Below are 56,952 nucleotides of genomic sequence, written 5' to 3' on the forward strand. Positions count from 1 at the left end.
CGATCTTTTGATCCTGTTTTTGCTGCATCACAAGCAGGATCAAAAGATCGCAGCCTGCGGCAGCTCCTACACAGGAATGTGGGGCAAAAGAAAACCCCCGGCACACCAGAGGTCTGTCGGGGGTTTTGGGTTCAGGGGTTTTGCAACCCCTGACTCGGCTCAGCTTATTGGCAAGCTTCGCAATCCGGCTCGTCGATCGCGCAAGCCTTTGGCACTGGAGCAGGGCCGGCAGGTGCTGCGAGAACCGAATCATCACCGTGGTTGCCGCCGCTGGAAACAGCGTTCAGCTTGCTGGTGCTGATGGTCGACTTCTCGGTGCTGGTCGCGGCCAGGGCACGGAGGTAGTAAGTGGTTTTCAGGCCACGGTACCAGGCCATGCGGTAGGTCACGTCGAGTTTCTTGCCCGATGCGCCAGCGATGTACAGGTTCAGCGATTGGGCCTGGTCGATCCACTTCTGACGACGGCTGGCGGCGTCAACGATCCACTTGGTGTCCACTTCGAAAGCAGTCGCGTAGAGCTCTTTGAGTTCTTGCGGGATGCGCTCGATCTGCTGCACCGAACCGTCGTAGTACTTCAGGTCGTTGATCATGACCGAGTCCCACAGACCGCGAGCCTTGAGGTCGCGAACCAGGTACGGGTTGATCACGGTGAATTCGCCCGACAGGTTCGATTTCACATACAGGTTCTGATAAGTCGGTTCGATCGACTGCGAGACGCCCGTGATGTTGGCGATGGTCGCGGTCGGTGCGATGGCCATGATGTTGGAGTTACGAATGCCTTTCTGTACACGGGCGCGAACCGGCGCCCAGTCGAGGGATTCGTTCAGGTCAACGTCGATGTACTTCTGGCCACGTTGCTCGATCAGGATCTGTTGCGAATCCAGTGGCAGGATGCCTTTGGACCACAGCGAACCCTGGAACGTCTCGTACGCACCGCGCTCGTCGGCCAGGTCGCAGGAAGCCTGGATCGCGTAGTAGCTGACCGCTTCCATCGACTTGTCGGCGAACTCGACGGCAGCGTCGGAACCGTAAGGGATGTGCTGCAGATACAAAGCGTCCTGGAAGCCCATGATGCCCAGACCGACCGGACGGTGCTTGAAGTTGGAGTTCTTCGCTTGTGGCACCGAGTAGTAGTTGATGTCGATAACGTTATCGAGCATGCGAACGGCGGTGTTCACGGTGCGTTCCAGCTTGGCGGTGTCCAGCTTGCCGTTGACGATGTGGTTCGGCAGGTTGATCGAGCCCAGGTTGCAAACGGCGATTTCGTCCTTGTTGGTGTTCAAGGTGATCTCGGTGCACAGGTTCGAGCTGTGAACCACGCCGACGTGCTGCTGCGGGCTGCGCAGGTTGCACGGGTCTTTGAAAGTCAGCCATGGGTGGCCGGTTTCAAACAGCATGGAGAGCATTTTGCGCCACAGGTCTTTGGCCTGGATGGTCTTGAACAGGCGGACTTTGCCTGGGTATTCGGTCAGCGCTTCGTAGTACTCGTAGCGCTCTTCGAAGGCCTTACCGGTCAGGTCGTGCAGATCCGGTACTTCGGATGGCGAGAACAGGGTCCACTTGCCGTCGTCGAAGACACGCTTCATGAACAGGTCAGGGATCCAGTTGGCAGTGTTCATGTCGTGGGTACGACGACGATCATCACCGGTGTTCTTGCGCAGCTCGATGAACTCCTCGATGTCCATGTGCCAGGTTTCCAGGTAGGCACAGACAGCGCCTTTGCGCTTGCCACCCTGGTTAACGGCGACGGCGGTGTCGTTCACCACTTTCAGGAACGGAACCACGCCTTGCGACTTGCCGTTGGTGCCTTTGATGTACGAACCCAGTGCACGCACCGGCGTCCAGTCGTTGCCCAGGCCACCGGCGAATTTCGACAACATAGCGTTGTCGTGGATCGCGTGGTAGATACCCGACAGGTCATCCGGCACGGTGGTCAGGTAGCAGCTCGACAGCTGTGGACGCAGGGTACCGGCGTTGAACAGGGTCGGGGTCGACGACATGTAGTCGAAGGACGACAGCAGGTTGTAGAACTCGATTGCACGGTCTTCTTTCTGCTTCTCTTCGATCGCCAGGCCCATGGCCACGCGCATGAAGAAGATTTGCGGCAGTTCGAAGCGGATACCGTCCTTGTGGATGAAGTAACGGTCGTACAGGGTTTGCAGGCCCAGGTAGGTGAATTGCTGATCGCGCTCGTGGTTGATTGCCTTGCCCAGTTTTTCCAGGTCGAAGGAGGCCAGCACAGGGTTCAGCAGTTCGAACTCGATACCTTTGGCGATGTAGGCCGGCAGCGCCTTGGCGTACAGGTCGACCATTTCGTGGTGCGTGGCGCTTTCGGCCACACCGAGGAAGCCCAGGCCTTCGGCACGCAGGGTGTCCATCAGCAGGCGGGCGGTGACGAACGAGTAGTTCGGCTCACGCTCAACCAAGGTACGGGCGGTCATCACCAGCGCGGTGTTGACGTCGGTCAGGGCCACGCCGTCGTACAGGTTTTTCAGGGTTTCGCGCTGGATCAGGTCGCCGTCGACCTCTTCCAGGCCTTCGCACGCTTCGGTGACGATGGTGTTCAGACGGCCCATGTCCAGCGGCGCCAGGCTGCCATCAGCGCGGGTAATGCGGATCGACGGGTGAGCGTTGACCGCTTCTTCGGCCGGGGCGTGGGCAGCACGTTCTTTCGAACGGCCGTCACGGTAGATCACGTAGTCGCGCGCCACTTTCTGCTCGCCGGCACGCATCAGGGCCAGTTCGACCTGGTCCTGGATTTCTTCAATGTGGATGGTGCCGCCCGATGGCATGCGACGCTTGAAGGTCGCGGTGACTTGTTCGGTCAGGCGCGCAACAGTGTCGTGGATTCGCGACGAAGCGGCAGCGGTGCCGCCCTCAACTGCGAGGAACGCTTTGGTGATAGCGACGGTGATCTTGTCATCGGTGTAAGGAACGACAGTGCCATTACGCTTGATCACGCGCAGTTGACCCGGCGCGGTGGCTGCCAGATCCGAATTCGAATCGGCGGCCTGCGGCAAGGTGCCCTGCGGGTTCTCGCGAGTTGTGTCGGTTTGCATGGGGGGTGGTCTCCACATTCTCTATGTTTGTTTGGCACCGTCATGGTGCTCACCGTTCTGTACCGAAGCACTGCAACCGACAAGCGTCGGCGTAACAACTTCGGAACAGTAGGAAAAAGGCTTGTAGCGCCGCATCCTTGCCGAAGTTTTCGGCGCCGAGCCAAGGCTCGAGCCAAATTCCTTCCAGGGTGACAGTAATGACTGCAACACCCGTACCGTTCCGGTCGTTTCCGACCTAAAAAACGGTGCCATCCGCAAGTGCGGTTTGGGCTTTGAAAAACTTGCTTGGTTCAACCGGAAACTGGCAATAAAGCACTTGAGTTTCAGGTCCTAAATGTGGTTGGGCGTTTGAGCGGAAAACCCCATATGTAGGGTCTCTCCCCGCGCCGTGCTACAAGATAATGCGTTTTGAGGGGTGTTGCAACGTACTACCTGTGGATAAACCTGTGCGTAAATTGTGTAAGAAACAAGGAATTCCCGTGTAGGCCGCGGACGTGCTGAGCTAGACCGTTTGTCACCGTTTTATCCTCGGGAAAAACGCTTCAGCGGATTTTTAAGGGCGCGAACCCTATCACAAAAAACCGCCTTGTCCGAACGCATTTACCGACTTGTGTTCCGGCTGTACGCCGTTTATACAATCGGCCCATGTGAATGCGATTTTATCCTCCAAAAACATGACAAAAACACGAGAGGATCCCTGTAGGAGCTGCCGAAGGCTGCGATCTTTTGATCTTGAAAAAAACAAAATCAAAGGATCGCAGCCTCGTTTCACTCGTCAGCTCCTACAGGGGATCGTGTGTGTCTTGGGCAATCCTTTATTAATAAAAACAGCAAGCAGAGGTCACCGGTGGAGCAACAAGCCTTTGAGGTATTGATCGTCGAGGATGACCAGCGACTGGCCGAACTCACGCGCGACTACCTGCAAGCCAATGGACTGCGCGTCGACATCGAAGGCAACGGTGCGCTGGCGGCGGCGCGGATCATCAAGGAGCAACCGGATCTGGTGATCCTCGACCTGATGTTGCCCGGCGAAGATGGCCTGAGCATCTGTCGCAAGGTGCGTGACCATTACGACGGGCCGATCCTGATGCTCACCGCGCGCACCGATGACGCCGATCAGATCCAGGGCCTCGACCTTGGCGCTGACGATTACGTATGCAAACCGGTGCGCCCGCGATTGCTGCTGGCGCGCATTCAGGCGTTGCTGCGCCGCAGTGACAGCGCTGAACCGGTCGCAGAAAAATCCCGCCGTCTGCAATTCGGCCCACTGGTGGTCGACAATGCGCTGCGCGAAGCGTGGCTGAGTGACAACGGCATCGAACTGACCAGCGCCGAATTCGACCTCCTCTGGCTGCTGGTCTCCAACGCCGGACGCATTCTTTCCCGCGAGGAAATCTTTACCGCCCTGCGCGGCATCGGCTATGACGGCCAGGACCGCTCGATCGATGTGCGCATCTCGCGCATCCGCCCGAAAATCGGCGATGACCCCGACCATCCGCGTCTGATCAAGACCATCCGCAGCAAAGGTTATCTGTTCGTTCCGGAAGCCTGCGCAGACCTGGCCCTGTGAACTCGATCTTCCTGCGCATCTACGGCGGCATGTGCGCTGCGCTGATTCTGGTGGCGGTACTCGGTGTGCTGGCGCTGCACCTGCTCAATCAGGTGCGCAGCGAGCAATACCGCGAGCGCCTGGCCCATGGCACGTTCTCGCTGATGGCCGACAACCTGCAACCGATGAACGCCACCGAGCGGCATCGCGCACTGTTGGTGTGGGAGCGGCTGCTGGGGATTCCGCTGGCGCTGAAGACCTTCAGCGACACCGGTCTCGATCTGACCCAGCGCACCCGTGTGCAGCGCGGGCAGGCGCTGGTCGAGCAGACCGGCCCGCATGCGGCCAAAGTCTATCGATTGGTCAGCGACAAGGAACAACTCGTCCTCACCGGCGAAGTGCAGCAGATCAGTGAGCAACTGGCCCGCGCCACTATTTACCTGCTGGCCGATGAGCTGGTGCGGGTGCCTGTTGCCGAGCAACCCAAACGACTGGCGCAGATAAAGGAAGAGAAGGGTTTTGGTTTCGACCTGCGCCTGGTCACGGTGGACGACGCCGACATGGATGAAGACCAGAGCCGTCGTGTCTCCGAGGGCGACACGGTGATGGCGCTGGGCAAGGGCGGCGATTCGATCCGTGTGTTTGCCGGCATGGTCGGCACGCCGTGGGTGCTGGAGATCGGCCCGCTGTACCAAATGAACCCTTATCCGCCGGAATGGCTGGTGTTGATCGCCGCGCTGGGGCTGAGCCTGATCGGCCTCATCGTTTATTTGCTGGTGCGCCAACTGGAGCGGCGTTTGCGCGGGCTCGAAGCGGCGGCCACGCGCATTGCCAAGGGCAGTCTGGAAACCCGTGTGCCGGCGCGCGGTGCCGATTCGGTCGGGCGCCTGGCGGCGGCGTTCAACGGCATGGCCGAGCACTTGCAACAATTATTGGCGATCCAGCGTGAACTGGTGCGCGCGGTGTCCCACGAGTTGCGCACCCCGGTGGCGCGCCTGCGTTTCGGTTTGGAGATGATCGGCTCTGCGACGACGCCGCAAGCCTTGGAGAAGTACCGCGAAGGCATGGATCACGACATCGAGGACCTCGATAAGCTGGTCGATGAGATGCTCACCTACGCACGATTGGAGCAGGGCTCGCCGGCGCTGACCTTCCAACGCATCGATCTGGATGCGCTGGTCAATCAGGTCATCGAAGAATTGGCGCCGCTGCGCGCCGAGGTCACGGTGCAGCGCGGGCTGTGTCTGTCTGCTGCCGATAACGACGACGCCTGGGTCGAGGCGGAGCCGCGTTACCTGCACCGGGCGCTGCAGAATCTGGTGAGCAACGCGATGCGCCATGCGCGCTCGAAGGTCACGGTGAGCTATCAGGTCGGGCAGTTACGTTGCCGGGTCGACGTCGAGGACGACGGGCCGGGCGTGCCGGAAGTGGCGTGGGAGCGGATCTTCACGCCGTTCCTGCGTCTGGACGACAGCCGCACGCGGGCGTCGGGCGGGCATGGCCTGGGGTTGTCGATTGTGCGGCGGATCATTCATTGGCATGACGGCCGGGCGATCATCGGCAAAAGCAAAAGCCTGGGTGGGGCGTGCTTCAGTCTGAGCTGGCCGAGGAATCAGGAGCGCCGTTGAGATGTGTGGTGGCTTTGCTGGCCCCATCGCTGGCAAGCCAGCTCCCACAGTATCTGTGGTGAGCACAGCTCTGATGTAAACCCCGAAACCTGTGGGAGCTGGCTTGCCAGCGATGAGGCCCTGACAGGCGATAAAGATTCAGGCCTGAATGCTGACCAGACTCAACAGCTGCCCATCCTGCACCCCGAACTGCGCCTCCAGTTCTGTGCCGTTACGCCATTCAGCCGAGAGGTCCGTCAACAGCCGCAAGCGCACCTCGCCGGCCTCCGTCCATTCCAGCACTTCCGCATGCTCAAAATAAAAGCGCTTCTGCACGATCGGGTACAGCGCCTTGAACAGACTCTCTTTCACCGAAAACGTCAGCGTCACCCACAAGGCCAACTGATCCCGCGAGCCGGCCGCCATGCGCTGCATTTCCGCTGGCGTGAGAATTTCCCCGGCGAGGCGTTCGGCGCGTTCGGCGTTGAGCAGGTTTTCCAGATCCATGCCCAAGCCACGCCAATGCTGCCTGTTGGCAACGATCGCTGCGGCGCGCCCGGTGCTGTGGGTGATCGAACCGCAGATATGCGCTGGCCACACCGGTGCGCGATCTTCGCCAATCGCCGGCACTTCGCCCAAACCTTCCAACTGCTGCAACGCCGCCCGTGCGCAGATACGCCCGGCGAGAAACTCGGCCTGACGCTTGGCCACCGAACGCTGGATGCTCGGCGGCGGCTCAATGGCGCTGCGTTGAAAATCATCGCCGAGCAGTCGGGCCGGATCGAAGTGCGTGCTGAGCAACACAGTGTCGGGCAATACCCTTGGCAACGGCCAGTGGGCATCGAGTGGGGTGCAGCAGGCGGGAAGGGCGGGGGTGAGGTTCATGACGGGCATTTTGCCGCCTGGCGCCGAAGCTGAATAGTCCACATCCCTGTAGGAGCTGACGAAGGCTGCGATCTTTTGACTTTGCCTTTCAACATCAGGATCAAAGGATCGCAGCCTGCGGCAGCTCCTACAGCGGGCGCGGTTAGCTGAAGATTTTCTGGAAGAACGCTTTCATGTCCGCCCAGGATTTTTCATCCGCGGCCTTGTTGTACCCGATGTCCGGGCCACCGTGTTCGCCGTGGCTCAAGCGATCCGCGTCCGGGTTGGTAAAGCCGTGTTTGGCGCCGTCGAGGCTGACGAACTTATAGTCAGCGCCAGCCTTGTCCATTTCACTTTTGAACGCGGTGACGTTGTCCGGCGTGACCATGCTGTCCAGCGCTCCGTGCTCGACCAGAATTTTTGCTTTCACACTGCCCGGTGTGGCGGGCGTTTTGGTTGCCAGTGCGCCATGGAAACTCACCACCCCTGCCAACGGCACGCCCTGACGTGCGGCATTGAGTACCACACCACCGCCAAAGCAATAACCAATGGCGGCAAGTTTATTGACGTCGGTCTGCGGTTGTTTCTTCAACAGATCCAGCCCGGCGGCGAAGCGTTTGCTCGCGGCATCGGCGTCCTTGGTCGCCGCCTGCATGAACGCCATCGCATCTTTCGGGTGCTCGGTGTTCTTGCCCTCGCCATACATATCGATCGCCAGAGCGCTGTAACCCAGTTCGGCGAGATCGCGTGCGCGGCGTTTGGCGTAATCGTTCAGGCCCCACCATTCATGTACGACGACGATGCCCGGGCGCTTGCCTTTGATTGCGTCGTCATAGGCGTAGTAACCGATCAACTGGGTGCCATCGGCGCTTTGGTAGGGAATTTCTTCAGTCTTGATCGCCGCTTGGGTGAGGCTGCTGACAGCGAGCAACGTGAGGGCAAGGAACAGGCGCATGGTGGGGGTCTCCTGACAATAAAAGGTCAAAACAGCCTAGTCCATTTGGTTCAGGTCAGGTTCAGAGAGTGTTCAGGGGCGGTACAGGGGCAGGTCAGTAACCTTGCGCCATACCCAAACAGCACTGTGAAAGAGGAAACTCAATGACTCGTTTAAACAAACTGCTGCTGGCTTTTACCCTGTTGGGCTCCAGCATCGCGGCCCATGCCGACACCACTTCGAACTTCGCCGGCCTGACCTTCGGCCAGACCAGCGACAAGGTTAAAAAGTCCAACGCACTGAACGACAACCTCGACCATCCGAACGCCACCGGCGCCATCGATGGCAACAACACTTACGGCGTACGCCTCGGTCAGCAAAACAGTCAAGGTCGCTACTACGCCACTTATGACAACGTGTCGGGCTCGCACAATGGCATTAAACTGCGTCAGGAAAACCTGTTGGGCAGCTACGATCTGTTCTATCCGGTGGGCGGCAGCACCAAGCTGTTCGGTGGCGCAACTGCCGGTTTGACCAAGCTGACGCAGGATTCGCCAGGCTACAGCCGCGACAGTGACATCGGTTATGCGGTCGGCGGCCAGTTCGGGGTGTTGCAGCAAGTCTCGCAAAACACCTCGGTCGAACTCGGTTACCGTTACCTGATGAGCAACGCCAGCACTGAAATGAAAGAAAGTGGCGGCAGCAAACAAGGCTCGCTGGATTTGAACAGCAGCGCGCAGACTTACCTGTCGGCCAACTACAGTTTCTAAGGAGCGACAGCGAAATCATTGTAGGAGCGAAGCTTGCTCGCGACAGCGCTGGGTCAGTCAATTTAGATGTCGACTGACACACCGCCTTCGCGAGCAAGCTTTGCTCCTGCGGGTGTGTTTTTGGAGATTCTGGATTTACCCGGGAGAGAGCTATGAAACTGTTGGTCGTCGAAGATGAAGCGCTATTGCGCCATCACCTGCAAACCCGTCTCACGGAGAGCGGTCACGTGGTCGAGTCCGTGGCCAATGCCGAAGAGGCGCTGTACCAGACCGGACAGTTCAACTTTGACCTGGCGGTGATCGATCTGGGATTGCCGGGCATGGGTGGCCTCGACCTGATCCGCCAGTTGCGCTCGGGCGGCAAGACCTTCCCGATCCTGATCCTCACCGCGCGCGGTAACTGGCAGGACAAGGTCGAAGGCCTCGCCGCCGGTGCCGATGATTACGTGGTCAAGCCGTTCCAGTTCGAAGAGCTCGACGCGCGCCTGAATGCCTTGCTGCGCCGCTCCAGCGGTTTTACCCAGTCGACCATCGTCGCCGGCCCGCTGCTGCTCGACCTCAATCGCAAACAGGCGACCCTCGACGAACAGCCGCTGGCGCTGACCGCCTACGAATATCGCATCCTCGAATACCTCATGCGCCACCATCAACAAGTGGTGCCCAAGGATCGCTTGATGGAGCAGCTCTACCCGGACGACGACGAGCGCGATCCGAACGTGATCGAAGTGCTGGTCGGCCGCCTGCGCCGTAAACTCGAAGGCCCGGCCGGCTTCAAGCCGATCGATACCGTGCGCGGCCTCGGCTACCTGTTCAATGAGCGCTGCACTTGATTCGTTCGCTACGCGTTCGGCTGATGCTCGCCGCCACCACGTTGGCGGTGTTGTTCATGCTCGCCTTGCTCCCGGCGATGCAGGGCGCGTTCAGCCTCGCGTTGCAGGACTCGATCGAACAGCGGCTGGCCTCGGACGTCACCACGCTGATCTCTGCCGCACGTATCGAAAACGGCCGACTGGTGATGCCCAATCAGTTGCCGGATGAGCGTTTCAATCTCACTGACTTCCGCCTGCTCGGCTACATCTACGACCGCGAAGGGCATCTGGTCTGGCGCTCGAAAGCCACCCAGGAAGAGCAGATCAACTACAAACCGCGCTATGACGGCCTCGGCAACGAGTTCGCGCGGATCCGCGAAGCCAACGGTCAGGAATTCTTCGTCTACGACGTTGAAGTGAAACTGCTCGGCGGTAAAAGCGCGGCGTTCAGCATCGTCGCCCTGCAACCGGTGCGCGAATACGAAACCACCCTCGAAGGCCTGCGCGAAAATCTCTACCTCGGTTTCGGCGCAGCGTTGCTGGTGTTGCTGGCGCTGCTGTGGATCGGCCTGACCTGGGGCCTCAAAGCCCTGCGCCAACTCAGTCAGGAACTCGACGAAATCGAAGGCGGCACCCGCGAAAGCCTCACCGAACAACACCCTCGCGAGCTACTGCGCCTGACCGGCTCGCTCAACCGTCTGCTGCACAGCGAACGTCAACAGCGCAGTCGGTATCGCGATTCGCTCGATGATTTGGCCCACAGCCTGAAAACCCCGCTGACGGTGTTGCAAGGGGTCAGCGAAGACATGGCCCAGCGCCCGGAAGACCGTGATCAGGCGTGGGTGCTGCAAAGCCAGATCGAGCGCATGAGCCAACAGATCAGCTATCAACTGCAACGCGCGAGCCTGCGCAAAAGCGGTCTGGTGCGCCATCAGGTGCGACTTCAGCCCGTACTGAAAAGCCTCTGCGACACACTGGACAAGGTCTATCGCGATAAACATGTGCGCGTGGCGTTTGATCTGCCCGAGCATTGTTACGTGCCGATCGAGCAGGGCGCCTTGCTGGAGATGATGGGCAACCTGCTGGAAAACGCTTATCGCCTATGCCTGGGCGAGGTGCGCATCAGCGTGCGCGAGACGTTGGCCGGGGTTGAGTTGTGCGTCGAGGACGACGGTCCCGGAGTGCCACCGGATCAACGCGCGCGGATTCTGGAGCGTGGCGAACGGCTGGATGCCCAGCATCCGGGGCAGGGGATCGGGTTGGCGGTGGTCAAGGACATCATCGAAAGCTACAACGCGAAACTGGCACTGGGTGATTCGCCAATGGGTGGGGCGGCGTTCAGGATTCACTTTCCTGCGGTTTAAGTGTTGGCCTTTCTGGCCCCATCGCTGGCAAGCCAGCTCCCACAATGTCCGAGTTATACACAAAATTCATGTGCACCCTCGATACCTGTGGGAGCTGGCTTGCCAGCGATGGGGCCAGTGACTTCACCACAAGATTGTTGATTGCCTCACTGTTCCTGCGCCCGATAAGCCCCGGGCGTCAGCCCCGTCCACTTCTTGAACGCCCGGTGAAACGCCGACGGTTCGGAAAAACCAAGCTGCTCGGCAATCTGCTGCAACGACAAATCCGCGCGCCCCAAATGGTAGATGGCGATATCCCGCCGCAACTGATCCTTCAACTCCTGAAAACTCGTGCCTTCGTCGCGCAAATGCCGGCGCAGCGTCTGCGGGCTGATGTGCAAGTGCGCCGCCACCGCTTCCAGATCTGGCCAGCGCGCACTGTCGCGGCTGAGCAAGCGACGCAGGCGGCTGCTCAGGCTGTCGCCGTCATCCGGGCGCGAGAGCAGGTCGGCGGGGGAGCGTTCGAGAAAATGCTTGAGCGTGCGCTCGTCCTGTAACAACGGCATGGATAAATAGCGGCTATGAAACAGCAGGCTGCTGTGCTCGGTGCCGAAGGTCATGGGACAGGGGAAGAGCAGGTCGTATTCGGCGCCGTGGGCGGGTTTCGCATAGCTGAAGGTCGCGTGTTCGAGGCGAATCCGCTGGCCGATCAGCCAACTGCCCAGTCGATGCCAGATCACCAACAGGCTTTCGGTGAGAAAGTGATCCGGGTCCCACAATGACGCGTCGTCCAGGCTCAAGCGCACCCATTCGTCTTCGCGGCTCAGGGTCAGGCGCGGGGCGCCCGGGAATAAGCTATAAAACAATAAACCGCGCTGCAGTGCTTTCTCCAGATTGCGGCAGTGAATCGAGGCGTGGCACATCATCGCGAAACTGCCGGGTTTGCTCGGCGCACTGCCAAAACCCAGGTACTCGTCGTCCAGCGCCAGCCACAGGCCCTGGATCAACCGGGTGAACTGCTCCGGGGCGATCCGTGCACGCGGCTCGTCGAGCAGTTCTGCGCTGATGCCCAGTTGCTGCAGCAGCCCTGAATAATCGCAGCCCAGACGGCGCGCGCCACCGAGGGCGGCGCGAGCGAAATGGCTGGCAATGGTGCGTTCACGCATAAGCGGCAGATCCTTCCTCAGACGCCGGATGGTAGTCGGGGGTAGCGTGGGCAACAAGGCGGATTTCCGCCAAATTGTAGGACGAGAGCGGGCTGGTTGGCGGAAATCCGCCACAATCACCTCACGAGGCGGTGACCTGGAAAAACCTGCAGGCCCTGATATCAAAAGGCTTGCAGCGAAACGCACCAAAGTGGCACGAGGTTTGCGATACAAGCGACAGAAGCGTGCGTTGATCCCGTCCGGAAAACGCCGCTCCAACAACAAATCCCTCCAGTGCAGGAGGGTTCGCAATTCAGGTTTCGCGGCCAACAGATGGATGTTGCCACGCGGGGCTCTTGAGGAAACTTGCAATGACGACTCGTCAGCCACTGTACAAATCCCTGTATTTCCAGGTGATCATCGCAATCATCATCGGTATTGCGCTCGGTCATTACTACCCGCAGTTCGGCGTGGCGGTAAAGCCGCTGGGTGACGGGTTCATCAAACTGATCAAAATGATCATCGCCCCGATCATCTTCTGCACCGTGGTCAGCGGCATCGCCGGCATGCAGAACATGAAGTCGGTCGGCAAGACCGGCGGTTACGCACTCCTGTACTTCGAAATCGTCTCGACCATCGCCCTGCTGGTCGGTCTGGTCGTGGTCAATATCGTGCAGCCGGGCAACGGCATGCACATTGATGTTGCAACCCTCGACGCTTCCAAAGTCGCTTCTTATGTCGCGGCCGGTGCTGACCAGAGCGTTGTCGGCTTCCTGCTCAACGTGATCCCGACCACCATCGTCGGCGCGTTCGCTACCGGTGACATCCTGCAAGTGCTGATGTTCTCGGTGATCTTCGGTTTCGCCCTGCATCGCCTGGGTGCCTACGGCAAGCCGATCCTCGACTTCATTGATCGCTTCGCCCACGTGATGTTCAACATCATCAACATGATCATGAAGCTCGCGCCCATCGGTGCCTTCGGTGCCATGGCCTTCACCATCGGTGCCTACGGTGTCGGCTCGCTGGTGCAACTGGGTCAACTGATGATCTGCTTCTACATCACTTGCCTGCTGTTCGTGCTGATCGTGCTCGGCGGTATCGCCCGCATGCACGGTTTCAGCGTGCTGAAGATGATCCGTTACATCCGTGAAGAACTGCTGATCGTACTCGGCACTTCGTCGTCGGAATCGGTGCTGCCACGCATGCTGATCAAGATGGAGCGTCTGGGCGCGAAGAAATCGGTAGTGGGTCTGGTGATCCCGACCGGTTACTCGTTCAACCTCGACGGTACCGCGATCTACCTGACCATGGCCGCGGTGTTCATTGCTCAGGCAACCGACACGCACATGGACATCACGCACCAGATCACTCTGCTGGTGGTGTTGCTGCTGTCCTCCAAAGGCGCTGCCGGTGTGACCGGTTCGGGCTTCATCGTGTTGGCCGCCACCCTGTCGGCGGTAGGTCACCTGCCGGTGGCCGGTCTGGCGCTGATCCTCGGTATCGACCGCTTCATGTCCGAAGCGCGCGCACTGACCAACCTGGTGGGCAACGCTGTTGCGACCATCGTGGTTGCCAAGTGGGTGAAAGAGCTGGACACCGACGTACTGGACGCCGAGCTGGCTTCGGGTGGTCGCGGTATCGCTGACACTCGTCCTGAAGACGACCTGGGTGTGGCTGAAGGCCCAACCCCGAGCAGCGTCAAGTAAGTAAACGAAGCCCCGCATCAATGCGGTGCGGGGTGGTGAAAAGCCCTTGTGGTGAGGGGATTTATCCCCGATGGACTGCGCAGCAGGCCCCTTCTTTTTGGTGATAGAAGGGAGCCGCTACGCGACTCATCGGGGATGAATCCCCTCGCCACAGGGGTTTTTTATTGCCTGCGATTTGAGCGTAACGGTCACACCCGCTGACATATCCGGTGATTGCTGCATCGGCAATGGCTGCCTAGGCTGAGTGCATCGCCCAAGGAGCTTGCCCATGTCTGCACCGCTGGCCTCACTGAAAATTCTCGATTTCTCGACACTGTTGCCGGGGCCGTTTGCCTCGCTGTTGCTGGCCGACATGGGCGCGGACGTGCTGCGCATCGAATCGCCGACACGCCTGGATCTGCTGCGGCTGTTGCCGCCGCACGATGGCGGGATGTCCGCCAGTCATGCCTACCTGAACCGCAACAAACGCAGCCTGGCACTGGACCTGAAACAGCCCGAAGCGCTGGAGGTGGTCAGGCAGTTGCTCGCGGATTACGACATCGTTCTCGAACAGTTTCGCCCCGGAGTGATGGAACGTCTGGGGCTGGGTTATGAAGCAATGAAAGCGATCAATCCGAAACTGATCTATGTGTCGATCACCGGTTACGGCCAGACCGGGCCGTACAAGGACCGCGCCGGGCACGACATCAACTACCTCGCGCTGGCCGGACTTGCCAGCTACACCGGCCGCGCCGACAGCGGGCCGTTGCCGTTGGGCATGCAAGTGGCCGATGTCGCCGGTGGTTCGTTGCACGGGGTGATCGGTTTGCTCGCGGCGGTGATTGCGCGTCAGCAAACGGGGCAGGGCACCCATATCGACGTGAGCATGACCGATTGTGCGTTCAGCCTGAATGCCATGGCCGGCGCCGGGTATCTGGCTTGCGGCGCGGAGCCCGCATGGGAAGAGCAGATGCTCAATGGCGGCAGCTTCTATGACTATTACCGTTCCCGCGACGGGCGCTGGATGTCGGTCGGCAGTCTGGAACCGGGGTTTATGCAGCAGCTGTGTACGGCGCTGGGGCGGCCGGAGTTGGCGGCACAGGGGCTATCGCCGAAACCTGAGCAACAGCGAGCGCTGAAGGATGCCTTGAAGGTCGAGTTCGAGCGGCATGACTTTACTGAACTGTGCGAGTTGTTTGCCGGGATTGATGCCTGTGTCGAGCCGGTGTTGAGTCTGGGTGAGGCCGTTCGGCACCCGCAATTGCAGGCGCGTGAACTGGTGACGCAAGTGCCGCGTGGGGATGGCACGTCGCAGGCGCAGATGGCGTGCCCGTTGAAGTTTTCCGAGGCGTTGCCGGCGCCGCGACATGTTGGGGCGGTGTTGGGGCAGCATACCGATCAGGTGTTGGCGGAGTTGGGGTTCAGTGCTCAGCGGATAGCAGAACTGCGGTCTTCCAAAGTCATTCTTTAGTGTCTGTAAAGGCCTCATCGCTGGCAAGCCAGCTCCCACAGGATTTCTGGTGGAACACAATATTGTGATCGACACAAAAACCTGTGGGAGCTGGCTTGCCAGCGATGGTGCCAGCCAGGGCAACAAAAATCTGACTATTCCACCCGCATCTCACCGCTGAACACCAAGGTGTTGCGGCAGCGCCGGCACAAATACCGCCGCCCCTGTCGCACCAGGCTGTGGCGCTGCGCCGAGAATGGAAAATCACTGTCCACGCACGGGCATTTGTAGATATAGCGCGTGACGCTGCGGCGTTTGATGGCGTAGGTGTGGCAGCGATCCGGCGGCAGTTCGTAAACCCCGCGCATGATCAATTGCCATTCCTCGCCGTGCGGCTGAATGCGATCGCCGAACAATTGATGGGCGATCAGGTGCGCAACTTCGTGGGCCACGGTTTGTTTGAGGAAATGTTCGGTGTTTTCCCGGTACAGCTGCGGGTTGAAGCGCAGCAGGTTCTCGTGCAAATGCGCGACACCGGCTTTTTGCCCGCGCAGCTTGAGACTGACAACGGGGCGTTGGAAATGACGTTTGAAAAAGGCTTCAGCGAGTTGGTAACAGTCTTCGACGCGGGTATTGAGTTGCTCGGGCATGCTTGATGGATCTCCAGAGACGGCGAGTATGCCGCAACGCTCTGGACTTGCGAATCGCCGAGCTGCCGAATGGTCATCCGGCAAACGACAAGGCCGCCTTGCGGCGGCCTCGGATTGGATTGGCCTGTCGAGTCAGTTGGTATAGACGGGACCTACGCCCAGCCCCCAGACAATCACGGTGAACGCCATGATGGCAACCAGTACCACCAGACCCACCGCCAGCACCGAGCTTGAAAACAGGAACCCTTCATCCGACGGAATGTTCATGAACGTCGGCAGCCCCACGTACAACAGATAAACCGTGTAGCAGATGGCCGCCGTGCCGACGATCATTCCCAACCACATATGCGGATACAACGCCGCAAGCCCGCCGACAAACAACGGTGTTGCGGTGTAAGTGGCGAATGCCACACAGCGGGCCAGACTTGGATTGGCGTCATACGTGCGCGCCATCCAGTGCACGAAGGCGCCCATGACCGCGACCCCGCCGAGCATGGCCAGGTAGGACATGACGGTCATCCAGACTGCGCTTTCAACGGTGAGCATCACTGGCGAGCGACTACCGATCACCCAGCCGACCTGCGTGGTGCCAATGAACGCCGAGACAGCGGGGATCGCCGCCAGAATCAGCGTGTGTGTCAGGTACATGTGGCTGATGCTTTCCTCTTGGTCGCCACGGATTTCCTTCCATTCCTGATCGGGGTGGGTAAAAAGTCCCACTACGTGATGGATCATGCCAGTCACTCCTCTTGTTATTGCCATCGCCCCCCAACGGAGCGCCTACGGGCCAATGAGGCCGAGCAAGTTCAGGTCTTGGATGTATGCGACCTTATGTCGCAGTATAGAAAGGACTTAACCGCACAGGTATTAGGGGCTTAGAGCAAATCGCGCTGTAAACACGGGGCTTAATCGCCTTGGGGTCTTGCCGGTAAGGCATTTTTGATGCTTGAAACACTTTTGTGGCGAGGGGATTTATCCCCGTTCGGCTGCGCAGCAGTCGCCAAACCATACCCCGCACAGTGTCAGGCAAACCGAGTTCCCAGGTTTTGGGGCTGCTTCGCAACCCAACGGGGATAAATCCCCTCGCCACAGGTGCTTCGCGCATCCGGGGTTTTTGCGTAAAATGCCGGCCTTTCGTCACACCTCACGGATTTCGCGTCATGGGCACTCTTACGGTCAACCAGAACAAACTGCAAAAGCGCCTGCGCCGCCTGGCCGGCGAAGCGGTTGCCGACTTCAACATGATTGAAGACGGCGACAAGGTCATGGTCTGCCTGTCCGGGGGCAAGGACAGTTACACCATGCTCGACGTGCTGCTGCACCTGCAGAAGGTTGCCCCGATCAAGTTCGAGATCGTCGCGGTGAACATGGACCAGAAGCAGCCGGGCTTCCCCGAGCATGTGCTGCCGGCCTACCTCAAAGAGCTGGGCGTCGAGTACCACATCGTCGAGAAAGATACGTACTCGGTGGTCAAGGAATTGATTCCCGAGGGCAAGACTACCTGCTCGCTGTGCTCACGCCTGCGTCGCGGCACGCTGTACACCTTCGCTGATGAAATCGGCGCGACCAAGATGGCCCTCGGTCATCATCGTGATGACATCGTCGAGACGTTCTTCCTCAACATGTTCTTCAACGGTTCGCTGAAAGCCATGCCGCCGAAGCTGCGCGCCGACGATGGCCGCAACGTGGTGATCCGTCCGCTGGCGTACTGCAACGAGAAAGACATTCAGGCCTATTCGGACTTGAAGGAATTCCCGATCATCCCGTGCAACCTCTGCGGTTCGCAGGAAAACCTGCAGCGTCAGGTGGTCAAGGACATGCTTCAGGACTGGGAGCGCAAGACACCCGGTCGAACGGAAAGCATCTTCCGCAGTCTGCAGAATGTCATCCCGTCGCAACTGGCCGACCGCAACCTGTTCGACTTCACCAGCCTGAAGATCGACGAGACTGCGGCTTCGCGCTTTGTGAACGTCGTCAATCTGTAAACCCAATCTCTGTGGGGCCACACTTTTGTGGTGAGGGGATTTATCCCCGATGGGCTGCGCAGCAGCCCCCCGCTTTTCTGGGGGAGCTCCGCTCCCCATCGGGGATAAATCCCCTCACCACAGGGCCCCGCATTAGTTTCTTTATTCAATTCACCAGGAGAGGGCATGCGCGATTACAAGTGGCTGCACGAATACTGTCTGAACCGCTTCGGTTCGGCGGCTGAACTGGAAGCCCATCTGCCCGTTCCCAAGACCCCCGCGCAACTGCGCAAGATCAGCGACGACCGCTACCTCTCGACCATGGCTCTACGCGTATTCCGCGCCGGCCTCAAGCACAGTCTGGTCGACGCCAAGTGGCCGGCCTTCGAAGAAGTGTTCTTCAAGTTCGACCCGGAAAAAGTCGTGCTGATGAGCGCCGAACACCTCGAGCGGCTGATGCAGGATGCGCGGATCATTCGTCACTTGGGCAAGTTGAAAAGCGTGCCGCGCAATGCGCAGTTCATCCTCGACGTCGAGAAGGACAAGGGCAGTTTCGGCGCGCTGATCGCCGACTGGCCGGTGACTGATATCGTCGGTTTGTGGACGTATCTGAAAAAGCACGGCCATCAACTCGGCGGGCTATCGGCGCCACGGTTTTTGCGCATGGTCGGCAAGGACACCTTCGTGCCGAGCTACGACGTGGTGGCGGCGCTGAATGCACAGAAAATAGTCGACAAGGTGCCGACCAGCCAGCGTGATCTGAAGATTGTGCAGGACGTGTTCAACCAGTGGCATGAACAGAGCGGCGGGCGGGCGATGAGTCAGATTTCGATGATGCTCGCTTACACCGTCAACCATTAAGACCGAGTCGCCCCAATCGCTGGCAAGCCAGCTCCCACAGGATCTCTGTTGAAACACAATTATGTGATCGACGCAAAAACCTGTGGGAGCTGGCTTGCCAGCGATGGCGGTCTGTCAGGCGATGGAGATCTCGCCTTCACCCGCCAATTTGCGGTTCAACTGATACCGCCACCGCACATACAGCAGCGCGGAGCAGAACACCGCCAGACTCGCGACCATCTCCAGCACGCCAAACAACTGCCGGTTGGGGTCATACGCCGCCAGTGCGCCCTTGATGAAATACAGATTCACCACAAAACACATCCACGAATGGCCACGGGCGCTGCCCATGATCATCGCCGGGGCGAGGACGAGCCACGGGATCAGTTCGACCAGCAGAATCACCCACGGCCGTGCGCCGTGCAGGTCAGCGAAGATCAGATAGTAGGCCGCGAGCAATCCGCCCAAGGCGAAAAAACTCAGCAGGCTGATGACGCGCATGGCCTTGACGCGTGGCTCCAGCCACTCGACGGCAGGCAGGATTTTCGGCTTCTTCGCCACCGTCAGCCCTCCAGTTTCTGCGCAGTCTTGGCCAGGCGCAGACCGAGTGCGCGGCACAGCGCCACTTCGTGCTGATCCAGCCCCTTTTTGCCGTCAGCCCCGGCGTGATGGCTGGCGCCGTAAGGCGTGCCGCCGCCCTGGGTTTCCAGCAGCGCCGATTCGCTGTAGGGCAGGCCGGTGATCAACATGCCGTGGTGCAGCAGCGGCAGCATCATCGACAGCAGGGTGGTTTCCTGACCGCCGTGCAGGCTGGCGGTCGAGGTGAACACGCCGGCCGGTTTGCCCACCAGCGCGCCGGTCAGCCACAGGTTGCTGGTGCCGTCGAGAAAGTACTTCAGCGGCGCGGCCATGTTGCCGAAACGCGTCGGGCTGCCCAGCGCCAGGCCGGCACAGTTTTTCAGATCATCGAGAGTCGCGTAGAGCGCGCCGTCGTCCGGGATGCTCGGCGACACCGCTTCGCACTCGGTGGAAATCGCCGGCACGGTGCGCAGACGCGCTTCAAGGCCGGCCTGCTCGACACCGCGAGCAATCTGCCGCGCCATCTCGTTGGTCGAGCCGTTGCGGCTGTAATACAGCACCAGAATGTAAGGCGCGCTCACGGCAGCAACTCCAGTACGTTTTCCGGTGGACGGCCGATGACGGCTTTGTCGCCGACTTCAAGAATCGGTCGCTCCATCAATTTCGGATGCTGGGCGATGGCGTCGATCAATTGCGCTTCGCTGAGGCTTTCATCCGCCAGTTGAAGCATTTTGTATTCATCTTCGCCGCTGCGCAGTAACTGGCGTGCGCTGATCCCCAGCTTGCCGAGCAACGCCTTGATTTGCGCCGCATTCAGCGGGGTTTCGAGGTAGCGCACGACCGTTGGCGTCAGGCCGCGGGCTTCAATGAGTTCCAGCGCGCCGCGGGATTTCGAGCAGCGCGGATTGTGATAAAGCGTCAGATCGGTCATGGCGGGTCGCTTCTGGCGTAAAGTGGCGGCTATTCTAACTGTGCAGCGCGCAATCCAGAACCGTCAGAGGCGATGGGTCGCAGGCGCCTTCAAATTTTCACAAGGAACAGGACATGACACGGCGATTGGCAGCGGCATTGACGATTATCGGGGCGTTGATGTTGGGGGGCTGCGGCAACGATTACGGGATCGACCAGAACGGTCAGAAAGTCGCCTCCGAGCGTTTGGACAAACAATGGGTAATCGTCAATTACTGGGCCGAATGGTGTGGCCCGTGCCGAACCGAGATCCCGGAACTCAACCATTTGGCTGATGAACTGAAGAGCAAGAACGTCGGCGTGTTCGGGGTCAACTTCGACAATGTGCAGGGTGTCGAGTTGAAAGACGCCAGCGAGAAGCTCGGCATCAAGTTCACCGTGCTGGCGCAGGATCCGGCGGAGTTGTTCGACTTGCCACGCAGTGAGGCACTGCCGGTGACGTACATCATCGACAACAAAGGCAAGGTGCGTGAGCAATTGATGGGCGAGCAGACGGCGGCGGGGGTGATGGCGAAGCTGGAGGCGTTGCAAGCAACCAAATAGGTTGTTGTGAAAGAAAAGATCGCAGCCTTCGGCAGCTCCTACAGGGTGTACACGGACTCATGTAGGCGCTGTCGAAGGCTGCGATCTTTTGCGGGTTAACCCTCTTCCAGCCACCAGCGCAAAGGCTTGCCTGCGGCTGGCCAGAAGCGCATCTGCTCGATCGGCGAGATGTCCCAGCGCTCGACATGCTCCAGCGCCTGCAGGAAGCGCTGCTCCTGCTCCATCAGCGCCGGGGCGCAGAGCTTGCGGGTCTTGCCGATCTTGCCGAAGCTGATCTTGTCGCCGTCCAGCGTGTACGGTGCGAACCAATGGTTGCAGCCGCCGTTGCCGTAGGCGCGGCCATCATCGCCAAGGGTCACGGTCAGATGGCTGTAATCCATCAATGGCCGCTCGCCGATCCATTCCAGAATGTAGCTGCGGTTCTGTTGCAGTTGCACAGGCTCCGCGGCGCAGCCTACCAGGCCGGCACCGACCAGAGCGGTCAGGGCAAGGCGTTTCATCACGCAGGCTCCTGGCATTTCGGGCACAGATGCTTGTCGCCAACGGCTTTCCAGCCCAGCTCGGCGATACGTGCCGTGGCCGCCGGTTTCTCCGCGGTTTTGCCTAGTTTGGCATCCACGGCAAATTCAAAGCTCAGCTCTTTGGCGCAGCTGTCGCAGTTGACCTGCCAGGTATGGATGGCCAGTTCAGCGAACACGGGGCCCGTGGTCATCGCGGTCCATTGGCCCGGCGGATTGATCAGGTGGCGAACGGTTTCGACGGTCAGGCGCATGGACAAATCCTTGCTGCCTTTGAGGGTGACCAACAGCGCGTCACCGATGCGAATCGAGCCACCGTTGCCGGTCACCTGATAGCGGCCCGGAACCAGCGCGCGGCATTCGGTGAGGGTGTGTTGCGGGTTCATCAGGTTGTAGCGGAAATCGTGTTCGACCATGGGTCCTCCAAATATGCGCGACATGCTAGCACGGGCCCGGTTGCAGAATGATGTGCGCGTGCGACCTTCGATCCGGTTCAAATCGACCCACACCCATGGCAAACTGCCGCCCTCGACTCTGAAGGAACGCAACATGGCGCTGATCGAATGTTATGAATGCAAGCGCAGCATCAGCTCGCAAGCCGCCGCGTGCATTCATTGCGGCGCACCGATGGCGGCGCAGGCCAGCCAGGCACCTGCAGCACAACCGCAGTCTGGCGCCACGCCCGTTCAGGTCTCGACCATTTCGTTCGGCAGTCTGCCCCGCAACAAAGCAGTGCCGGAGGCGTTCGTCCCTCCCGCAACGCAGCCGTTGCCGCCAGTCACGCCTGCTGCCGAAGAGCGTGGTCGTGCGCCGGCCACCGGGGTTGAAATGCACATCAATGAAGACGGCAGCCGCCCGGTCGAAGGCTGGCTGAAAATCATGGTGTTCCTGATGCCGATGATTTTCGTCTGGTTCCTGCTGCGCAACGGGCACTCGATGAAGCAGCGCTTTTTCGGTTTCGGCTGGCTGGCGCTGTTGATACTGGCAGCGTCGCTCTAGTCGAAGTACGCCGCCTGCGCCTCAGCCCTCGACCTGGTTCTGCGGCGCGCCGGCCGCCCAGGCGGCGATGTTGTGCAGGGTCGTCGCGGCAATCGCACCCAGTGCCTCGCGCGTCAGGAAAGCCTGATGCGCGGTGATGATCACATTCGGGAAGGTCAGCAAGCGCGCCAGCACATCGTCCTGCAGCGGCAGGTCGGAGCGATCCTCGAAAAACAGTTGCGCCTCTTCTTCATACACATCCAGACCCAGATAGCCGAGCTGACCTTCTTTCAGCGCGTCGATCAGCGCCGGCGTATCGACCAGACCACCACGGCCGGTGTTGATGAGCATGGCGCCCGGTTGCATGTGCGCCAGTGAGTCACGGTTGATCAGGTGTTTGCTCTGCTCGTTGAGCGGGCAGTGCAGGCTGATGATGCGCGACTGCGCGAGCAGTTCCGGCAGGCTCAGATAGCGCGCGCCCAAAGCCAGCACCTGCGGGTTTGGATACGGATCGTATGCGAGCAACTCACACCCGAAGCCGTGCATGATCTTCGCAAACGTCGCACCGATCTGCCCGGTGCCGACAATGCCGACGGTTTTGCCGACCAGATCGAAACCGGTCAGCCCGTGCAGGCTGAAATCGCCTTCGCGGGTGCGGTTGTAGGCACGGTGCAAACGCCGGTTCAGTGCCAGGATCAACGCCACCGCATGTTCGGCCACTGCGTGAGGCGAGTAGGCCGGGACGCGAACGACGGTCAGCCCCAGGCGTTTGGCGGCCATCAGGTCAACATGGTTGTAGCCCGCCGAGCGCAAGGCGATCAGTCGGGTGCCGCCCGCGGCCAGACGTTCGAGTACGGCGGCACTGAGGTCGTCATTGATGAACGCGCAAACGACGTCATGCCCGTCGGCCAGTGCCGCCGTGTCGAGGCTGAGCCGCGCCGGTTGAAAGTGCAGTTCGATGTCGGCCGGGCCGTCGGCAGCGATGAAGCTGTCGCGGTCGTAGGTCTGGCTGCTGAAAACGATCGTGCGCATGAAATCCTCCTGGAGCATCGACGCGGGCTGCAATCACCCGCGACAACTTTAGCGCGCCTGAGCCTTCATGGCATTGCTGTGGATCAGGCGCTGATCCGCGCCTGTGCCGCGAGTCGATTGATCGAGCGTTCCAGCTCATCCAGTGCGGCTGCGGCCTTGGGGTCGTCCTGCTTGAGCAGGGTTTCACTGCGCTGACAGGCCGCGCGCAATTGCGGGACGCCGCAATAACGGGTGGCGCCGTGCAGGCGATGCACGCGTTCGAGCAGGGCGTTCTGGTCGTGGCTCTCGCGGGCGCTGCGAATGGCTTCGCGGTCGGCTTCCAGCGACGCCAGCAGCATCGCCAGCATATCCGCTGCGAGGTCAGCCTTGCCAGCGGCCAGGCGCAAGCCTTCCTCATGATCGAGCACCGGCAACTCGTGATTGCCGGCTGCGCTTTCGCTGGCCCGCTCCGGCCCCTGGTTTCGCAGCGCGAGCCCGGTCCACTTCAACACCACCTGCGCCAGTTGCCGTTCGCTGATCGGTTTGGTCAGGTAGTCGTCCATGCCGCTCTGCAGCAGCGCGCGTTTTTCGTTGGCCATGGCGTGGGCGGTGAGGGCGACGATCGGCAGCGGCGTGCAATGCCGTTCGCTCTCCCACTGGCGAATGGTTTCGGTGCTCTGACGCCCGTCCATGCCGGGCATCTGCACGTCCATCAACACCAGGTCGAACGATTCGCTCTGCACCGCTTTGACCGCCGCATAACCGCTTTCGACCGCGAGCACCTTGGCGCCCATGTCTTCGAGCAGGGTTTGCACCAGCAGCAAGTTGGCCGGGTTGTCGTCGACGCACAGCACCCGCGGTGCCCGACTCGACAACGGTTCCCCCGGTTCGGTGCGCGGCTGGCGCGGGTTGACCAGATCGGCCAGCGCCCGACGCAGTTTGCGCGTGCAGGCCGGTTTCGCCTGTAACTGACTGTGCGGGTTGGGCACTGACAGATGGAACAGCGTCTGTTCGGTGGTCGGACACAGCACCAGCACTTTGCAGCCGAGGTGTTCAAGGTCCCAGATGTGCTGGTTCAAACGCTCGGGCAGCATGTCGTTGCTGGTGATGCCCATGACCGCCAGATCAATCGCCTGATCGGTCTGGTGTGCGCCCGTGACGCCATTGGTCAGGCTTTCCAGGGTATTGAAAGTGGTGACGTCGAGGCCGCAGTCTTCCAGTTGATGCTGCAGGGCCTGACGCGCCAGTTCATGGTTTTCCAGCACCGCCACGCGGCGCCCGAGCAGCGGCGCTGCGGGCAGGTCTTCGGCGTCGTCGCGGGTCTTGGGCAGGCTCAGGCTGATCCAGAATTCCGAACCTTCGCCTGGCGTACTGTCGACGCCGATTTCGCCACCCATCTGCTCGATCAGGCGCTTGGAAATCACCAGCCCCAGACCTGTGCCGCCGGGTTGGCGCGACAGCGAATTGTCCGCCTGGCTGAAAGCCTGGAACAGTGCGCGCACGTCCTGGCTCGACAGGCCGATACCGGTGTCCTGAACGCTGATGCGCAATTGCACGCTGTCGTCGTTTTCGTCTTCGAGCATGGCGCGGGCGACGATGGTGCCTTCGCGGGTGAACTTGATCGCGTTGCTGACTAGGTTGGTGAGGATCTGCTTCAAGCGCAACGGGTCACCGACCAGCGACAGCGGTGTGTCGCGATACACCAGGCTGACCAGTTCAAGCTGCTTGGCGTGCGCAGCGGGGGCAAGAATGGTCAGGGTGTCCTGAAGCAGATCGCGCAGATTGAACGGGATGTGGTCGAGCACCAGTTTGCCGGCCTCGATTTTCGAGAAATCGAGGATCTCGTTGATGATCCCCAGCAGGCTGTCGGCGGACTTTTCGATGGTGCCCAGGTAGTCGAGCTGACGCGGGGTCAGTTCGCTCTTTTGCAGCAGATGAGTGAAACCGAGGATGCCGTTGAGCGGCGTGCGAATCTCGTGACTCATGTTGGCGAGGAATTCAGATTTGATCCGGCTGGCCTCCAGCGCTTCTTTGCGCGCCAGGTCGAGTTCGATGTTCTGGATCTCGATGGTTTCCAGGTTCTGGCGCACGTCCTCGGTGGCCTGATCGACACTGTGCTGCAATTCTTCGCGGGCGTTCTGCAGGGTGCCGGCCATGCGGTTGATGCCCGATGCCAGTTCATCCAGCTCCTGACTGCCGAGTGGCGGCAGGCGGGTTTCGAGATGACCATCCTTCAGTTGCGCGACAGCTTGTTTGATCTGGCCAAGCGGGCGGTTGATGGTGCGGCCCATGCGCAACGCCAGCAGTGCGGCGCCGGCCAGACCGGCAGCGATCAACAGCAGGCTGGCAAACAGGCTGCGATAACCGCGCAACAACATGCCGTTGTGCGACAGCTCCAGTTCGACCCAGCCGAGCAGGCGCTCGGCTTCTTCCGGGATCAGTTCTCCGGCGAGGTTGCGGTGCTTGCCGAACACCGGCATCAGGTAACGGGTCGCGTCATTGCCGCTGCGCCGTTGCAATAAAGCGCTGTCACCACTCGGGGCCTGATTGAGCATGGTCGGCCCGGCGTGGGCCAGCGGTGTGCGGTCGGGCGCAAGAAAGGTGACGGCGCGCACGTCCGGTTGTTCGAGGGACTGGGTGGCGATGCGTTCGAGCAGATCACTGTCGCCATGGCCCATGGCGGGGGCGACCAGCGGCGCCAGTTGCTCGGCGATCATTTCGCCGCGCTGCATCAGTTGGGTCTGCAAGTCGGACTGCTGCATCCAGGTGAAATAACCACCGAGTACCAGCGCCATCAGGCTGGTTGGCAACAAGGTCAGCAATAGCACGCGACCTTTGATTCCCAGTTTCGTGAGCACACCTATCTCCTGCATCCCGCTGATCTGTTGACTCATGCGTGCATCCGGCACGCGACATTGGCGCAGTGTAGCGATTTGCTCGCGGGCAATCTTCGGAAAAATGGTGTCGTCGTCGGTCTGCGCGCAGGTTGTCGTTGGTCCGACAGGTCAACCTTCGGTTGCCCGATGCCCGGCAATCTTGAATAATCGCGCTCAACTGAGAATTACTTGCAGATACTCATGACTCCTGTTTCCGTTGGCCAGCCACGCATACTCTCCATCGAAGACGACCCGGTGCTCGGTGCCTATGTTCACGAACAGCTGGGCCGCAGCGGCTTTCAAGTGACCTGGTGCCAGAACGGCCAGGAAGGCCTGAACATCGCCAAGCGCCAACCGTTCGATGTGGTGCTGATGGATATTCTGTTGCCGGGCATGGACGGTTTGAACGTGCTGACGCAATTGCGTCAGAGCCATTCAACCCCGGTGCTGCTGATGTCGGCCCTCGGTGCCGAGGCTGATCGCATCAGCGGATTTCGCCTTGGCGCCGACGACTATCTGCCCAAGCCGTTCAGCATGGCCGAATTGCACGTGCGCATCGAAGCGATCCTGCGCCGCGTTGCCCTTGATCGGTGTCCGGCGACCCTCGCGGCCCCCGCTGCAACGGGCACGCTGCATTTCGACGAAGACCAGTGCGATGTGTTCTACCGCGAGCAAGCGGCCGGGCTGACCCGCAGCGAATACCGTTTGCTGGAAACCCTCAACCGCAACGATGAAGAAGTGCTCAGCAAGGCCTTCCTTTATCAGCATGTGTTGCAGCGCGGTTATGCCGCCCACGATCGCAGCCTCGACATGCACATCAGCCAGATCCGCCGCAAACTCAAAGCCATCGGTTATAGCGAGCGTGAAGTGCGCACGGTATGGGGCAAGGGTTATGTATTGAGCGCCGCCGATGAAAGTGTCTGAGCTGCCGGGGCGACATTCGCTGTTCTGGAAACTGGCTTTTCTGCTGGTCGCGTTCTGTCTGCTGATGATCTGGTTGAGCTGGTCGTGGGGCCGCTATATGGAGGAGCGTAATCAGTTCCTCTCCGACGAAGCGCGCGGCACGTTGACTCGCTATGCCGCTGAAGCCGAGCGCGCCTGGCAGCGTGGCGAACGCGACGGTGTCGACAGCTGGTTGCAGAGCATGGAGTTGCGCGAAGCCGGTTGGGTCGGGGTGATCAGCGGTAATTTGCAGTCGCTGAGCAATGAGCCGTTGAACGAGCAGGAAATCCAGCACATGACCTTCTTGCGCGGTCTCGACTGGCCGATTCACAAGCAGGGACGGCCGTGGCTGCGTATTCCATTCCCCAAGGATCCATCTGCCGGCAGTCTGGTGATTGAATTGCCCGAGCGTTTTTTGCCGGGCAAATACAGGCTGTTCTGGCGGGTGGTCACCAACGGTGTGATTCCGGGGCTGTTCACCTTGTTGCTGTGCGTCGGCCTGTATCGCCTGCTGGTGGTGCCACTGAACAACTTGCGCGAACAGGCCAATGCCTGGCGCGCCGATCAATTGAATGTGCGCCTGTCGAGCGGGATCACTCAGCGCCCGGATGAACTGGGTGAATTGGCCAGGGCGTTTGACTCGATGTCCGAGCGCCTGCAATCGACCGTCGCCCTGCAACAGCAATTGCTCCGCGACCTGTCCCACGAATTGCGCACGCCGCTGAGCCGCCTGCGCGTGGCCAGCGAAAGTGAACAAGGTCTGCCGCAATTGCGCGATCGCATCGGGCGTGAAGTCGACGGCATGCAACGGCTGGTCGAAGACACCTTGCAACTGGCTTGGCTCGACACCGACCGCACGCCACTGCCGGACGAGGCAATTCAGATTCAGGCGCTGTGGGAAATGCTTACCGACAACGCCTGTTATGAAAGTGGCTGGCCGAGCCTGCAATTGCAGTGTTCGGTGGAGGCATCGTGCTGGGTGCGCGGCAATCTGAATACCTTGGCGCAGGCGCTGGAGAACATTCTGCGCAATGCCATCCGGCATTCGCCAGCGGGCGGGATTGTGCGGCTCGATGGACGACGCGAGGGCGATTACTGGCATTTGTGGCTCGAAGATCAGGGCGGCGGGGTGGCTGAGTCCGATCTGCAGCGGATCTTCCTGCCGTTCACCCGCCTCGACGGCTCGCGGCCTGGCGACGGCGGGTTTGGCCTGGGGCTGAGCATTGCGCGCAACGCCGTGCAGCGTCAGGGTGGGAGTATTTGGGCGGAGAATAGCGGGGCGGGGTTGCGGCTGAATGTGCGGTTATTGGCGGATGATTGCGGTGCTGCGGCAGACGCTTTCGCGAGCAAGCCCGCTCCCACATTGGATTTGCGTTCACCGCAGATCGTCTGAACAAATCACATCCCTTGTAGGAGTGAGTCTGCTCGCGATGTAGTCCATCGGGGGCAGCATTCCCCCTGGCTGCGCGGGAGCGCTCGCCTTTTTTTGTACGACATTTCCCAAGCAGTATCGGCGGTCATTTCTAGCGTCCTGAACAGTTTAGGCTCGTGCTTCACCTAATCTTTCAGGAATTACGCATGAACGCATCTAGCTTGACCGGCAGCTCTGACGGCGATCGTTTCAACGAAGTGCTTGCCCTGATTCACAGCTCCAGACACAAGGCTATGCAGGCGGTGAATACTCACCTGATTGATCTTTATTGGCAGGTGGGGGCGCATATCAGTCGCAAGATTGAGCAGGCGGATTGGGGGGATTTTGTTATTAGTCAGTTGGCTGCTCATCTGGCGCATACCCAGCCGGGACTGCGCGGTTTCACTCGCCCAAATCTCTTCAGAATGCGCCAGTTTTATGAAGCTTATCGGGACGATCCAATTGTCTCACCACTGGTGAGACAATTGCCGTGGACGCATAACATGATCATTTTGAGCCAAAGCAAACACCCACAGGAGAGGGGCTTTTACCTGCGAATGGCTGCTCAGGAAAAGTGGTCGAAGCGCGAGTTGGAGCGCCAATTTAAATCAGCTTTGTTCGAACGAAGCGTCACCGATCCGGCAAAAGCCTCCGCCGCGCTGAAACAATCCCACCCCGCAGCGCTCGAGATTTTCCGCGATTCCTACATGATCGAATTTCTCGACTTGCCCAGCCCCCATTCTGAAACCGATCTGCACCAAGGCCTGCTATCGCGCCTCAAGGAATTCTTGTGCGAGCTGGGCCGCGATTTCTGTTTTGTCGGCTCCGAGTACCCACTGCAAGTCGGCGGGAGGGATTTCTCTCTCGATCTTCTGTTCTTCCACCGAGGGCTCAACTGCCTTGTAGCCATTGAACTGAAGGTCGGCCGTTTTGAGCCGGAATACCTCGGCAAGCTGGATTTCTATTTGGAGGCGCTAGATCGCAATGTCCGCAAGCCTCACGAAAGCCCGGCCATCGGTGTCCTGCTGTGTGCAAGCAAAGAAGATGAGGTCGTCGAGTACGCCCTCAATCGCAGCCTTTCGCCCGCCTTAATAGCCGAATATCAAACGTGCTTACCGGATAAGCAATTACTGCAGGCCAAGTTGCATGAGTTTTATGCACTGGATACGGCGCACACAGAAAATAGCGACTAACGGCCGCTTATTCCCATAAACCATAAGCACCGCACTTTGCGTGATATGGCCTGCGCGGGTTTGCCGGTATGATAGGCGCCCCCGCACGTCTGGATTGCGAATACGCCATGACCCTGCAGTACCCAACCATCGCCGATTGCGTCGGCAACACTCCGCTGGTGCGTTTGCAGCGCCTGCCCGGTGCCACCAGCAACACCCTGTTGCTCAAGCTCGAAGGGAATAACCCGGCGGGTTCGGTCAAGGACCGTCCGGCGCTGTCGATGATCACCCGTGCCGAATTGCGCGGGCAGATCCACGCCGGCGATACGCTGATCGAAGCGACCTCGGGTAACACCGGCATTGCGTTGGCCATGGCCGCCGCGATCAAGGGTTACAAGATGATCCTGATCATGCCCGACAACTCCAGTGCCGAGCGCAAAGCGGCGATGACCGCCTACGGTGCCGAGCTGATTCTGGTCAGCCAGGAAGAGGGCATGGAAGGCGCGCGCGACCTTGCGCAGCGCATGGAAGCCGAAGGCCGTGGCAAGGTGCTCGATCAGTTCGCCAATGGTGACAATCCTGAAGCGCACTACACCACCACCGGCCCGGAAATCTGGCGGCAGACCCAGGGCACCATCACCCATTTCGTCAGTTCGATGGGCACCACCGGTACCATCATGGGCGTTTCGCGCTACTTGAAAGAGCAGAGCGACAGCGTGCAGATCGTCGGTTTGCAGCCGATGGAAGGCTCGGCCATTCCCGGTATCCGTCGCTGGCCGCAGGAATACCTGCCGAAGATTTATCAGGCTGATCGCGTTGATCGCATCGTCGACATGGCGCAAAGCGAGGCCGAGGACGTCACCCGTCGTCTGGCCCGCGAAGAAGGCATCTTCTGCGGCGTGTCCTCGGGCGGTGCGGTGGCAGCGATGCTGCGCCTGTCCAAAGAAGTTGAAAACGCGGTGATCGTCGCGATCATCTGCGACCGTGGCGACCGTTATCTGTCGACCGGCATTTTCGACGCGCCCAACTGATGGCCAAGCACGAGAGAGGCCTGCGCTTTCAGCCCACTGGCGGAAGCAAGGCTGCGCAAATCCCGACCGGCAAAAAGCAGCGCTTGAACATCGAGCGCCTGGCCAATGACGGTCGCGGCATCGCGTTTTTCGAAGGTAAAACCTGGTTCGTCCTCGGCGCCCTTGCCGGTGAAGAGGTCGAAGCGCGGGTGCTCGGCGCCCACGGCAAAGTGGTCGAGGCGCGCACCGAGCGCGTGTTCAAGGCCAGCGAATTGCGTCGCCCGGCGCCGTGCCAGCACGCCGGCCGTTGCGGCGGTTGCAGCGTTCAGCATTTGCCCCACAGCGAACAGCTTGCCCTGAAACAGCGCATGCTCGCCGAGCAATTGTCGCGCGTTGCCGGTGTCGAACCTGAAGAATGGGCAGCACCGCTGACCGGCCCCGAATTCGGCTATCGCCGTCGTGCCCGGATCGCGGTGCGCTGGGACATGAAGGCGAAGAAACTCGAAGTCGGTTTTCGCGCCGCCGGCAGCCAGGACATTGTCGCGATCAGCGAATGCCCGGTGCTGGTACAGCCCTTGCAACCGATCATGACCCGTTTGCCGGAGATGCTCCGTCGCTTGAGCAAGCCGCAAGCATTGGGTCACGTCGAGTTGTTCAGCGGCTCGTCACTGGCGGTGTTGCTGCGGCACATGGCGCCGTTGTCCGAGGCGGATCTGAGCATCCTCAAGGACTTCTGCCAGTTCCATGAAGCGCAACTCTGGCTGCATGGCGAAGGCGAGCCGCAACCGGTCGATGCCTCGCAAGCGCTGGGCTATCGCCTCGAGCAGTGGGATCTCGATCTGGCGTATCGGCCCGGTGACTTTATCCAGGTCAACGCCGGCGTCAACGAAGCGATGGTGGCGCAGGCGCTGGACTGGCTGAAACCACGTAGCGATGAGCGTGTGCTGGACCTGTTCTGCGGCTTGGGCAACTTCGCCTTGCCGCTGGCCAAGTCCGTGCGTGAAGTGGTGGCGGTCGAAGGCGTGCAGACCATGGTCGATCGTGCCGAAGCCAACGCCGCCAGTAACAATTTGCATAACACAAAGTTTTTTCAAGCCGATTTATCCCAGCCTTTGAGCCATGCTCAGTGGGTCGGAAATGGTTTTTCTGCGGTACTCTTGGACCCACCGCGTGACGGTGCTTTCGAGGTGGTGCGCAAGCTCGCGACCCTGGGCGCGAAACGGTTGGTGTACGTGTCGTGCAACCCTGCAACTCTGGCGCGCGATACGGTCGAATTGATCAAGCAGGGCTACCGGTTAAAACGTGCCGGGATTCTCGATATGTTTCCTCAGACGGCACATGTCGAGGCCATGGCGTTATTTGAAGCGAGCCAGGATGGCTCGTCTGAATCCGTCTGATCTGTCCGCGCAGCGCTCGCATTAGCCCCGCGAGCGTAAACGGACAGTAGAGGTCAGCGATTTGACGCATTGAATCTGCGTCGTAGGGAAGGTAAAGCAAGATGGTACAGGTGAGAGCACACCAGCCGATCAACACTGACGGCAGTATCAATCTCGAGGCTTGGCTCGATCACGCGGTCAGTGTCGATCTGGCACTGGATCGCGAAGCCTTGAAAGAAGCCTGCGAGTTCGCTCGCGAGGCCGAACAACAGTCCAATGCCAAGAAGAATCTGTGGGCCGAAGGCTCCGGCAGTTTCAGTACTGGTCTGGAGATCGCCGAGATTCTCGCCGACCTCAAGCTCGATCAGGATTCGCTGGTCGCGGCGGTCCTGTATCGCGGCGTACGCGAGGGCCAGATCGAACTCGCGGCCATCGGCCAGCGTTTCGGCCCGGTGGTGGCCAAGCTGATCGATGGCGTGCAGCGCATGGCGGCCATCAGTGACAGCCTCAGCCCGCGCCAATCGATGGTCATGGGCACGCAAGGGCAGGTGGAAAACCTGCGCAAAATGCTCGTGGCGATGGTCGACGACGTCCGTGTTGCGCTGATCAAACTCGCCGAACGTACCTGCGCCATCCGTGCGGTGAAAACCGCCGATGACGAAAAGCGTAACCGTGTCGCCCGCGAAGTCTTCGACATCTATGCGCCGCTTGCGCATCGCCTCGGCATCGGTCATATCAAATGGGAACTGGAGGACTTGTCCTTCCGTTATCTCGAGCCGGATCAATACAAACAGATCGCCAAGTTGCTCCACGAGCGACGGCTTGATCGCGAGCGTTTCATCGCCGACGTGATGACCCAGCTCAAAGACGAATTGCAGGCCACCGGCGTCGACGCCGACATCAGCGGCCGGGCCAAACACATCTACTCGATCTGGCGCAAAATGCAGCGCAAGGGTCTGGAATTCAGCCAGATCTACGACGTGCGTGCGGTGCGTGTGCTGGTGCCGGAAATGCGCGACTGCTACACCGCGCTCGGTATCGTCCATACCTTGTGGCGGCACATTCCGAAAGAATTCGACGACTACATCGCCAACCCGAAAGAGAACGGCTACCGCTCGCTGCACACCGCGGTGATCGGCCCTGAGGGTAAGGTGCTTGAGGTGCAGATCCGCACGCACTCGATGCACGAAGAAGCCGAGCTCGGCGTCTGCGCGCACTGGCGCTACAAGGGCACCGACGTCAAATCCGGTTCGAACCACTACGAAGAGAAAATCTCCTGGCTGCGTCAGGTGCTCGAGTGGCACGAAGAACTCGGCGACATCGGTGGTCTGGCGGAGCAGCTGCGTGTCGATATCGAACCGGATCGGGTTTACATCTTTACCCCTGACGGTCACGCAATCGACTTGCCCAAAGGCGCGACGCCGCTGGACTTCGCTTACCGCGTGCACACCGAAATCGGTCACAACTGCCGTGGCGCGAAGATCAACGGGCGCATCGTCCCGCTCAACTACAGCCTGCAGACCGGTGAGCAGGTCGAGATCATCACCAGTAAGCACGGCACGCCGAGCCGCGACTGGCTGAACTCGAACCTCGGTTACGTCACCACCTCGCGGGCGCGGGCGAAGATCGTTCACTGGTTCAAATTGCAGGCGCGCGATCAGAACGTTGCGGCCGGTAAAACCCTGATCGAACGCGAACTGACACGCCTCGGCCTGCCAGCGGTGGATTTCGACAAGCTGGCCGACAAGGCCAACATGAAAACCGCCGAAGACATGTTCGCCGCCCTCGGTGCCGGCGACTTGCGCCTGGCGCAATTGGTCAACCTGGCGCAGCAACTGGTCGAGCCGGAGCGCGGCAACGAACAGCTGGAGCTGATCCCGCGCAAAGCCACCGGTTACAAACCGGGCAAGCGCGGCGACATTCAGATCCAGGGCGTCGGCAACCTGATGACGCAGATGGCCGGCTGCTGCCAGCCGCTGCCGGGCGATGCGATTGTCGGTTACATCACTCAGGGCCGTGGTGTGAGCATTCACCGTCAGGACTGCGCCTCGGTGCTGCAACTGTCGGGACGCGAGCCAGAGCGGATCATTCAGGTCAGCTGGGGCCCGGTGCCGGTGCTCACCTATCCGGTGGACATCATCATCCGCGCCTACGACCGCTCGGGTTTGCTGCGTGATGTTTCGCAGGTGTTGCTCAACGAGCGCATCAACGTGCTGGCGGTCAACACCCGCTCGAACAAGGAAGACAACACCGCGCTGATGTCCCTGACCATCGAGATCCCGGGGCTGGATGCGCTGGGGCGGTTGCTGGGGCGTATATCGCAGTTGCCGAACATCATCGAAACACGGCGCAACCGTACCCCGTGAAGATGCGCCGAGCCTTTGTGGGAGCTGGCTTGCCAGCGATTGCATCACCTCGATTGTCCTGAAACACCGTGGTGCCTGCATCGCTGGCAAGCCAGCTCCCACAGGTTTTTGCAGAGTTAAATAAATGTATTCACTTGAAGACCTGCTCCACTTGATGAACCGCCTGCGCGATCCGCAGTACGGTTGCCCGTGGGACATCAAGCAAACCTACGCGACCATCGTCCCGCACACCCTCGAAGAAGCTTACGAAGTGGCAGATGCCATCGAGCGTGGCGACTTCGATCATCTGCAGGGCGAGCTTGGCGATCTGCTGTTTCAGGTCGTCTATTACAGCCAGTTGGCCAAGGAAGAAGGGCGCTTCGAATTCGCCGGGGTGATCGACAGCATCACCCGCAAACTGATCCGTCGTCATCCCCACGTGTTCCCCACCGGTGATCTGTACGCGCCGCTCGACGTACCGCGCTTGAGCGAAGAACAGGTCAAGCAGCGCTGGGAAGAGATCAAGGCCGAAGAACGCGCCGAGAAGTCCGCCGCCCCCGAGCAACTGTCGCTGCTCGACGACGTGCCGGCCACGCTGCCGGCTCTGTCGCGTTCAGCCAAGTTGCAGAAGCGTGCCGGGCAGGTCGGTTTCGACTGGCCGGAGGCCTTGCCGGTGTTCGACAAGGTGCGCGAAGAACTCGATGAAGTCCTCGAAGCGATGTCCGAAAACGATCCGGTGGCCGTGGCTGACGAGATCGGCGATTTGCTGTTTTCCGTGGTCAATCTGGCCAGGCATCTGAAGGTCGACCCGGAAACCGCGCTGCGTGGCGCCAACGGCAAGTTCGAAAGACGTTTCCGATTTATCGAACAGGCATTGCGCGACACCCACCGTCCCATAGAAGATTGCACCCTCGAAGAGTTGGACGCCCTGTGGGGCGAAGCCAAACGTCAGGAAAAGAATGCGCCCAGCTGCGGCTGAGCAACTGCCCAAGTGAGTAAGCCCCATGAGTATTTCCCTTCGCGACCAGTTGCTCAAAGCAGGCCTGGTCAACCAAAAGCAGGCCAAGCAGGTCAGCAAAGACAAGCAGAAGCAGCAACGTCTGGCGCACAAAGGCCAGATCGAACTGGATGACACACAGCAGCGTGCGGCGCAGGAAGCCCATGCCGAGAAGGTCAAGCGTGACCAGGAGCTGAATCGCCAGCAGCAGGAAAAGGTCGAAGCCAAGGCACGTGCCGCGCAGGTCAAACAACTGATCGAAGTCTCGCGCCTGCCGAAACTGACAACCGAGGACTACTACAACTTCGTCGACGACAAGAAGGTCAAGCGGATCTCGGTCAACACGCTGATGCGCAACAAGCTCAGCAGCGGTTCGCTGGCGATCGTCCACCATGCCGGCGGCTACGAAGTGATCCCGCGTGAAGCGGCCCTGAAGATTCAGGAACGTGATCCACAGCGCATCGTTCAGCTCAACGTGCAGACCGAAGAAGTCAGCACCGAAGATGATCCGTACGCGGCCTATCAGATTCCTGATGATCTGATGTGGTAAACGACTTCAGGTTCTAGCGTCTTACATCTTTGCTAGTACTTTGATCAGTTATATACATTGAACCCGCCAAGTCGTATCGATACGATCTGGCGGGTTTTCTTTTATCAGAAATTAACGTGGTTAAACGTGTGCGGTTGCGCAATGTTTCGACGTTGCGTCTGTGCGCTTTCATCCGGAGTTTTTGTTGTGGGAGAACAAATGGAATAATTATAAACAAGATAAGGATGTTATTGATGTTGTTAACCATCGCTTCATTGCGCCAGCCCACTTATAAACCACAGTTCTTCGAGTTGCGCGGGCCGGGTCAATCAATTACCGACTATGTCAGCAGTGAGTTGAATGCTCGCGTTGAGTACGTACGCCGAAAAATCAGGATCGCTGCCAAGGCCGCCGCCACCGACCATGACAGCGCAGAATGCCTGTTCTTCACGTTGCCGGAGTTCTTCTGGAACATCCCCTGGCGCGAGGTCGACAGCGAGGAAGAGCTGCAGGAGTTGACCACGGCTTATCTGGACAAAGTCACAGAGTCGGTCTTTGCGCTGATGAAAGATCTGCCGGTTGAGCGCTACGGCAAGATCGTGCTGTTGGCCGGAAGTTGTGCAACCTTGATCAAAGTCGGCGAAGGTGAATCAAGTTACTACGACGTTATTAACTATGTGTTGGCGATTTCCAATAAAGAATATGAAGTGGACAAGCCGCTCATGTCGATGTGGCCGAAACGTAATGTTTCCGGAATCGACTTCGGTCAGCATGTGAGTTCTGAAGCGGGTTTCTGGTACTTCAAGTTATTTGAAGAGTTTGTAGTCAAGGTTCGCGATACCAGTTCTGTCAGTGCCGAACACAGTTACTTTGCCGGTTATGACGATCTGTTTATCAATAGCCTCGTGCCGGGCTGTCCGTTTGGCATTAATCTCTGCCTGGACTATGCGGTACTGAGAGAAGGGCAGCGCGACGAGGAAGTTGAAATCCCCGAAGTTAAAATCGACTTTCTGATTGCCTGCGGCATGTCCTTCGACGATGACAAGCAGCACCCGATCTCCGTTCAGTACGCGATCAGAAATGATGGCATGGGCAGTGGCGAGTGTGAGGTGGTGAAACTTGAAAACGGGGTGATTATTGCTGATGTGCCGGCGCTGGAGATCGACGACAACATCTATCTGAGCGCCATTCATATTGTCTGAAGGCAATTGATACAGCTGCAGCCTGCTGCGAAAGGTGGGGCAGGCTGCAGCTCTGAGGTGATCGGTGATCAGCCGATGGCGAGATCACGTTGCTGCTCTTGCACTTCCAGCTCGGCCTTATAGTTGTGGGCATCAATCTCGTTGTGGAACATGCCGACCAGCAAGTCTTGTTGATGCACGTCCCAGATGCGGATACCGGCGGCTACGCCTTCATGGGACATGTGTGAATCGTCGCGTTCAGTTACTTTTACAGTCATCTGCTAGCTCCAAATCTCAAGTTATCTGCAGCAAGGCGTGTGCAGTACTCTTTTATATGATTTGTTAGCTTGCTAAGTAAACGCTCGATTTATGCAATGTATTCTTGCAAAAACCGCAACAGTGCTGCAGCCCGCGGAATCCGCGACATTCGGTCGCAGGCCGCAAAGTTTCATGACAGAAGTTTCATCTCCAGCCTCACACAATCCCCATGTAGGAGCTGCCGAAGGCTGCGATCTTGATCGTTCCCACGCTCCGCGTGGGAATGCCTCTTGGGACGCTCTGCGTCCAGTGACGCGGAGCGTCACGGCTGCATTCCCACGCAGAGCGTGGGAACGATCAGATCAAAAGATCGCAGCCTTCGGCAGCTCCTACATGGGCGATTTGTGTTGGGGCGGGAGTTTTCTGCAGGCAAAAAAACGCCCCGAATCAGTCTGGGCGGCAACAGTGCTGCAGCCCGCGGAATCCGCAACATTCTGTCGCAGTCTGTAAAGTTTCATGACAGAAGTTTCGTCTCCAGCCTCACACAATCCCCATGTAGGAGCTGCCGAAGGCGGCGATCTTGATCGTTCCCACGCTCCGCGTGGGAATGCCTCTTGGGACGCTCTGCGTCCAGTGACGCGGAGCATCACGGGCTGCATTCCCACGCAGAGCGTGGGAATGATCAGATCAAAAGATCGCAGCCTTCGGCAGCTCCTACATGGGCGATTTGTGTTGGGGCGGGAGTTTTCTGCAGACGAAAAAAAACGCCCCAATCAATCAGGGCAGCAACAGTGCTGCAGCCCGAGGAATCGGCGACATTCGGTCGCAGGCCGCAAAGTTTCATGACAGAAGTTTCTTCTCCAGCCTCACACAATCCCCATGTAGGAGCTGCCGAAGGCTGCGATCTTGATCGTTCCCACGCTCCGCGTGGGCATGCCTCTTGGGACGCTGCGTCCAGTGACGCGGAGCGTCACGGGCAGCATTCCCACGCAGAGTGTGGGAGCGATCAGATCAAAAGATCGCAGCCTTCGGCAGCTCCTACATGGGGGATTTGTGTTGGGGCGGGAGTTTTCTGCAGACGAAAAAAAACGCCCCGAACCAGTCGGGGCGTTTTCATGTGTGGCTCAAGCGGGGGAAATTACTTGCCTTCCCAGCGCTTCAGTACCAGCGTGGCGTTGGTGCCGCCGAAGCCGAAGCTGTTGCTCATCACGGTGTTGATGGTGGCGTTCTCGCGGGTCTTGGTCAGCACCGGCAGATCGGCCACTTCAGGGTCCAGCTCGTCGATGTTGGCGGAACCGGCAATGAAGTTGCCTTCCATCATCAGCATGCAGTAGATCGCTTCGTGAACGCCAGCAGCGCCCAGGGAGTGACCGGACAGGCTCTTGGTCGAGCTGATCGCAGGTGCCTTGTCGCCGAACACTTCACGCACACCTTTCATTTCCGCGACGTCGCCGACCGGAGTCGAGGTGCCGTGGGTGTTCAGGTAGTCGATCGGAGTATCAACGGTGGACATCGCCATCTGCATGCAGCGGATCGCGCCTTCGCCACTTGGGGCAACCATGTCGTAGCCGTCGGACGTCGCGCCGTAGCCAACGATTTCAGCGTAGATTTTCGCGCCACGGGCCAGAGCGTGTTCCAGCTCTTCAACCACGACCATGCCGCCACCGCCAGCGATGACGAAACCGTCGCGGTCTTTGTCGTAGGCACGGGAAGCCTGTTCCGGGGTGTCGTTACGCTTGCTGGACAGAGCGCCCATGGCGTCGAACAGGAACGACTGGCTCCAGTGCTCTTCTTCACCGCCACCGGCGAAGACGATGTCCTGCTTGCCCATCTGGATCTGTTCCATGGCGGTACCGATGCAGTGAGCACTGGTGGCGCAGGCAGAAGCGATGGAGTAGTTCAGGCCCTTGATCTTGAATGGCGTGGCCAGGCAAGCGGAAACGGTGCTGCTCATGGTCCGCGTGACACGGTATGGGCCAACGCGCTTCACGCCTTTCTCGCGCAGGATGTCCAGCGCTTCCATCTGGTTCAGCGTGGAAGCACCACCGGAGCCAGCTACAAGACCGGTACGCGGGTTGGACACTTGCTCTTCGGTCAGGCCGGAGTCAGCAATGGCGTCTTTCATGGCCAGGTAGGCGTAAGCCGCTGCGTGGCCGACAAAGCGATAGATCTTGCGATCGATCAGCTCTTCAAGGTTGAGGTCGATGGAGCCGGAAACCTGGCTACGCAGACCCATTTCGGCATATTCCGGGTTGAACCGGATGCCAGGGCGGCTTGCACGCAGGTTAGCGGAGACGGTCTCTTTGTCATTGCCCAGGCACGAAACAATGCCCAGACCAGTGATAACGACGCGGCGCATGCGAATAACCCTTAGAAGTTGTCAGTGGAGGTGAACACGCCGACGCGAAGGCCTTCGGCGGTGTAGATTTCGCGACCGTCAACAGACACCGAACCGTCGGCAATGGCCAGGTTCAGCTTGCCCTTGAGGACGCGCTTGATTTGAATGTTGTAGGTGACTTTCTTGGCGGTCGGCAGGACCTGGCCGAAGAATTTCACTTCGCCCGAACCCAGCGCGCGGCCACGGCCCGGCAGGCCTTGCCAGCCCAGGAAGAAGCCGACCAGTTGCCACATGGCGTCCAGACCCAGGCAGCCCGGCATCACCGGATCACCTTCGAAGTGGCACGCGAAGAACCACAGGTCAGGGTTGATATCCAGTTCGGCGACCAATTCACCTTTGCCGTACTTGCCACCCTCTTCACTGATATGGGTGATGCGATCCACCATCAGCATGTTCGGGGCGGGCAGTTGCGCGTTACCTGGGCCGAACAGCTCACCGCGACTGCAGCGCAGCAGATCTTCCCGAGTAAAGGCGTTTTGTTTGGTCATGCGAGCTCCTCAATAATCCCATGCGGCAGGTGGGGCAAATCTTCCCGACCGTTCGAAGCGTTCATGCCTCGAACCGGCAGCCTACTCATAGACTATTGCGTTGTGGTGAAAGTCACAGCACCAAGGACATGAATGTACACTTGTGCACTGAAATTTTTATTCAAGCCCCTTTTGAGGCTCGTTCGGGTGCCTAAGACTGCCGCACTTTCGCTTTTCACGCCAGTCGCAGATGGTCGAAAGGCCCACACTACGACACCCAGCGCTGCAGAATCTGCTGCAGATCATTGCGTTTGAACGGCTTCGCCAGATAATCGTTCATGCCAGCCGACAGGCAGGTTTCCCGGTCGCCCTGCAGGGCGTTGGCGGTCAGCGCGATGATCGGCACGTCGGCGCGTCCGGGCAGGCGACGAATCTGTCGGGTCGCTTCGTAACCGTCGATGATCGGCAAGCGGCAGTCCATCAGAATCACTTCGAAATCATTGCCCTCGGCACTGCGCACGGCCTGCGCACCGTCGGTGGCGACACTGACAGTAAAGCCCAGGCTGCGCAGCATCGCCTCGATAACCGTCTGGTTGACCGGGTTGTCTTCGACCAGCAGCACATTGCGTCCTTCGCCATGGCTGTCGCCGTTGAACGCTCGCGGTGCCGCCAGTTGCGGCAGCGCCTCTTTATACAGCGCCAAGGGGATTTCCAGGGTGAACACCGAGCCGAGGCCTTCCTCACTCTGCGCACGCAACGTACCGCCCATGCGCTCGGCGAGTGTCCTGGCAATGGGCAGGCCCAGGCCGGTGCCGCCGTAACGGCGGGAAATCGAACTGTCGGCCTGTTGGAAGGCGTTGAACATCAATTCCAGGCTTTCCGCGGAAATACCGATGCCGCTGTCGCGCACCGAGCAGGTGAACCACAGCAGTTCGTGATCGAGCGACTGCCATTGCGCCTCGATGCTGACCCGGCCCTGTTCGGTGAATTTCAGTGCGTTGCCGACCAGATTGACCAGTATCTGCCGGATCCGCGTCGGATCGCCCTGCACCTGCAAGCCGCGCATGTCTTCGGGAATCCGCAGGTTCAACGCCAACCCGCGTTGCGCTGCGCTGTGCTGGAACGACTGGGCGCAGGCACCAATCAGTTCGGCAAGGTTGAACGGAATGTGCTCCAGCTCCAGCTCCGAACGCTCGATCCGCGAGAAGTCGAGAATGTCGTTGATGACTTTTAGCAGGTGTTCGGTGGATTCGGAAGCCAGGGCTGCGTACTCGACCTGTTCTTCAGTCATCTCGGTGGTTTCGAGCAATTGCAGCATGCCCAGCACGCCGTTCATCGGTGTGCGCAGTTCATGGCTCATCATCGCCAGAAAGTCGGATTTGGCGTTGTTGGCTTTTTCCGCTTCCTCGCGGGTCTGGATCAATTGCGCCATCGCCTGATGCTGTTCGCGGCTGGCCTGTTCCAGTGCCTGGGCGAGGTTATTGATGTGCTGCGACAATGCGCCGAGTTCGGTGTCATCGACAATCGGCAGCGGAGTTTTATAGTCGCCGTCCTGAATCGCCTTGACCGCGTGGCCGATGTCGCGAATCGGCTGCGACAGACTGCCGGCCAGACGCCGCGCCAGGACAAACGTGAAGAGCAGGGCGAACAGCGCCAGAATCCCGGCCTTGAGCAGAATTTCCTGCTGGCGCTGACTGAAGGCATCGTTGGACAAGCCGACGATCACCCGCCCCAGATAATCTTCGTTCGCGGCGCCGTTAGTGACCTTGCCGTCCTGGAAAAAATCATTGTGCAGAGAGATCCGTTGCAGCCGCACCGGTGCCTGAAACACTTCGACCTGATGCGGGCGATTGTGGGCCGCCGCCGGTTGTTCGACGTACACCAGAATCCGGTTGGCGCTGTCCTGCACTTCGAGAAAGCGCACGTTGGGCGTGGCCAGCGTGGCCTTGAGCAGGCTTTCCAGCACTTCGTTGTTGCCGGAAATCACCCCGTATTCGGTGGCCGGCGCCAGTTGGTTGGCGATCAGTTGGCCGGTGTGGGTCAGCTCCTGGCGCAAATCCTGAATCCGCACAAACGTGAAGAAACTGATCAACAGCAAGGTCAGCAACAGCGCCGGGCCCAGGCTGATCAGCTGGGTGCGGGTATTGATGTCCCAGCGGCGACGGAAAATCATGGACGGCGTTCTCCTTCAGCCAATGCTTTGGCAACGGACGCATCATTGGGCGGTTCGATGCCTAAGGAACGAGCCACCTGCGCATTACTTGAGACCTTGAAATGTGTCGGGTAGAGGGTTCGCGGCCAGGAGGCCGGTGGCTGGTCGAGTAATTGATCGAGCACCGTCAGCCAGTCGTTCTGGTCGCTGTAGCTACTGGCCAGACTGCCGGCACGGACAAAAGCCACGTTGGGGCCGACCAACGCCACCTGCCGCGAGTAACTGCTGAGCAGCAGGTTTTTCGCGGTTTTCGGGTTGTACAAATCGGGATCGTCGAGGCCCAGCAACACGTCGCTGTTCTTCAGCACCGCTTGCAAGGGGCGGCTGTCGTGGGTGTTGTCCCAGCGCTCGCTGACGATCTGCAGATTCAATGGCTTGGCCGCCAGAGTCAGCTCCTTGAGCAGGAACTCGCTGTGCTGGTCGAACAGCACACCGACGCGGCGCGTCTGCGGCAGAATCCGCCGGATCAATTGCAGTTGGCGGCTCAACGGTGGATCGCTCCACAACAGGCTCAAGTGTGGCGGATGAGTCGTGCCCAGGCGTTCTCGTGCCTGCAAACGAGTGATGCGCAATACCAGCGTCACCGGGCCTTGAGCATCTTGCAGGCGCCAGTCGAGGCTGGGCAGGTCGAGCAAAATCAGGCGCAGACTGGTCGGCAATTTGCCCGGTGCCGGCAAGCTGGCCAGCGGTTGAAAACGCACATTGTCAGTGGGGCGCAGTTCACTGAGGGCCTGGACGAACGCCTGCACACCGGGGCTTTCCTCGGCGCCAGTCAACAGGATGTCGGCAGCCTGCACCGCGACGCCGTGCAGCCACGCGGTCACAAACAGACAGAGTCCGGCCAGCCAGTGGCCAAGGGTTGGCGTCTTCCGTGACGGGCCAAATCGCATCCTAGAACTCCAGCTCGGCGCTGAAATACATGACCCGGCGTTCGTCGTAATTGTTGTCGACGAACGTGGTCGGCTCATGATCAAGGCGCTGTTGCAGCACGCCGGCCAATTGCAACTGGGCTTTGCCCAGCGGAATGCGTTTGGCGATGCGTGTGTCGACCCGCTCGAAGCGGTAGCCGTTGAGCGCGTTGTCGCCGTAATAGAAGAGGGCACTGTTCCAGCCATGGCCCCAATCGCGTAGCCAACCGGCGGAACCGCTGTTGCGCGAAGTGAACTGTTGATCCAGCGGGTTGCTTGCCTCGGCATCAACGAAGGCATAGGTGAAGCGCAAGCGGTCGGCCAGGCTTACGCGCCAGTCGAGTTGGGTTTCGGTGCCGCGAAAACGTGAGCTGTTGGCATTGCTGGCGATGTACTGGTTATTGCGCAGCGGCTCGCTGATCATCCAGGTGATTTCGTCGTAGAACAGCTTCACATCGAGTGCCAGGCCAAGTTCGGCGAAATAGCCGTTGTAGCCCAACTCCCGTGAGCGCATGTGTTCCTGATCGAGATCGCCCGGGCCACGGGTCTTGACGAAGTAGCGTGCCGACGACTGACCGTAAGCCGAGGGCCGCAGGTTGCTGACCTGATAGCTCCAGTTCACATTGTTCTCGAACATGTCCGGCGAGCGAATGGCTTCCGAGTACACCGCGCGCAGACCGTGACGTGGGTTGATCAGGTAGTTGACGGCAAATCGCGGCGTCAGCGAACTGCCGATCAGTTGCGTGTCTTCAAACATCGCCCCGCCTTGCAACAGCCAATGTTCAGTGGCGCGCCACTCCAGTTGGCCGAACGCGCGCCAGGTGGTGTCGTCCAGCGTGCCGTTGAAATAGGTTTCGGAATCGGCGCGGTCGTAACGATAGTTCATGCCGCTGACCAGGCGCAGGCTGTCGGACAGGCTGAGGGTGTCTTGCAGTTCGAGGTCGTAGCGCGATTCGCGGGCGCTCTGGTCAATGTCGCCGCACAGGGTCTGGCTGGCGCCGTTGCGCCATTGATCGAGTGCCCGATTGGCCAGGGCCATTTCCTGTGGGGTACCGGGTGCGGCGCCGGGGCCGGTGTACTGCGTGATGTTGCGCGCCAGGCGTTCGGTGTAGTTCGGGTTGAGCTGCCACAGTTGCGTCAGCTCGGGGCTGAACGACACCTCGGCATCGCAGGCGCGCCAGGTTTGCTGACGGTCCCAGTGTTGCGCCGACGCTTGCACATAAAGGCTGTGCTCGGGGTTGATGTCGAGGTTCCAACGCACAGAACCTGCGTAATCCTTGGCCACCACGTCGGAATTGTTCCCGGCGGCAGTAATCCCGGAGAACACCGGATGGTAGGTGTAGGGCCGTTGGTTGCTGCCGTCCTTGGCGTTGACCTGCCAGTCGAGGCTCTGGTTGTCGCTGAGGGTATGGCTGACGGCGAGACTGAAACGGTTCAAGCGACGGCTGTCACGGTAATCGGCGCCGGTACGGTCGCTGTCGAAACCGTCGTCTTCCTGGCCGGACAGCGACAGGCGTAAATCACCGCCATTCCAGCCGGTGCCTTGGCTGGCATAGAAGTCATTGATGCCGCGCTGGCCCCGAGTGGTCTTCAATCGCGTGCCGTGGCTGTCCGCCGGGTGGCGGGTGATGATGTTGACCACCGCCATCAGCGCGTTGGCACCGTAGCTGACGGTGTTCGGCCCGCGAAAGACTTCGATGCGCTCGATGTCTTCCATGGCCACCGGAATATCGCTCCAGTCCACCGTGGCCAAACCGGCGCGGTACACCGAGCGGCCATCCATCAATACCTGCATGCGCCGCGCTTCGGTGGCGTTGGTGCCGTGGTAATTGACCGCCGCCTGATTGCCGCTGATGTTGCCGACCATCATGCCTGGCACCAGGCGCAGCAGTTCGCTGATGTCGCGGGCGCCGCTGGCGTGGATCAACTCACTGTCGAGCACGGTCATGCTCCCCGGCACTTCCGCCGGCGTCTGTTTCAGCCGGGTGGCCGTCAGTACCTGCGGCAGCGCTTCGCCGTCCATAAACAGATCGTCCGCCTGCAAGACCGGGCTGAACAGCAGCGCCAGTAACAGGGATGAACGCGGGGGAGGAGAACCGACAGACACGACGCAGCCTTGAAAGCAAAGAATTGGCGCGCATGTTAACCGAGGGCAGCGACTTTTCCAGTCACGTTGCAGGCATTTTCCTAGGTTTTATTGGTCTTCTTCCTACAAGTGTCGGTAATTGACGCAGGGGCTGGCCGCCATCGGGTCGCCCCGTATAATGCCGGCATCGCCACTGGTATGGATTAACGGATTGCATATGACTGAACAGCGCCCGATTGCGGTCCTGGGAGGCGGAAGTTTTGGTACCGCCGTGGCCAATTTACTGGCCGAGAACGGCCATCAAGTCCTGCAGTGGATGCGTGACCCCGAGCAGGCCGAGGCCATCCGGGTCAATCGCGAAAACCCGCGTTACCTTAAAGGCATCAAGATTCTTCCAGGCGTGACCGCGGTCACCGACCTGCAAGCCACGCTCGACGCCTGCGATCTGTGCTTTGTCGCGCTGCCGTCCAGCGCGTTGCGCACGGTGCTGGCTGCCCACGCCGAGCGTCTGAGCGGCAAAATGCTGGTCAGCCTGACCAAAGGCATCGAAGCCCAGACTTTCAAACTGATGAGCCAGATTCTCGAAGAGATCGCCCCGCAGGCACGCATCGGCGTGCTCTCTGGGCCAAACCTGGCGCGCGAGATCGCCGAACACGCGCTGACCGCCACAGTGGTCGCCAGTGAAGACGAAGAACTCTGCAAGCAGGTGCAAGCCGCCTTGCACGGTCGCACCTTCCGCGTTTACGCCAGCGCCGACCGTTTCGGCGTCGAGTTGGGCGGGGCGTTGAAGAACGTCTACGCAATCATCGCCGGCATGGCGGTGGCGCTGGAGATGGGCGAGAACACCAAAAGCATGCTGATCACTCGCGCCCTGGCCGAGATGACCCGGTTTGCGGTGAATCAGGGCGCCAACCCAATGACCTTCCTCGGTCTGGCCGGCGTCGGCGATTTGATCGTCACCTGCTCGTCGCCGAAGAGTCGCAACTATCAGGTCGGTTTCGCCCTCGGTCAAGGCTTGAGTCTGGACGAAGCGGTGTCGCGCCTCGGTGAAGTCGCCGAAGGGGTCAACACCTTGAAGGTGCTCAAGGCCAAATCGCAGGAAGTCGGTGTGTACATGCCGCTGGTCGCCGGGCTGCACGCGATCCTCTTTGAGGGACGCACGCTGGAGCAGGTGATCGGTCTACTGATGCGAGCCGAGCCGAAAACCGACGTCGACTTTATTTCCACCAGTGGTTTCAACTGAGTGAGCCGGGAGTAGCAAGCCATGAACGATCCGAAAACCGAAGCCAAGTACGAATCCATCCTCCTGCGGGTGCTGTGGATGATCGTCTACGTGCTGGTCTGGCAGGTGGCGCAGTTCATCCTCGGCGCGGTGGTGCTGGTGCAACTGATCTATCGTTTGATCTATGGCGCGCCGAGCGCCAGCCTGATGAATTTCGGCGATAGCCTGAGCCAGTTCCTGGCGCAGATCGGCCGTTTCGGCAGTTTCCACAGCGACCAGAAACCGTGGCCGTTCGCCGACTGGCCAACGCCGCGTACCCCGGAAGGTGAAGCGCCGCACGCCGTCGCCCCTGCACCGCATCCGGTCCGAGATGAGGAACCCAAGCTATGAAACTCTGGGTATTGCGTCACGGTGAGGCCGTGCCTTATGGCTCGTGCCCCGACTCCGAACGGGAGCTGACCGAGCACGGTCGCAAAGAAGCCTTGAGCAGCGCCGCACGCTTGATCGGCCAGCCGCTGACGGCGATTTACGCCAGCCCCTATCTGCGCGCACAGCAGACCGCGCAGATTGTTCGCGAGGCGCTGGGTTTCGAACCGGAGATTCGCACGGTCGAATGGCTGACCCCGGAGGTTGATCCGGACAAGGTCACCGATCAACTGGTGTCGGTGAGCAATGTGCTGCTGGTCAGCCATAACCCGTTGGTGGGCAATCTGCTCAGTTATCTGCAGCATGGCGCCGGGTATCCGCCGGAGAAGGTCAGCACCGCCGGGCTGGCCGAGCTGGAAAGCCCTGAGCTGTTGATTGGCTCGATGACCCTTAACAGCCTCAAACACCCTTAAAGCAAAGATCGCAGCCTTCGGCAGCTCCTACATCGGAATGCATTTCCCTGTAGGGGCTGCCGAAGGCTGCGATCTTTTGACTTTGTTTCCACAGGTAAAAAAATCAACCAAGCACTTGCTTGGTTGGCTACGCTTGCTCCAGACCTAAAAACAGGAGCAAGTCGCATGTCTGCCGCCTTCCGCTTGCCGCTGGACGTGTTCTACGAACGTGAAGCCCGGCACCCGCGCCAGCGCTTTCTTGTGCAGCCCACCGGCGGCGGACAGGTCGAAACACTGAGTTGGGCCGACGTTGGCCATCAAGCCCGCTGCGCCGCGCACTGGCTGCGTGCCCGCGAGTTGCCGCAAGGCAGCCACATCGCCCTGATCTCGAAAAACTGCGCGCACTGGATCATCGCCGATCTGGCCATCTGGATGGCCGGGCACGTCTCCGTTCCGTTGTATCCCAACCTCACCGCTGACTCCGTCGCGCAAGTGCTCAATCACTCGGAAAGCGTTCTTGCGTTCATTGGCAAATTGGATGACTGGCCGAGCATGTCGCAAGGCGTGCCGGCGGATCTGCCGACCATCAGCCTGCCGCTGCACCCGCCCGGCGCGTTCGATTTCAACTGGACAGACTTGCAGCGCAGTTCGCCGATTCAGGACGATCCGCGTCCACCCGCCGAGCAATTGGCAACCATCATCTACACCTCCGGCACCACCGGCCTGCCCAAGGGCGTGATGCACAGTTTCGGCAATTTCGGGTTTGCCGCGAGCCGTGGCACGCGATTGTTCGGCCTTAATGAAAATGACCGGCTGCTTTCTTATTTGCCGCTGTGCCACGTCGCCGAGCGCATGTTTGTCGAGCTGGCGTCGATCTACACCGGGCAGACCGTGTTCTTTGCTGAAAGCCTCGACACCTTCATCACTGACCTGCAGCGTGCACGGCCGACCGCGCTGTTTGGCGTGCCGCGCATCTGGACCAAATTCCAGATGGGCGTGTACAGCAAAATCCCGGCGAAACGCCTGGATTGGCTCCTCGGGCTGCCGTTCATTGGCAAGCGCGTCGGGCACAAAGTGCTTGCGGGGCTGGGGCTCGATGCCTTGCGCGTGGCATTGTCCGGCGCGGCGGCGGTGCCGCAGACGTTGCTCGACTGGTACCAGAAACTCGGCCTTGATGTGCTGGAGGTCTATGGCTTGACCGAAAGTTGCGGTTATTCGCACATTTGCCTGCCGGGGCAATACCGCCAAGGCTGGATCGGCAGGCCGTGCCCGGATGTCGAGGTGCGAATCGACGCATCCGGCGAGGTGCAGATACGCAGTCAGGCGATCATGCTCGGCTACTTCAAGGAGCAGCAGAAAACCGCTGAGACGATTACCGAGGATGGCTTTCTGCGCACTGGCGACAAGGGTGAGCAGGATGGCGAAGGGCGTTTGCGCCTGACCGGGCGACTCAAGGAAATCTTCAAGACCAGCAAGGGCAAATACGTCGCGCCAGCGCCGATCGAAAATCGCCTGGCCGTGCATTCACGCATCGAACAGGTGTGTGTCGTCGGCGAGGGGCTGAGTGCGCCATTGGGTTTGTGCGTGCTCTCGACGGTCAATCATCAGGAGGCCCGGGCGAGCCTGCATTCGAGCCTGGAGAAACTGCTGGAAGAGGTCAACGCCGTGCTCGACAAGCATGAGCAACTGCGGCGTCTGGTGGTGGTCAAGGACAGCTGGGCGGTGGAAAACGGCTTTCTGACCCCGACCCTGAAGCTCAAGCGCAATGTCATCGAAGCCACTTACGGTGCCCGCTTCGAAGAATGGAGCGAGCGCAGTGAGGCGGTGCTGTGGCAGGATTGAGCGACGACTAAAACAACAAAGGAAGTCTGCGATGAGCTTGTGGCGTACCACTCCCGACATCGAGCAGTTGAACGCAATCCAGAAAAACACCATCGGCGAAGTGCTGGACATCCGCTTCGAAGCGTTCGACGAAGAGTCGCTGACGGCGAGCATGGTCATCGACCATCGCACGCATCAGCCTTACGGTTTGCTGCACGGCGGCGCCTCGGTGGTGCTGGCGGAAACTGTCGGCTCGATGGCCAGCTATCTGTGCATCGATGCCAGCAAATTCTATTGCGTGGGGCTTGAGATCAACGCCAACCATTTGCGCGGCTTGCGCAGTGGCCGGGTGACGGCGGTGGCCAAACCCATTCACATCGGTCGTACTACGCATGTGTGGGATATCCGTTTGACCAGCGACGAAGGCAAGGCCAGTTGTGTGACGCGGCTGACCATGGCTGTGGTGCCGCTGGGTGAGCAGCCGCCGGCGCGCTGACGGTTTTTCAAGATCAAAGGATCGCAGCCTTCGGCAACTCCTACAGGGGTACATATGTCAGGCTGCGATCTTTTGCTTCTGAAGCATCTCCACCACCCTTTCTGGCAGTTATGGTCATTGCTGTGAGGCAAGGTCTTACGGACAATCAACCCCACGTTTCCCGCTCATGGATTTGCCCGTATGTCGCAACCGATCTTTTTCGCCCACGCCAACGGGTTTCCCTCGGGCACCTATGGCAAGTTGTTCGCGGCGCTGGCGCCCGAGTACCGGGTCGCGCATCTGGAACAGCATGCCCATGACCCGCGCTTCCCCGCTGATGACAACTGGTACAACCTGGTCGATGAGCTGATCCATCACTTGCAACAGCAGGATCAGCCGGTGTGGGGCGTCGGTCATTCCTTTGGTGGCGTCCTGCACCTGCACGCCGCACTGCGTTGCCCTGAGCTGTATCGCGGCGTGGTGATGCTTGATTCGCCGGTGTTGACCCGTACAGATCAGTGGGTGATCCGCGCAGCCAAGCGGTTCGGTTTTATCGACAGGCTGACACCGGCCGGCCGCACGTTAGGCCGGCGTGAAGAGTTTGCCGATCTCGACAGCGCGCGCAGCTACTTTGCCGGCAAAACCCTGTTTCGCGGTTTCGACCCGGAGTGCTTCGACGCCTATTTGCAACACGGTCTGCATCCGGTCGGCGACAAGCTGCGCCTGCGTTTTGATCCAGCAACCGAAATCAGCATCTATCGCGGTGTGCCGCACACCAGCCCGGGCCGTACTCGCCAATTGCAGGTGCCGCTGGCGGTGGTGCGCGGACACAAGAGCAGCGTGGTGATGCGCCATCACACCCGCTTCGTCTCGCGCATGCCGCAAGGCGAAGCGCTGAGCATGCCCGGCGGCCACATGTTTCCGCTCGAGCGCCCGCAAGACACGGCGCGGTTGCTGAAGACCCTGTTTAGCCGCTGGGAAAACCGTCAGGACAAGGATTGCGCATGAGCCCGACCTTTGAAGAAGTGCGCCTGAGCCTGCCACACATCGAACTGGCGGCGCATTTGTTCGGGCCCGAGGACGGTTTGCCGGTCATTGCCCTGCACGGCTGGCTCGACAACGCCAACAGCTTCGCCCGGTTGGCGCCGAAGCTGAAGGGCTTGCGCATTATTGCGCTGGACATGGCCGGGCACGGCCATTCCGGGCATCGGCCGCAGGGGGCTGGCTATGCGCTGTGGGATTACGCCCATGACGTGTTGCAAGTCGCCGAGCAACTGGGCTGGCAGCGTTTCGGCTTGCTCGGGCATTCGATGGGCGCCATTGTGTCCATGGTGCTGGCGGGCTCATTGCCGGAGCGCATCACGCATCTGGCGTTGATCGATGGCGTGATTCCTCCTACAGACAAAGGCGAAAATGCTGCCGAACGCATGGGCATGGCCCTGCAAGCGCAACTGGATCTGCGCGAGAAGCGCAAACCGGTTTACAACACCCTAGACCGTGCGATCGAAGCGCGCATGAAAGGTCTGGTAGCGGTCAGTCGCGAAGCGGCGCAGTTGTTGGCTCAGCGTGGACTGATGCCGGTGCCTGGCGGTTACACGTGGCGCACCGACAATCGCCTGACCTTGCCGTCGCCACTGCGCCTGACCCAGGAGCAGGCAATGGCGTTCGTTGCGCGCATCGGCTGCCCCGCGCAATTGGTGGTCGCCGCCGACGGCATGCTGGCCAGGCACCCGGAGTTGCTGGAGCGTCTACCCTTTAGCCGGGAACAGTTGCCAGGCGGGCACCATTTGCACCTGAACGACGAGGCCGGGGCGGATCTTGTCGCAGACTGTTTCAATCGCTTCTTCGCCATTCCTTGACTTGCCGCAGGCAACTGTCGAGGCTGGGCGGGTTGAAATGGGAGACAACCACGATGGATTTCTATACCGCTGCGACCCCGAATAACACAGTCATGCCGATCCGATGAGCCTGACTACGCGGTCACTCAGTCTGTTGGCGCTGTGCTGTTTCAGTTCCGTTTCTTTCGCCGCCGATGTGCCTGGCAGTCAGGATCTGCAGATCGTGCCGCGCCTGGCCGATGCGCAAATTGTCGACTATCGGCCGAGCGTCGAGCTCGAACGCATCTACCCGCTGGGCTCGATCCGCAAGATCAGCGGCCAATTACGTTTCGACGGCCAGGTCACTGCCCGTGGCCAGACCACGTCGGTGACCTACGAGCTGCCGCCCGAACACTCCGCCACCGAAGCCTTCACCGCCGCCCGCGAGGCCCTGCAAAAACAGGACGCCGAGTTGCTGTTCTGGTGCCAGGCCCGCGATTGCGGCGAGAGCAGCCTGTGGGCCAATGAGGTGTTCGGCAACTCCAAGCTGTACGGCGCCGATGAACAACAGGCGTATCTGTTGTTGAGACTGGCCGCTCCGCGCGACAACACGCTGGTGGCGCTCTACAGCATCACTCGCGGCAATCGCAAAGCCTATCTGCACGTCGAGCAGTTCGAGGCTGCTGCACCGTTGGGCGAGCTGTTGCCCACCTCGGCGACCTTGCTGCGCCAGCTCAAGAGCACCGGCGAGCTGGATTTCCCGAAACTGGTGAATGATCCGGATGACACCTGGCTGCGGCTGATCTCCCGTGGCTTGAACCTCGATACCACCCAGCGGGTCACGGTGTCCGGGCCGAAAGCCGAAGCGTGGCGCCAGGCCCTGATCAATCAGGGCGTGCGCGCGGCACGCATGGAGACAGGCAGCGTCGATGGCGTGGGCCTGCGCATCGATCTGTTGCGTTAAGCTGTGCCGGGCGAGCACGCGTGGCGTGTTCGCCTACTCTTGGCCTGACTGACTTTTTCGAGATCTCACATGCTCAATAACGATCGACTGCTGGTGCAGATCCTGCTGCTGGTGTTGTTTGGCGCCAGCTTCTGGGTGATGGCGCCGTTCTGGTCGGCGCTGTTCTGGGGCGCGGTGCTGGCGTTCGCCAGTTGGCCACTGATGCGCTTGCTGACCCGATTGCTCAAGGGGCGCGAGGCGTTGGCTGCGGCGATTTTGACCCTCGGCTGGATGTTGCTGGTGGCGGCGCCGCTGGTCTGGCTGGGGTTCAACCTGGCCGATCATGTGCGCGATGCCACGGCGTTTATCAAAGATGTACAGGTTGATGGCCTGCCGGAGGCGCCGGTCTGGCTGGGCACGGTGCCGTTTGTGGGTGAACGGCTGGTCGGCCTCTGGAATAGCATCGATCAGCAGGGCGCGGCATTGATGGTGTCGATCAAGCCGTATCTAGGCCAGGTCGGCAACTGGTTGCTGGCGCGCAGTGCGCAGATTGGGGGCGGGATTCTCGAGCTGACGCTGAGCATCGTCTTTGTGTTCTTTTTCTACCGCGACGGGCCGCGACTGGCGGCGTTTGTGCACAGTCTGCTGGAGCGGTTGATCGGTGATCGTGCCGGTTATTACATCGAGCTGGTGGCCGGTACGGTGCAGCGGGTGGTCAACGGGGTGATTGGTACGGCGGCGGCGCAGGCGATTCTGGCGTTGATCGGCTTTCTGATTGCCGGTGTGCCGGGGGCGCTGGTGTTGGGGATTGTGACGTTCCTGCTCAGCCTGATTCCGATGGGGCCGCCGTTGGTGTGGGTGCCGGCCACGGCCTGGCTGGCCTGGAAGGGTGAGTATGGGATGGCGGTGTTTCTCGGGATCTGGGGGACGTTCATCATCAGTGGCGTGGATAACGTGCTCAAGCCGTATCTGATCAGCCGCGGCGGGAATTTGCCGTTGGTGATTGTCTTGCTCGGGGTGTTTGGCGGGTTGATTGCGTTTGGGTTTATCGGTTTGTTTATCGGGCCTACGTTGTTGGCGGTGGCTTACAGTTTGTTGACGGATTGGAGCAAGAGTCAGTCTCGGGTTGAGGAGCGGCGTTGATTTTTTTGTTTGAGTGAATATCCGTTTCTGCGGGTGTGGCTACTGACGGTTTCGCCCTTACGGCGAGTCCCTTTTTCAAACGCCAAAAAGGAACCAAAAGGCTGTGCCCTGACGTTCGGCCCCTCGCTTAGGCTCGGGGTTCCTTCGCTCCGGGATCGATCCGGGGGCATCGCCTCCGGTTTGCTGCGCTGCACCTCCTCTCGATGTGTTCGACTTCGTCGAACGGTCGCTGCGCTCCCACCCCCGGATCAATCCCTCCACTCAGCCTGCCGACGGGCCTTCAGATCAAGATCAAGAGCTGCACTCGAGCTAACGCTCATTGTGTTGAGTGGTTAGAAGCACGCGGTCGGCTTTTGATTTCTGTAGGAGTGAGCCTGCTCGCGATGACGGCCTGACCGCCAGCCCTTTCCCTCTGAATGCACCCGATTCAAATTGTGGGAGCCTGCCAACGGGCCTTCAGATCAAGAGCTGCACTCGAGCTAACGCTCATTGTGTTGAGTGGTTAGAAGCATGCGGTCGGCTTTTGATTTCTGTAGGAGTGAGCCTGCTCGCGATGGCGGTCTGACCTCCGTCCGATTTACCTCTGAACGTACCCGATTCAAATTGTGGGAGCTGGCTTGCCAGCGATGACGGCCTGCCAGTCAACTCATTTTCCTCTGAATGCACCCGGCTCAAACTGTAGGAGTGAGCCTGCTCGCGATGGGGCATTGCAGCCCGCCAATATCCTCTGCAAGGCACATAAATGACCGTTTCCAGACCCCGCCTGGAAACGATCACCGTTCACCCGGTCAGCTCACGTCGCGACGTTCAAATACTTGCCCACCGACGCCGTTTGCTCCAGCGAATACTGTTTGCTCAGGTTGGCAATCATGCGGTTCAGCGCTTCGGTGGTGCTTTGGGCCGAGGCTGTCTGTTGGTCATCCGGACGTTCGCGTCCCGCTTGCAATGCCGCTTTCAACTCGTCGCTGCTCACGCCACCGCTGCTGTCGCTGTCCAGGACTTTGAGCAGTGCGGCGCTGGTGTCGGTGCTGCTCGATGAGGTGCTGTTGCTGGCTTGCAGTGCGCTGCTCAGTTCGGTCGCGCTCACGCTGCCGTCGCCATCGGCGTCGAGTTGACCGAACAATTCGTCGCTGTTGATTGACGGTGGCGGTGGTGGCGGTGGGGTCAGGCTGGCGGTGAGTTCGTCCTGGCTGACGACGCCGTCTTCGTTCTTGTCCAGAGCCGAGAAGATTTTGCTGCTGTCGGCGGTGCTGCCGGCGCTGGTCAGGCCGCTGCTGAGTTCGTCGCTGCTGATGGCGCCGTCGCCATCGAGGTCGAGGGCGCTGATCAGGGCGTCGGCGAGGTCGGTGTTCGGCGGTTGATTGCCGGACGGTGGCGGTGGTGGCGCCATGGCGGTCATTTCTTCGGCGCTGAGGCCGCCGCTGCCGTCACTGTCCAGATCACCGAATTGCTTGCTCAGGCTGACCAGCAGGCCGTCGTCGGACTTTTGCGACAGGGCGCTGTTCAGTTCGTCCTGATCCACCGCGCCGTCGCCGTTGCTGTCGAGTTTGGCGAACAGTTCTTTTTGCAGTTGCTGGCTGCGTGCATTTTGCGTGGTCGTGCTGCTGGTGCTGGTATAGCTCGTGTAGTTGCTGACGCTACCGATCATCGGATTCACTCCCTGGAATGGAAAACCGGTGGGTGTACCGGCTTATGCAGCCTCAGGGATTAAGTTGTCAGGGGTATGTGAGGTTTGTACCGAGGGGTACACAGACTGAAAGCACACCACGAACCCTGTAGGAGTGAGCCTGCTCGCGATGGCGGTGTGTCAGGCAAAACAACTCCCACAGATAAACCGCTATCGCGAGCAGGCTCACTCCTACAGGGGGAGTGGTGTTTTCAGGGGCGCGGCAGGCGAATGATCGCGGTGAGGCCGCCGCCGGGGGTTTCTTCCAGGTTGAGTTGTCCACCCAAACGCTGCGCGGCCTCGCGGGCGATGGTCATGCCCAGACCGACACCGCCAGAATTGCGATTTCGCGAACCTTCCAGGCGATAAAACGGTTCAAACACCGCTTCACGCTTGTCCTCGGCAATTCCCGGGCCGTGATCGATCACGCGGATCAGCAACTGTTCACGTTGATCGTGCAGTTCGATGCGTGCCTGGCCGGCATAGCGCAGGGCATTGTCCAACAGGTTGTTGAGGCACGAGCGCAGCGCCATCGGTTGCACCGGCAAGGGTGCGCAATGGCCGTTGACCTCAACGTCAGCGCCCTGATCCTGAGCGTTTTCGCACAACGATTCGACCAGCGCCTGCACATCCATCAACTGCAAGGCTTCGCTGGTGCGCTGTTCGTGCAGGTAGGTGAGGGTGGCGTCAAGCATGCCGATCATGTCGTTGAGGTCCTGGCGCATCTGGCTTTGCAGCTTGTCGTCACTGATGTTTTCCAGGCGCAGTTTCAGTCGCGACAGCGGTGTGCGCAGGTCGTGGGAGACGGCACCGAGCATGCGCGCGCGCTGTTGAACCTGCTCGAGAATGCGTTGTTGCATCAGGTTGAAGGTGTGCGCCGCCTGCCGCGCTTCACGGGGGCCGGACTCGTCCAGCGGCGGACTGTCGAGGTCTTCGCTGAGGCGTTCAGCGGCGTCACTCAAGCGCTGGATCGGCCGACTGAGCAGTTTCGCGCCGTACCAGGCAGCAATCATCAAAGTAATGAATTGAAAGGTCAGTGGCACCACCGGCCCGCCAAACCAGGGGCGCGGCGGACGGAGTTCGAAGCGTGGACTTTGCGCGGGCCGCTGCCCGTCAAACGCTTGGGAGAATTCAGGCGGCGGCGGAGGGGGCGGCGGTCCGTAATGGTGGAACCAGGCAAAAGCCAACAGGTGCGCCAGGACAATCGCCACGAACAGCACGCCAAACAGGCGACCGAACAGCGTGTCGAAGCGCGCCCGCATCAGCCGATGTCCCGCGCGTCGAACAGATAACCCTCACCGCGCACGGTTTTGATCAACTGCGGGGCCTTTGGATCGTCACCGAGTTTCTGCCGCAAGCGCGAGACCAGCAGGTCGATGCTGCGGTCGAACGCTTCAATCGAGCGACCACGGGCGGCATCGAGCAATTGTTCGCGGCTGAGCACCCGGCGCGGGCGTTCGATGAAAACCCACAGCAAACGGAATTCGGCGTTGGACAGCGGCACCACGAGGCCGTCGTCGGCGATCAACTGACGCAAGACACTGTTCAGGCGCCAATTGTCGAAGCGAATATTGGCGCGTTGCTCGGTACGGTCATCGCGTACCCGGCGCAG

The 56,952-nt window shown here is 60.1% G+C and carries 51 protein-coding genes (1 of these 51 only partly in view); 29 read left to right on the top strand and 22 right to left on the bottom strand.

The genetic code is table 11. The annotated features are described in order from the left end of the window. Positions 1-164 precede the first annotated feature (164 nt). A complete protein-coding gene (locus EJA70_RS01325; RefSeq protein WP_158829102.1) occupies positions 165-3,059 on the bottom strand; it encodes a ribonucleoside-diphosphate reductase subunit alpha in 2,895 nt (964 codons plus the stop codon). An 847-nt stretch (positions 3,060-3,906) separates the two neighbouring features. On the opposite strand from EJA70_RS01325, the gene EJA70_RS01330 reads away from it, so the two are divergent. After that, positions 3,907-4,629, top strand: coding sequence for a response regulator (locus EJA70_RS01330; RefSeq protein WP_158829104.1), 723 nt, complete (start codon positions 3,907-3,909; stop codon positions 4,627-4,629). Further along, positions 4,626-6,236 (top strand): ATP-binding protein, encoded by a 1,611-nt coding sequence (locus EJA70_RS01335; RefSeq protein ID WP_158829106.1) that lies wholly within the window; start codon positions 4,626-4,628, stop codon positions 6,234-6,236. Before EJA70_RS01330 ends, EJA70_RS01335 begins: the two co-directional genes overlap by 4 nt. A gap of 138 nt (positions 6,237-6,374) precedes the next feature. Here the strand turns inward: EJA70_RS01335 and EJA70_RS01340 are convergent, their stop codons facing one another. Next, a complete protein-coding gene (locus EJA70_RS01340) occupies positions 6,375-7,100 on the bottom strand; it encodes a 4'-phosphopantetheinyl transferase (RefSeq protein WP_158829230.1) in 726 nt (241 codons plus the stop codon). A 142-nt stretch (positions 7,101-7,242) separates the two neighbouring features. Continuing rightward, positions 7,243-8,034: a dienelactone hydrolase family protein gene (locus EJA70_RS01345; protein WP_008079193.1), complete on the bottom strand. Its 792-nt coding sequence runs from the start codon at positions 8,032-8,034 to the stop codon at positions 7,243-7,245. Positions 8,035-8,177: 143 nt separating this feature from the next. Here EJA70_RS01345 and EJA70_RS01350 point away from each other — a divergent pair, with 143 nt between their 5' ends. From EJA70_RS01350 to EJA70_RS01360, 3 genes are all read left to right on the top strand, one after another. Further along, the gene (locus EJA70_RS01350; RefSeq protein ID WP_008079191.1) at positions 8,178-8,783 is read left to right on the top strand and encodes a hypothetical protein; all 606 of its coding nucleotides are present in this window, start codon (positions 8,178-8,180) and stop codon (positions 8,781-8,783) included. Positions 8,784-8,935: 152 nt separating this feature from the next. Continuing rightward, on the top strand, positions 8,936-9,613 hold the full coding sequence (locus EJA70_RS01355; protein WP_008079190.1) for a response regulator transcription factor: 678 nt from the start codon (positions 8,936-8,938) through the stop codon (positions 9,611-9,613). Then, positions 9,610-10,956 carry an ATP-binding protein gene (locus tag EJA70_RS01360; RefSeq protein WP_158829108.1) on the top strand — a complete coding sequence of 449 codons (1,347 nt, stop codon included), beginning with the start codon at positions 9,610-9,612 and terminating at the stop codon, positions 10,954-10,956. Before EJA70_RS01355 ends, EJA70_RS01360 begins: the two co-directional genes overlap by 4 nt. A gap of 146 nt (positions 10,957-11,102) precedes the next feature. Here EJA70_RS01360 and EJA70_RS01365 read toward each other — a convergent pair whose 3' ends face one another. Next, complete coding sequence (locus tag EJA70_RS01365) at positions 11,103-12,101, bottom strand: AraC family transcriptional regulator (protein WP_158829110.1); 999 nt, start codon at positions 12,099-12,101, stop codon at positions 11,103-11,105. A 350-nt stretch (positions 12,102-12,451) separates the two neighbouring features. On the opposite strand from EJA70_RS01365, the gene EJA70_RS01370 reads away from it, so the two are divergent. Both EJA70_RS01370 and EJA70_RS01375 read left to right on the top strand, forming a co-directional pair. Next, entirely contained in the window at positions 12,452-13,786 is a 1,335-nt protein-coding gene (locus EJA70_RS01370) for a dicarboxylate/amino acid:cation symporter (RefSeq protein ID WP_008079185.1), read from the top strand. 268 nt (positions 13,787-14,054) lie between these two features. After that, complete coding sequence (locus EJA70_RS01375) at positions 14,055-15,236, top strand: CaiB/BaiF CoA-transferase family protein (RefSeq protein WP_158829112.1); 1,182 nt, start codon at positions 14,055-14,057, stop codon at positions 15,234-15,236. Between the two features lie 134 nt (positions 15,237-15,370). Here EJA70_RS01375 and EJA70_RS01380 read toward each other — a convergent pair whose 3' ends face one another. Both EJA70_RS01380 and EJA70_RS01385 read right to left on the bottom strand, forming a co-directional pair. Then, entirely contained in the window at positions 15,371-15,865 is a 495-nt protein-coding gene (locus EJA70_RS01380) for a SprT family zinc-dependent metalloprotease (protein WP_008079183.1), read from the bottom strand. Positions 15,866-15,997: 132 nt separating this feature from the next. Next, complete coding sequence (locus EJA70_RS01385) at positions 15,998-16,600, bottom strand: Yip1 family protein (protein ID WP_129395086.1); 603 nt, start codon at positions 16,598-16,600, stop codon at positions 15,998-16,000. 425 nt (positions 16,601-17,025) lie between these two features. On the opposite strand from EJA70_RS01385, the gene ttcA reads away from it, so the two are divergent. Then, positions 17,026-17,850, top strand: coding sequence for a tRNA 2-thiocytidine(32) synthetase TtcA (gene ttcA, locus EJA70_RS01390; RefSeq protein WP_008079181.1), 825 nt, complete (start codon positions 17,026-17,028; stop codon positions 17,848-17,850). A gap of 165 nt (positions 17,851-18,015) precedes the next feature. After that, on the top strand, positions 18,016-18,690 hold the full coding sequence (locus EJA70_RS01395; RefSeq protein WP_158829114.1) for a DNA-3-methyladenine glycosylase I: 675 nt from the start codon (positions 18,016-18,018) through the stop codon (positions 18,688-18,690). 114 nt (positions 18,691-18,804) lie between these two features. Here the strand turns inward: EJA70_RS01395 and EJA70_RS01400 are convergent, their stop codons facing one another. From EJA70_RS01400 to arsC, 3 genes are read right to left on the bottom strand one after another with little or no spacing between them, the layout of a single operon-like run. Beyond that, on the bottom strand, positions 18,805-19,230 hold the full coding sequence (locus EJA70_RS01400) for a DUF2069 domain-containing protein (RefSeq protein WP_008079178.1): 426 nt from the start codon (positions 19,228-19,230) through the stop codon (positions 18,805-18,807). A gap of 2 nt (positions 19,231-19,232) precedes the next feature. After that, a complete protein-coding gene (wrbA, locus tag EJA70_RS01405; RefSeq protein ID WP_158829116.1) occupies positions 19,233-19,829 on the bottom strand; it encodes an NAD(P)H:quinone oxidoreductase in 597 nt (198 codons plus the stop codon). Further along, complete coding sequence (gene arsC, locus EJA70_RS01410) at positions 19,826-20,179, bottom strand: arsenate reductase (glutaredoxin) (RefSeq protein WP_158829118.1); 354 nt, start codon at positions 20,177-20,179, stop codon at positions 19,826-19,828. Before arsC ends, wrbA begins: the two co-directional genes overlap by 4 nt. 113 nt (positions 20,180-20,292) lie before the next feature. On the opposite strand from arsC, the gene EJA70_RS01415 reads away from it, so the two are divergent. Beyond that, positions 20,293-20,760, top strand: a complete 468-nt coding sequence (locus EJA70_RS01415; protein ID WP_158829120.1) for a TlpA disulfide reductase family protein — start codon at positions 20,293-20,295, stop codon at positions 20,758-20,760. Between the two features lie 95 nt (positions 20,761-20,855). On the opposite strand, the gene EJA70_RS01420 is transcribed toward EJA70_RS01415, so the two are convergent. Beyond that, the gene (locus EJA70_RS01420) at positions 20,856-21,260 is read right to left on the bottom strand and encodes an META domain-containing protein (RefSeq protein ID WP_008079169.1); all 405 of its coding nucleotides are present in this window, start codon (positions 21,258-21,260) and stop codon (positions 20,856-20,858) included. Next, the gene (locus tag EJA70_RS01425) at positions 21,260-21,694 is read right to left on the bottom strand and encodes a hypothetical protein (RefSeq protein WP_158829122.1); all 435 of its coding nucleotides are present in this window, start codon (positions 21,692-21,694) and stop codon (positions 21,260-21,262) included. Before EJA70_RS01425 ends, EJA70_RS01420 begins: the two co-directional genes overlap by 1 nt. A gap of 133 nt (positions 21,695-21,827) precedes the next feature. Here EJA70_RS01425 and EJA70_RS01430 point away from each other — a divergent pair, with 133 nt between their 5' ends. Continuing rightward, complete coding sequence (locus tag EJA70_RS01430) at positions 21,828-22,277, top strand: hypothetical protein (protein WP_158829124.1); 450 nt, start codon at positions 21,828-21,830, stop codon at positions 22,275-22,277. Between the two features lie 21 nt (positions 22,278-22,298). On the opposite strand, the gene EJA70_RS01435 is transcribed toward EJA70_RS01430, so the two are convergent. Both EJA70_RS01435 and EJA70_RS01440 read right to left on the bottom strand, forming a co-directional pair. After that, positions 22,299-23,288, bottom strand: a complete 990-nt coding sequence (locus tag EJA70_RS01435) for a 2-hydroxyacid dehydrogenase (protein ID WP_158829126.1) — start codon at positions 23,286-23,288, stop codon at positions 22,299-22,301. A gap of 83 nt (positions 23,289-23,371) precedes the next feature. Further along, complete coding sequence (locus EJA70_RS01440; RefSeq protein ID WP_158829232.1) at positions 23,372-26,125, bottom strand: response regulator; 2,754 nt, start codon at positions 26,123-26,125, stop codon at positions 23,372-23,374. A 219-nt stretch (positions 26,126-26,344) separates the two neighbouring features. Between EJA70_RS01440 and EJA70_RS01445 the strand changes: the two genes are divergently transcribed. From EJA70_RS01445 to EJA70_RS01485, 9 genes are all read left to right on the top strand, one after another. Continuing rightward, the gene (locus tag EJA70_RS01445; protein ID WP_158829128.1) at positions 26,345-27,067 is read left to right on the top strand and encodes a response regulator transcription factor; all 723 of its coding nucleotides are present in this window, start codon (positions 26,345-26,347) and stop codon (positions 27,065-27,067) included. Then, positions 27,054-28,478, top strand: a complete 1,425-nt coding sequence (locus EJA70_RS01450) for a sensor histidine kinase (protein ID WP_158829130.1) — start codon at positions 27,054-27,056, stop codon at positions 28,476-28,478. Before EJA70_RS01445 ends, EJA70_RS01450 begins: the two co-directional genes overlap by 14 nt. 185 nt (positions 28,479-28,663) lie before the next feature. Next, positions 28,664-29,689 (top strand): YhcG family protein, encoded by a 1,026-nt coding sequence (locus tag EJA70_RS01455; RefSeq protein ID WP_158829132.1) that lies wholly within the window; start codon positions 28,664-28,666, stop codon positions 29,687-29,689. A 107-nt stretch (positions 29,690-29,796) separates the two neighbouring features. After that, positions 29,797-30,699, top strand: coding sequence for a cysteine synthase CysM (gene cysM, locus EJA70_RS01460; protein ID WP_026000780.1), 903 nt, complete (start codon positions 29,797-29,799; stop codon positions 30,697-30,699). Beyond that, positions 30,699-32,075 (top strand): 23S rRNA (uracil(1939)-C(5))-methyltransferase RlmD, encoded by a 1,377-nt coding sequence (gene rlmD / locus EJA70_RS01465; protein ID WP_158829134.1) that lies wholly within the window; start codon positions 30,699-30,701, stop codon positions 32,073-32,075. Before cysM ends, rlmD begins: the two co-directional genes overlap by 1 nt. Positions 32,076-32,176: 101 nt before the next feature. Beyond that, the gene (gene relA, locus EJA70_RS01470; protein WP_158829136.1) at positions 32,177-34,420 is read left to right on the top strand and encodes a GTP diphosphokinase; all 2,244 of its coding nucleotides are present in this window, start codon (positions 32,177-32,179) and stop codon (positions 34,418-34,420) included. 124 nt (positions 34,421-34,544) lie between these two features. Next, positions 34,545-35,378 (top strand): nucleoside triphosphate pyrophosphohydrolase, encoded by an 834-nt coding sequence (mazG, locus tag EJA70_RS01475; RefSeq protein WP_158829137.1) that lies wholly within the window; start codon positions 34,545-34,547, stop codon positions 35,376-35,378. 25 nt (positions 35,379-35,403) lie between these two features. Continuing rightward, positions 35,404-35,946: a DUF2058 domain-containing protein gene (locus tag EJA70_RS01480; RefSeq protein WP_158829139.1), complete on the top strand. Its 543-nt coding sequence runs from the start codon at positions 35,404-35,406 to the stop codon at positions 35,944-35,946. Positions 35,947-36,179: 233 nt separating this feature from the next. After that, a complete protein-coding gene (locus tag EJA70_RS01485; RefSeq protein WP_158829141.1) occupies positions 36,180-37,127 on the top strand; it encodes a hypothetical protein in 948 nt (315 codons plus the stop codon). Between the two features lie 68 nt (positions 37,128-37,195). Here the strand turns inward: EJA70_RS01485 and EJA70_RS01490 are convergent, their stop codons facing one another. The 6 genes from EJA70_RS01490 to EJA70_RS01515 all read right to left on the bottom strand — a co-directional run bounded on the left by EJA70_RS01490 (position 37,196) and on the right by EJA70_RS01515 (position 45,456). Next, complete coding sequence (locus EJA70_RS01490) at positions 37,196-37,384, bottom strand: hypothetical protein (protein WP_158829143.1); 189 nt, start codon at positions 37,382-37,384, stop codon at positions 37,196-37,198. A 1,118-nt stretch (positions 37,385-38,502) separates the two neighbouring features. After that, positions 38,503-39,723, bottom strand: a complete 1,221-nt coding sequence (gene fabB / locus EJA70_RS01495) for a beta-ketoacyl-ACP synthase I (RefSeq protein ID WP_008087472.1) — start codon at positions 39,721-39,723, stop codon at positions 38,503-38,505. 11 nt (positions 39,724-39,734) lie between these two features. Then, on the bottom strand, positions 39,735-40,250 hold the full coding sequence (gene fabA / locus EJA70_RS01500; protein WP_003172830.1) for a 3-hydroxyacyl-[acyl-carrier-protein] dehydratase FabA: 516 nt from the start codon (positions 40,248-40,250) through the stop codon (positions 39,735-39,737). 247 nt (positions 40,251-40,497) lie between these two features. Beyond that, a complete protein-coding gene (locus EJA70_RS01505) occupies positions 40,498-42,402 on the bottom strand; it encodes a response regulator (RefSeq protein WP_158829145.1) in 1,905 nt (634 codons plus the stop codon). Beyond that, positions 42,399-43,331, bottom strand: coding sequence for an ABC transporter substrate-binding protein (locus EJA70_RS01510; protein WP_158829147.1), 933 nt, complete (start codon positions 43,329-43,331; stop codon positions 42,399-42,401). The genes EJA70_RS01505 and EJA70_RS01510 overlap by 4 nt, the downstream gene beginning before the upstream one ends. 1 nt (position 43,332) lies before the next feature. Further along, positions 43,333-45,456, bottom strand: coding sequence for a TonB-dependent siderophore receptor (locus EJA70_RS01515; protein WP_158829150.1), 2,124 nt, complete (start codon positions 45,454-45,456; stop codon positions 43,333-43,335). 196 nt (positions 45,457-45,652) lie between these two features. Here EJA70_RS01515 and EJA70_RS01520 point away from each other — a divergent pair, with 196 nt between their 5' ends. From EJA70_RS01520 to EJA70_RS01560, 9 genes are all read left to right on the top strand, one after another. Then, positions 45,653-46,678, top strand: a complete 1,026-nt coding sequence (locus EJA70_RS01520; RefSeq protein WP_158829152.1) for an NAD(P)H-dependent glycerol-3-phosphate dehydrogenase — start codon at positions 45,653-45,655, stop codon at positions 46,676-46,678. A 21-nt stretch (positions 46,679-46,699) separates the two neighbouring features. Further along, the gene (locus tag EJA70_RS01525) at positions 46,700-47,047 is read left to right on the top strand and encodes a DUF4389 domain-containing protein (protein WP_008087808.1); all 348 of its coding nucleotides are present in this window, start codon (positions 46,700-46,702) and stop codon (positions 47,045-47,047) included. Next, positions 47,044-47,496, top strand: coding sequence for a phosphohistidine phosphatase SixA (sixA, locus tag EJA70_RS01530; RefSeq protein ID WP_007917466.1), 453 nt, complete (start codon positions 47,044-47,046; stop codon positions 47,494-47,496). Before EJA70_RS01525 ends, sixA begins: the two co-directional genes overlap by 4 nt. A gap of 165 nt (positions 47,497-47,661) precedes the next feature. Beyond that, positions 47,662-49,317, top strand: a complete 1,656-nt coding sequence (locus EJA70_RS01535) for an AMP-binding protein (protein ID WP_158829154.1) — start codon at positions 47,662-47,664, stop codon at positions 49,315-49,317. Between the two features lie 31 nt (positions 49,318-49,348). Next, positions 49,349-49,792, top strand: a complete 444-nt coding sequence (locus EJA70_RS01540; RefSeq protein ID WP_158829156.1) for a hotdog fold thioesterase — start codon at positions 49,349-49,351, stop codon at positions 49,790-49,792. Between the two features lie 180 nt (positions 49,793-49,972). Further along, entirely contained in the window at positions 49,973-50,779 is an 807-nt protein-coding gene (locus EJA70_RS01545; RefSeq protein ID WP_008087815.1) for an alpha/beta fold hydrolase, read from the top strand. Then, a complete protein-coding gene (locus EJA70_RS01550) occupies positions 50,776-51,630 on the top strand; it encodes an alpha/beta hydrolase (protein WP_158829158.1) in 855 nt (284 codons plus the stop codon). Before EJA70_RS01545 ends, EJA70_RS01550 begins: the two co-directional genes overlap by 4 nt. 103 nt (positions 51,631-51,733) lie before the next feature. Next, positions 51,734-52,552, top strand: a complete 819-nt coding sequence (locus EJA70_RS01555; protein WP_158829160.1) for a DUF4892 domain-containing protein — start codon at positions 51,734-51,736, stop codon at positions 52,550-52,552. A gap of 69 nt (positions 52,553-52,621) precedes the next feature. Continuing rightward, entirely contained in the window at positions 52,622-53,674 is a 1,053-nt protein-coding gene (locus EJA70_RS01560) for an AI-2E family transporter (RefSeq protein ID WP_008087822.1), read from the top strand. Positions 53,675-54,467: 793 nt separating this feature from the next. Here the strand turns inward: EJA70_RS01560 and xopAW are convergent. The 3 genes from xopAW to EJA70_RS01575 form a co-directional block, all read right to left on the bottom strand. Beyond that, positions 54,468-55,322: an EF-hand domain-containing protein gene (gene xopAW, locus EJA70_RS01565; RefSeq protein ID WP_158829162.1), complete on the bottom strand. Its 855-nt coding sequence runs from the start codon at positions 55,320-55,322 to the stop codon at positions 54,468-54,470. Between the two features lie 230 nt (positions 55,323-55,552). After that, entirely contained in the window at positions 55,553-56,602 is a 1,050-nt protein-coding gene (locus EJA70_RS01570; protein WP_158829164.1) for a HAMP domain-containing sensor histidine kinase, read from the bottom strand. Further along, positions 56,602-56,952: the 3' portion of a response regulator gene (locus EJA70_RS01575; protein ID WP_008087827.1), read on the bottom strand. 399 nt of this gene lie beyond the right edge of the window; the window shows 351 of its 750 coding nt (coding positions 400-750); its start codon lies beyond the right edge, outside the window — the gene reads right to left on this strand; the stop codon is at positions 56,602-56,604. The genes EJA70_RS01570 and EJA70_RS01575 overlap by 1 nt, the downstream gene beginning before the upstream one ends.

It is taken from the genome of Pseudomonas sp. PB103, assembly GCF_009764635.1.
GTDB lineage: Bacteria > Pseudomonadota > Gammaproteobacteria > Pseudomonadales > Pseudomonadaceae > Aquipseudomonas.

What these genes read in the sequence shown, in the direction of transcription:
- EJA70_RS01325 (WP_158829102.1), bottom strand. Translation starts at nt 3,059, where the DNA reads ATGCAAACCGACACAACTCGCGAGAACCCGCAGGGCACCTTGCCGCAG.
- EJA70_RS01340 (WP_158829230.1), bottom strand. Translation starts at nt 7,100, where the DNA reads ATGAACCTCACCCCCGCCCTTCCCGCCTGCTGCACCCCACTCGATGCC.
- EJA70_RS01345 (WP_008079193.1), bottom strand. Translation starts at nt 8,034, where the DNA reads ATGCGCCTGTTCCTTGCCCTCACGTTGCTCGCTGTCAGCAGCCTCACC.
- EJA70_RS01350 (WP_008079191.1), top strand. Translation starts at nt 8,178, where the DNA reads ATGACTCGTTTAAACAAACTGCTGCTGGCTTTTACCCTGTTGGGCTCC.
- EJA70_RS01355 (WP_008079190.1), top strand. Translation starts at nt 8,936, where the DNA reads ATGAAACTGTTGGTCGTCGAAGATGAAGCGCTATTGCGCCATCACCTG.
- EJA70_RS01365 (WP_158829110.1), bottom strand. Translation starts at nt 12,101, where the DNA reads ATGCGTGAACGCACCATTGCCAGCCATTTCGCTCGCGCCGCCCTCGGT.
- EJA70_RS01370 (WP_008079185.1), top strand. Translation starts at nt 12,452, where the DNA reads ATGACGACTCGTCAGCCACTGTACAAATCCCTGTATTTCCAGGTGATC.
- EJA70_RS01375 (WP_158829112.1), top strand. Translation starts at nt 14,055, where the DNA reads ATGTCTGCACCGCTGGCCTCACTGAAAATTCTCGATTTCTCGACACTG.
- EJA70_RS01380 (WP_008079183.1), bottom strand. Translation starts at nt 15,865, where the DNA reads ATGCCCGAGCAACTCAATACCCGCGTCGAAGACTGTTACCAACTCGCT.
- EJA70_RS01385 (WP_129395086.1), bottom strand. Translation starts at nt 16,600, where the DNA reads ATGATCCATCACGTAGTGGGACTTTTTACCCACCCCGATCAGGAATGG.
- ttcA (WP_008079181.1), top strand. Translation starts at nt 17,026, where the DNA reads ATGGGCACTCTTACGGTCAACCAGAACAAACTGCAAAAGCGCCTGCGC.
- EJA70_RS01395 (WP_158829114.1), top strand. Translation starts at nt 18,016, where the DNA reads ATGCGCGATTACAAGTGGCTGCACGAATACTGTCTGAACCGCTTCGGT.
- arsC (WP_158829118.1), bottom strand. Translation starts at nt 20,179, where the DNA reads ATGACCGATCTGACGCTTTATCACAATCCGCGCTGCTCGAAATCCCGC.
- EJA70_RS01415 (WP_158829120.1), top strand. Translation starts at nt 20,293, where the DNA reads ATGACACGGCGATTGGCAGCGGCATTGACGATTATCGGGGCGTTGATG.
- EJA70_RS01420 (WP_008079169.1), bottom strand. Translation starts at nt 21,260, where the DNA reads ATGAAACGCCTTGCCCTGACCGCTCTGGTCGGTGCCGGCCTGGTAGGC.
- EJA70_RS01425 (WP_158829122.1), bottom strand. Translation starts at nt 21,694, where the DNA reads ATGGTCGAACACGATTTCCGCTACAACCTGATGAACCCGCAACACACC.
- EJA70_RS01430 (WP_158829124.1), top strand. Translation starts at nt 21,828, where the DNA reads ATGGCGCTGATCGAATGTTATGAATGCAAGCGCAGCATCAGCTCGCAA.
- EJA70_RS01435 (WP_158829126.1), bottom strand. Translation starts at nt 23,288, where the DNA reads ATGCGCACGATCGTTTTCAGCAGCCAGACCTACGACCGCGACAGCTTC.
- EJA70_RS01445 (WP_158829128.1), top strand. Translation starts at nt 26,345, where the DNA reads ATGACTCCTGTTTCCGTTGGCCAGCCACGCATACTCTCCATCGAAGAC.
- EJA70_RS01450 (WP_158829130.1), top strand. Translation starts at nt 27,054, where the DNA reads ATGAAAGTGTCTGAGCTGCCGGGGCGACATTCGCTGTTCTGGAAACTG.
- EJA70_RS01455 (WP_158829132.1), top strand. Translation starts at nt 28,664, where the DNA reads ATGAACGCATCTAGCTTGACCGGCAGCTCTGACGGCGATCGTTTCAAC.
- cysM (WP_026000780.1), top strand. Translation starts at nt 29,797, where the DNA reads ATGACCCTGCAGTACCCAACCATCGCCGATTGCGTCGGCAACACTCCG.
- rlmD (WP_158829134.1), top strand. Translation starts at nt 30,699, where the DNA reads ATGGCCAAGCACGAGAGAGGCCTGCGCTTTCAGCCCACTGGCGGAAGC.
- relA (WP_158829136.1), top strand. Translation starts at nt 32,177, where the DNA reads ATGGTACAGGTGAGAGCACACCAGCCGATCAACACTGACGGCAGTATC.
- mazG (WP_158829137.1), top strand. Translation starts at nt 34,545, where the DNA reads ATGTATTCACTTGAAGACCTGCTCCACTTGATGAACCGCCTGCGCGAT.
- EJA70_RS01480 (WP_158829139.1), top strand. Translation starts at nt 35,404, where the DNA reads ATGAGTATTTCCCTTCGCGACCAGTTGCTCAAAGCAGGCCTGGTCAAC.
- EJA70_RS01485 (WP_158829141.1), top strand. Translation starts at nt 36,180, where the DNA reads ATGTTGTTAACCATCGCTTCATTGCGCCAGCCCACTTATAAACCACAG.
- EJA70_RS01490 (WP_158829143.1), bottom strand. Translation starts at nt 37,384, where the DNA reads ATGACTGTAAAAGTAACTGAACGCGACGATTCACACATGTCCCATGAA.
- fabB (WP_008087472.1), bottom strand. Translation starts at nt 39,723, where the DNA reads ATGCGCCGCGTCGTTATCACTGGTCTGGGCATTGTTTCGTGCCTGGGC.
- fabA (WP_003172830.1), bottom strand. Translation starts at nt 40,250, where the DNA reads ATGACCAAACAAAACGCCTTTACTCGGGAAGATCTGCTGCGCTGCAGT.
- EJA70_RS01505 (WP_158829145.1), bottom strand. Translation starts at nt 42,402, where the DNA reads ATGATTTTCCGTCGCCGCTGGGACATCAATACCCGCACCCAGCTGATC.
- EJA70_RS01510 (WP_158829147.1), bottom strand. Translation starts at nt 43,331, where the DNA reads ATGCGATTTGGCCCGTCACGGAAGACGCCAACCCTTGGCCACTGGCTG.
- EJA70_RS01520 (WP_158829152.1), top strand. Translation starts at nt 45,653, where the DNA reads ATGACTGAACAGCGCCCGATTGCGGTCCTGGGAGGCGGAAGTTTTGGT.
- EJA70_RS01525 (WP_008087808.1), top strand. Translation starts at nt 46,700, where the DNA reads ATGAACGATCCGAAAACCGAAGCCAAGTACGAATCCATCCTCCTGCGG.
- sixA (WP_007917466.1), top strand. Translation starts at nt 47,044, where the DNA reads ATGAAACTCTGGGTATTGCGTCACGGTGAGGCCGTGCCTTATGGCTCG.
- EJA70_RS01535 (WP_158829154.1), top strand. Translation starts at nt 47,662, where the DNA reads ATGTCTGCCGCCTTCCGCTTGCCGCTGGACGTGTTCTACGAACGTGAA.
- EJA70_RS01540 (WP_158829156.1), top strand. Translation starts at nt 49,349, where the DNA reads ATGAGCTTGTGGCGTACCACTCCCGACATCGAGCAGTTGAACGCAATC.
- EJA70_RS01545 (WP_008087815.1), top strand. Translation starts at nt 49,973, where the DNA reads ATGTCGCAACCGATCTTTTTCGCCCACGCCAACGGGTTTCCCTCGGGC.
- EJA70_RS01550 (WP_158829158.1), top strand. Translation starts at nt 50,776, where the DNA reads ATGAGCCCGACCTTTGAAGAAGTGCGCCTGAGCCTGCCACACATCGAA.
- EJA70_RS01555 (WP_158829160.1), top strand. Translation starts at nt 51,734, where the DNA reads ATGAGCCTGACTACGCGGTCACTCAGTCTGTTGGCGCTGTGCTGTTTC.
- EJA70_RS01560 (WP_008087822.1), top strand. Translation starts at nt 52,622, where the DNA reads ATGCTCAATAACGATCGACTGCTGGTGCAGATCCTGCTGCTGGTGTTG.
- xopAW (WP_158829162.1), bottom strand. Translation starts at nt 55,322, where the DNA reads ATGATCGGTAGCGTCAGCAACTACACGAGCTATACCAGCACCAGCAGC.
- EJA70_RS01570 (WP_158829164.1), bottom strand. Translation starts at nt 56,602, where the DNA reads ATGCGGGCGCGCTTCGACACGCTGTTCGGTCGCCTGTTTGGCGTGCTG.